Below are 57671 nucleotides of genomic sequence, written 5' to 3' on the forward strand. Positions count from 1 at the left end.
ATCCGCGCCTCACTCACCGCGAACTTCGCGCTACTCGTCCGCACAATCGGCCTGCGAGTCTACTGGCTGGCCGCAGTGTGGGCCGCGGGCCGGCTGGGCACCGAAGCGCTGGCCGCGAACACCATCGCGGCGAACCTGTGGATCACGCTCGCTCTCGCGCTCGACGCCCTCGCGATCGCCGCGCAGGCGCTGGTCGGGCACGAGCTGGGCGCCGGGCGGATCGGGCAGACGAGGCGGATGGTCGCGCGGATGAACTGGTGGGGGCTCTGGTTCGGGGTGATCGCCGGCGTCGGACTGGCGGCGTTGAGCCCGGTGCTCGCCGGGGCGTTCACCAGCGATCAGGCGGTGGCGCGTCTGCTGACACCGGTTTCGCTCGTCACCGCGGCCTTCCTGCCGGCCGCCGGGGTCGTGTTCGTGCTCGATGGCGTGCTCATCGGCGCGGGCGACGCGGTGTTCCTGGCGTGGGCGTCGCTGGCGTGCACGGCCGTGTTCCTCGGACTGCTCACGATCCTGTTCGCGGCGCACGGCAATCTGACCTGGTTGTGGGTCGCGGTGGGTGTCTTCACCCTGGCGCGGCTCGCATGCTTCTGGCTCCGGGCGCGAGGTACGGCTTGGATGCGTGTCGGCGCGCAGGCGGAGCGATAGATCGTGGCCCCGCGGCGATTCGGGGCTCGACGAGCGTGATCGCCGCGATGACCCCGGGCTCCGGGCCCGGTCCATCTCGAACCAGGAGGTCTGGAAGATCTCGCCCAGTACTGCAACGGTGCTTGCCGTGACTGCTGGCCGGCTCGGTCGTTGGTGTGGTTATGGGTGGGGACCTTGCTGATGTCAGGTTGTGGGCGGGTGAACTCGAGGCGGTGCAGGAGCGGTTCGTGCACCGGTTCAATCGGGAGGAGCCGCATCAGTCTGCGCTTGCTTACATGCGAGGGCTGGTTGCTCCGCTGGAGCGAAAGAACGGCTGGACGCTGGCGGAGGAGGCCGGGCACGCAGGGCCCTATCGCATCCAGCGGTTGCTGAACCGCATCGAGTGGGACGCCGACGAGGTCCTGGACGACGTACGCGACTACGTCGTCGAACATCTCGGAGACCGGGATGCCGTCCTGATCGTCGACGACACCGGGTTCCTGAAGAAGGGCGTCCGCTCGGCCGGCGTGCAAAGGCAGTACTCCGGGACCGCCGGACGCACCGAGAACTGCCAGATCGGCGTCTTCCTCGCCTACGCGACCGGCCGCGGACGCACCCTGATCGACCGGCGGCCCTACTTGCCCACCTCCTGGACCGACGACCGGGAACGTTGCCACCGGGCGGGTATCGACAGGCCACCAGCTCGCGTTTCAGCGCCCCACGTCCCTCGACGTAGAGCGCCTGGTAGATCGCCTCGTGACTGATGCGCATGTCCTCCTCGCCGGGGAACGCGACCGGCACACGTCGCGCGATCTGCTCCGGGCTCCATGCTGTCACCCAGCCTCTGTCGCCGCGGTGCGGCTTGTTGCGCCCCTTCCAGGCCGGGCCCTCCGGGCCCACACGCTAGCCTCCGGTGCCGGTGACGTCCCCGGACAGACGGGGCTGGATATAGGCTCGCAGCCTCGGATTGTCCACGAGTTCGGCCGTCTTCGGGCGCCGGGCCCGGCGTTCAGCGTGCCACTGCGCGGTCGAGGCCCGGTAGTTCAGCTTGTAGGTCCGGGTTGAGGCATTGCGCCGTAGCTCAGGGGAGACCGTCGACGGCGCCCGTCCAAGCCTGCGGGTGATTTCGCGGACGCCGGCGCCCTGGGCATGCCAGACGGCGATGTTCTCCCGTTCGGGAAACGACAGGTAGCGCCCGGACACCTCATCAGGAAGACACGGATTCACGCCGCCAGCGTGCCGGAACCAGCGGAATCCCACCGGTCTGGACACACCGGCAGCACTGACGCATCCTCGGTCTTGGGACCCCGAGCGATCGCCTCCAGAACCTGGCCTTGTCCTCAGGCCAGGCCACCGAGGGCCTGCCCCCCGATACGCACGAACCTGCTTGTGCCGCTCCACAGAGCCCATCACTCCACCTCCCGATCAAGGTGTTGCGACGATCAATTGAATCCGTCTCCTGGATCTCGGTTGGCTTCGCAACGCCGAGCTACCAAGAGGCTCTGCCTTCATGCCCACGGCCAGTGGCGATCACCCGATCGAAACCCCCGTTCGACGCACAACCCTCAAGATAGGAACGGCAACAGCTACTGCCCGGACCGGAGACGCTCAGCCACGACGACATAGCAGCCGTTGGCACGGAGGTCACCGGCCGATCGGTGGTCCGCCGTTACCTGGCGTACGACGAGCTGCGGGACCGTCTGGCCGCGCTGATGCCGGTGGAATTCGCCGTCATGCTGGCTCGGATGGACCGCGCCATCGCGGAGGGGGCCGAAGACCGCATCACCGACTCCGTCCAGCGCCTCGCCGGTCGCCCGCCGCAGAGCTTCCGGCTGGTCCCCGAACGGGAGCTGAATCGCGGTCGCTGACCTGTGCCGGCATCGGGGCCGGGCCCGGCCCGTCCACTCCGGGACGGGTAGGGCTGCCGTGCGTTCTTCAGCCGGCGTCGGTCAATCCGCCCGGAGTCGCCCAGGAGCAGGCGGTCCCGGTAGCTCACGGGGAGCGCGCCATTCACTGGAACAGCGCGCAGATGCGGTCCTTCTCGATCTCCGCCTGCGTGCGTCCGAGGACGAATGCCGGTTCGGCCAGTGCGGGGTTCAGCATGGCCGGGCCGCCCGCTCCCAGGGCGAACACCTCGGGGGAGGGCTCCACGGCCAGCAGGGCCATGCCCGATGCACGCAGATCGGCGATCTCCTGCCGGACCGTCTGGAAGGCGGCGAGTGGTTGGTCGAGGGGGAAGCACGACAGGACCACCATGCGCTCGGCGTCGGCGGCGGCCTGCGCGTTGACGTGGCTGAGCACGCCGCCGTCCATGTATCGACGCCCTTCGATGGTTACGGGCGGGAGGACGACCGGTGCCGCGCAGCTGGCCGCGACGGCGAGATTCAGCTCCACCCCGGATTCGGAGGTCCACACCGCGACATCGCCGGTGTCGACGGCGGTCGCGGTGCACCTGAACCGCCCCGGCCAGGCCTGGCCGTCAAGGTCGGCGAACAGTTCGAGGAAGGTCTCCTCGTCGATGTGAGTGAGGTGCTGCGTGGTGAGCCGTCCGATCGCCCGCAGCGCCTCGGGTCCCCGACCGGTGGCCTGCGCCATGGCGGCAAGAAGGGCCCGCGAACCTTCAGCCAGCTGGTCCTCGGTCACGGCCTGCCCCACCCTGGCGACCGCACGCACAGCGCTCGACAGGTCGGCTCCGCCAGCCAGGAACGCTCCCACCAGGGCTCCTGCGGACGTGCCGACGATGAGGTCGGCACCGGACAGATCGCAGTCGGCCTCGGCCAGCCCGGTCAGCAGGCCGGTCTGCCAGCCGATCCCAACGGCGCCTCCACCGCCCAGAACGACAGCTGTCCCGCCCATCCTCACGCCCCCTCGGCGGTCATCCGGCCGATGGCCCGGATGACCTGTCGCCTGGTGGCCAGGCGGCGGGAGAGGACGGCCATCACCCGGTTCATGCGTCCGTCGATGACGCTGGGCGGCGGGTTCCTGCGGTCCAGGGCGACCAGCGCGGTGCGGACCACGTCGACAGGTGAGGCGAGCTTGTTTCCGCCGGCGGCCCGCTCGGTACCCACGACGTCGAAGAACTCAGTTCGGGTGGCGCCGGGGGACAGGGCGAGCACCCGCAGTCCGGTGCCGCGTGACTCCTCCCACAGTGCCTCGGTGAGGCTCAGCACGAACGCCTTGGCCGCCCCATAGAGAGCCATGCGCGGGTTGGGCTGGTAGGCGGCCATGCTCGCCACGTTGACCAGCACTCCGCGCCCTTCCGTGCGCAGTTGCTCGATGAAGGCCCGGCTGATGTCGGCCACCGCGGTCACATCGATGGCGATCTCCTGTCGCAGCCGTTGCGGATCGGCCTCGTGGAAGGCGCCGAAGGTGGCGAACCCGGCGTTGTTGATCACGCTGGTGACCTGCAGGCCGAGCTGGTCCAGTTGCTCGGCCAGCGCCTGCCCGGGGTTGCCGGTGGCCAGGTCCATCGCCAGCACGTGCACCTGGACCCGGTGGTGTGCGCGCAGCTCTGCGGCCAGCTCCTCCATACGTTCCTTGCGGCGGGCGACCAGCACCAGCTCGGAACCGCGGGCGGCGAGCTGGCGGGCGAACTCGGCGCCGAGGCCCGCGCTGGCTCCGGTGATCAGTGTGGTCTGTCCGTGGTAGTCGACGGCTGTCATGGCTCTCTCCTTCTGGGCAGTCGATGCATTTCTGGCAGTTAATGTCAGGTAGGCGGTTGCTGTCCAGCGCCGGGTAAGGTTGGTTCCCATGACGACCTTGTGGGACCGATCGAGGCAGGTCGCCGTCCAGGAGATCCTGGACACGGCGGTTCGGCTGTTCGCCGAGCAGGGATACGAGCAGACGACAACCGCGCAGATCGCGCACGAGGCGGGGATCTCGCAGCGCTCACTGTTCCGCTACTTCGGCACCAAGGAGGACCTGGTCTGCGGCAACCAGGACGCCCTGGGTGAGCTGCTGAAGCGGACCGTCGAACAGCAGTCCACAGGGATGTCCGCCTGGGACGCCCTGCGGGCCGGATTCGAGGCGATCCTCACCGCCAACCACACCCCGGAACGGGTGCTGGAGCTGTCCCGCCTGATCTTCGAGACTCCCTCACTGCACGCCCGCTATATCGAGAAGCGGCTGCGCTGGCAGACCGAACTCGTCCCGATCGTCCAAGCCCGCCTGGGCACCGCCGCCGGCCCGTTCCCCGACCTGCGCGCCAAGGCGATCATTGCGGCGGTCTTCGCCTGCTTCGACACGGCGAGCGAACTCTGGGCCGCGAGCGAAGGGCGGCTCGACCTGTCGGACCTCTACGACCAGTGCCTCGCGGCGGTCCGGGACGGCGGCTGAGACGCGCCGCCCCTGGTAGTCCGGTCTCATCCGATCTTTAGGGCTTGCCGGAGAACAAGTCGTGGCTTCCGGCTGTGGGGATCGTTGTTCTGGTACGGGGAGACCAGAGGGGATCGAAGCGGTCCTGGCGGCGAAGTTCCAGATGCTGTTGCCGCATCTCGACGAGCGTCGGCTGGCCATAGGGGCGGAGGCGCGGTCGCTGGGGCATGGCGGGATAAGACCGTGTCCTACATGGTCAGTTGACGGTTGTGCTGGGCACGGGGAGTGGACGGCGGGGATGGATCGTTCCGGACGGATTGTGGAGTTGGCAAGGCCGTCACTGCCGCCGGCGCGGGTTCGTCCGCAAGGCGGTGGGGTCACGAACATCGATGACGGCCGGTGCCACCGCGACCGCCATGGAGGGCGACGCGCTCGCCCTGCCCTGAGGCGGTGTTTGCCGCGATCATCTACGTGCTGGCCAGCGGCTGCGCTTGGCGGGCCTTGCCACCATGCTTCGGGGCGTCGAAGTCGACCGTGCATCGCCGCTTCGCCATATGGTCTCGCACCGGAGTGTGGAGATGGCTGCATCAGAAGGTTCTCCAGCTCCTGGACGAGCAGACCTGGTCGACCTGTCCCGTGCGGTCCTCGATTCAGCCCACGTGAGCTAAAAGAAAAGGGGGCGAACTTGCCGGGGCCTTGACCCTTGCTCCTGGGCACACGAGACACTGGATCCTGAGGATCTGAGAACGGACATCTCGTGGTCATGAAGAACTACAGACCTTCCGTTCAGTTGTCGGGCCTGACATTGCTAGATCCCTGCGGTACGCCGTGGCCATGAGATATGCGCAGGGCGATGGTCTCACTCCGCGGGGGCAGGCTGCGCGGGAGCGGGTGCGCATGCTGGCCGCCGATGGCTTTGTGCGGGGTGAGAAGAACACGGTGATTGCGAAGGAACTTCGTGTCAGCGTCCGATCGGTGGAACGGTGGCGCCGCTCCTGGCGCGAGGGAGGGCGACAGGCCCTGCGCCCTTCGGGCCCGGCCAAGCGGCCAAAGGTCAGCGACGAGGACTTCGCCGTGCTCGAGCCGCTGCTGCTGGAAGGCGCGATGGCTCAGAGCTGGGCCGATGAGCAGTGGACGCTCTCGCGGGTACGCATGCTGATCGCAGACCACCTGGCGGTGTCGTTGTCGATCCGCGGAGTGTGGGAGTTGCTGCGGCGGCACGGCTGGTCGCGCCAGCAGCCTGCCCGACGGGCAGTCGAACGGGACGAGGCGGCGGTGGCCAGCTGGGTGAAGGGACCTGGCCCCGGGCAAAGCCGCCGCCGCGGCGAAGACGGATGACGCTGCCCATCCAGGCGATGAGCGGCCCGCCGTGGTCCGTCGCGGCCGTGGCCCCAGCCAACTCCGCCCCAGCCGCTCACCGAGACTGCGGCAGAACATCCCATCGGCGGGCAGCGCCCGCGGCCGCCCGGCACCGCTGTCGACCCACACCAGCTCGGCCATGGCCGGATCCAGCAGCGCGTCGACCACCGCCACCATCTCCGAGAAGACGACCGCGTCCCGCCCCACGATCCGCCACCGCTCCAGATCACCACCTGCATCCCCGCCCGCGGCCTGATACAGGCGCCGCGGCCAGACTGTCTCCCGCTCCCAGCCGAAAGCCTGCTCCCACCACCGGGCCACCACCGCCCGCGCCAGCGCGAACACCCGCTCCAGCTCCGCACCGGCCCGCACCGCCCGCCGCACCACCCAGGACCACCGCCGCTGCGCCGCCACCACCTCCGCCAGGCCCCGCAGATCGAGGTGCTCCAGCGGCTGATTGGCGTCCGCGTCCAACAGCCACCGTCTATGCCGCACACACGCCCGCTCCCACCGCGGCGTGTACCGCACCACCCGCACGGCCGCCCCCGTACGCCGGGGCGCACACAGGCGGCAGCCGAACGCCACGGGACCGGCCACCGCGCCACCGGATCACCAGCCTCAGCACGCAGCTTCCTTTCCCCAGGACGGCAACGCCCGCGCCAACACCTCCTCCTCGACGCCGCACATATCTGCCAGGAACCGGCGCCCGGCCATGTTCAGCAGCACCTCAGCGTCGGCCCGCATGCCCCCGCCCTCGTGCCCAGGCGGGTAGTTGCGCCACCTCCAGCACGCCCGCGGCACCTTCGCTTCCATCCCGTAGCGACCCGCGATGCGGAAGATCAGCGACGAGATGGTCTCCCCCTGCAGGGGAACGGACCGCAACAGGCCGGGGTTACGGAGCACTACTCCACCACGGTCTCGTGTCCGTTGTCCCGGCGGGCGCTTTCGCCACGACTGCGCAGCGGAATCCAAGCGGGCCGGATCCCCCGCAACGACTGTGGAGAGTCCCGTCTTCGCGGCACCTGGGTTCGTGCGCTACGGCCCCCTGTGGGAGCCAGGAGAGACAGCTCCGTGCACTGGAACTGAAACCAGCTGGCGAAAGAGATCACCAGCGTCAACGCCTACCGCGTCACATCTCGTACGCAAACCGTACGTCCTTCGTACGCTATGCATACGCTTCACGCTAAGATGCGGCACCGGAGGTGTTCGATGTCCGAGTTGTTCGATCGGATCGACGCGCTGGTCGCATCCCGGTCTGTGCTGCCGCCACCGGCGGAACGTAAACGGCTGCGCCAGGCGCACGGCCTGACGCTGGACGAAGTGGCCGCAGCCCTGGACGTTCGGCGGGCAACCGTCAGCGGCTGGGAGTTCGGCAAGACCGAGCCCCGCCCGCCGGAACGCGAGGCGTACGCGCGACTGCTCGGCAAGCTCGCGGAGCTCTACCCCGCTGACACCAACGTTGCGGCGCCCGCTGAGGGCACAGCCGTTCCGGAGACGTCCGGGGGTGCTTCTGCCTCAGCTCCGCAGGCGCAGCCTGTGCCTACGGACGCGGCACATGAGGCTGCGGCCATGACGACCGAACAGAACACCCAGCCCCGCCCCGCTGACAACTCCGTGCCTTCGGCTGCTGCGTCGCGTCCGGCGCGCGCCACCAGGACGTCGTCGACGTCGCGCCGCCCGGGTGCGAAGAAGACGGCCCCGGCCGGCACCATGACGAGCACCGATCCGCGTTTTGAGAACGGTCCGTTGGCGGTCGTTGATGTCGAGGACGGGCAGGTGCTGGCGTACTGCACGGGCGGTCTGGTTCTGGACGTGCCCGCCAAGAGCCTTGCAGCCCTGGTGGACTGGACGCTGCGTGAGGCCAGGCTCGGTCAGCCGAAGTTGTCCGGGCCGGGCAAGGACGCCGACCCGCTGCTCGTGCTCACCCAGGCGACCCTGAAGCGCTACGGCCTGCCCGTCACGCTCACCGAGGAGGAGCGGCTCGCCGGGCGGATCCCGGAGGGCCACAAGGTCGTCAAGCAGCTCGCGCGCGCGGAGTGGAAGCTGACGAAGCGCGGGTTCGGGCCGTGGGCGCGGATCTACCGCCCTGCAGCCGGTTCGGAGCGGGCCTGCGTGCAGTTGTGCATCCCCTCGTGGAACGCGCTGGATGCCCGGCACTGGGGCGAGGCCGGGCAGCTTTCGCCGGCGGAGCTTGCCCGCGTCCTGGGCGTGTACGCCTCGCGCGTGATGACGCCGCGCGGATCGACAGCGGTGACCGGTCTGGAGCTGATGACCGCTCTGCACCCGCCGACGCGGGCCTCCGAGGCGGACGCGACGGGGAAGCGGCACTCCGAGCACAATCCCAGCTCGCTCGGCAAGGACGCCATCGACCCGATGAACTGGCCGCCGTGCGAGGTCCCCGACGGCCACCCGGTCCTCAAGGACCTGCCTCGCTTCCATGCGCGCGGCCCCGGCGAGAAGCTGTTCGAAGAGGCGTACGACTGGGCGCGGCCGATGACCGACGCCGAATGCACTTTGCGTCACCTGGTCGGCATCGACGTCAACATGGCCTTCGCCGCCGGAGCCAACGGCCTGACCGTCGGCCTGGGCGAGGCGACGCACGTCAAGGCCCCGGCGTTCGACCCGAAGCTGCCCGGCTCGTGGCTGGCCGACCTGTCCCACGTCGACCTGTCGCAGGTGAAGGTCGGCAAGGAATGGGTGGAGCTGGACGGCAGCCTGCTGCCCTCCCCGTTTACACCGAAGGGCGAACGCCCCGAGGGCCCGGCCTGGTACGCGACGCCCACCGTCGCCTACGCGGTAGAGCTCGGCTACGAGGTCAGCCCGCTGGAGGCATGGGTCCGTCACGACAACGGCCGTTACCTGGACGGCTGGTACCAGCGGCTGCGTGACGCCTATCTGGCCACGATGGCCGACCTCGGCGTCGACGCTGACCTCGCCCCGGACGACTTCCTCGCCGCGATGGACGGCTGGAAGGACCGTGACCCGCAGCTGGCGATCGTCGTCTCAGCGATTAAGGCGACGGTCAAGGGCGGCCTGGGCAAGCTCCGCGAGCGACCCCGGGGCGAGGGCTGGAAACCCGGGCAGCCGTGGCGGGCCCTGTCCCGTCCGACGTGGCGGCCGGACATCCGGGCGGCGGTCATCTCCCGCACTCGCATCAACCTGCACCGCAAGATCGTCAAGCACGCGGCGTTCACCGGCCAGTACCCGGTCGCGGTCCTGTCCGACTGCGTCGTGTACGCGGCAGGCGGCGAGAGCCCGTTGGACTTTCTGCCCTACCGGGAGGGCAAGCCGCTGCCCGGCGGCTTCAAGCTCGGCATCAACCCCGGCCTGGTCAAGCACGAGGGCACCCAGACCGTGCTGTGGGGCGAGGAGGTCCGCGAGCGGTTCGACGCGCCGGAGCTGAACCTCGCCCGGTACATCAAGGACGGCACCGTCACCAACGTCGACAACGGAGAGTAGGAGAAGGCCACGATGAGCCTGTTCGGGGACGGTCTCGACCGCGCCGTACAAGGAGCGTTCACCCGCCCCATCCCCAAGTCGGCCGGCGCGCAGATGCGCTACCTGGTCAAACAGCTCAAAGGCACCCGCGCCGTGTCAGGCCTGCTCGGCATCTCGCAGCGCACCGTCGAGCGGTACGTCAAGGACCAGATCCGCCGCCCACGCGCCGACCTCGCGCAGCGCCTGGAGGACGCCGTCCGCGCCCGCTGGCAGCCCCGCATCCGCGCCCAGGCCCGCCGCCAGGCCGCCACCAGCACCGGCCTGGTCCTCGACACCCGCGCCCGCTTCGGCTTCACCGCCGCACCCGGCACCACCGACGACGCCCGCATCCGCCACCTCACCCTCGCCCTGCCCCCACACCACGCCGCCCGCCTCCTCGACGCCCAGGACACAGGCGCCGGCGAACAGCAACTGCGCGCCCTGACAGCCGATGCACTCGGCGAGGTCTACTTCCGCGACGGCGGCCGGCGCGCCGCGGGCCTGGAAGTCGAGTTCACGGACGTCGAGCACGTGGAGTTCGACCTGTAGGGACAGCCGGCGGTGCTTTCGCCGCCTGTGTGTGGTTGAGCCGAAGCGCGGTAGATGTCACAAAGGCAGCTTGTTGTCACCAGAACCGCCGGACTGCGCCGCGAGGTCGGCCGCCGACGCTGCGGACACGCGGTGCGGCTGCTCACACCGTCGGGCATCGCAGGCTGTCTGCAGGTGACGGGACATCGCCCATTATCGTCACTCTGACACTATGAAGGTGTAGGCTGCCGCTGCTGCCGCGGGGCTCTGCCTGGAGAGGTACTGCCAGAGGAAGGAACATGCGCCATGCCGTCTTCTGAATCTTCGGCCTCAAACAGGGGCTTCAGCCTTTCCCGTGCCGCCCTGGATGCTCTGGAGTTGGAGGTGGCTGGAGCGCAGAGATGCGAGACAAATGATCTTTACCACTACACGAACGCCAATGTGGCCATGTACAACATCTTGGCCAGCGGGACTCTGCGGCTGTCGCCGTTCGAATCAACGAATGACCTGTGGGAGTCGCGGCCCCTGCACCCCAACCTCAGCTCCCACCACGACGACGAGAACTGGCCCGAAGGTTCAGGGCACATGGACTTGTGAACCGACATCGACCGGAACATCCGCCTACACGCCAAAGTCGTGTGCCTGACCCGAGACTTCACGCTGCCGGACCACGTCTGGAACCGTGACGCCTCGCGGGGTTGGGGCCACCTGTCGCTGTGTGCCCACTACGGCACCAGCCATACGGGCGTCTGCCTGCGCTTCGACCGCGTCCGGCTGATCACGGCGTTCCAGGAACAAACTGGCTCAGCCGCACTGCGCTTCCATGGCCCCGTTCGCTACGTGAGCACCCGGGGGGTTGGGCCGCACGGACTGGACATCGGGCAGATCAGGGAATTCGGCGTCGACGCCGCCGCCTTGGCGTACGCCAAGGCGAACCCCGCGCTGTTGGAGCACAGCGCTGCAGCGCCGGTAGAGGGCCGGCCCAGGGCCGACACTGTCAGGCGCATGCCGTCGTGCGCCCCTGTCGCGCCCGTGCCACGTCTTCAGCGGGGAGCATCGCGGGTTTCTCGGGTTTGCACGACCGGGAGCCGGCCGGGCCAGTTACGAGAGCTCGACAGGACGCGTGCGACGACGCCTATCGGCCACTCGCGTCGGACCACTGCTCCATTTGTGTCTGCGCTCGCGCAGCAGTCGGGGACCCGGGCCCGAGCATCAGGAGTGGCCATCCGCATCCTCTGGGAGGCGACCATGACGACCGCCGCAAACGCGCACATCGCAATCACTTCACATACGACGCCGCCAGGAAGCTTGATCGCGCTGTCAGCGCGGCTCGCCGTCAGGGTGAATGCAGCACAAGGAAGCACCGACCTCACCCCGACCGGCTCCTCCTGGATCAACCAGGTCGAGCGGTGGTTCGGCTACCTGGCCCACCAGATGATCCGCCGCGGCGCACACAAGAACATCCAGGCCCCCGAAGCCGACATCCGGGCATGAGTCAAGGACTGGAACGAAGACCCCACGCCGTTCATCTGCACCAAGACAGCCGAAGAGATCCTCGACTCCCTCGCCCGCTTCCGCCGACGGATCTCCGGCACAGGACACTACGGCATACAGGGCAATACGCCCAGATTAGATGCCCTCTCAGACCAAGGAGTGAACCGCAAACAGGAATCCAGACTGGGGCCGGCGGTGAGCGTTTCGCTGAAGTGGGCCGTCGCTTCCCGCCGCGGGCCGAACAACAAGATGTGCGTGGTGCAGCACTCACTCGTGAGTGGCTCATGCGGAGGCGACGGCTCCGGCTTCTTCCTCTGCGACATGTCGACCGACGCTGACCGCGTGCTGGAGTGGTGCCCGCGCGCCACAGCCGATGTCGGTTCGCGCCGGAGCCGCCGCCGAGTGCCTCAGACGAGCCATCCCAAGCTCAGGAGGTAAACGATGTCGGAGATCAGGCCGTTGATGATGTCCATGCTGCTCGGACTCCTTCTCGTTGGGGAACGGGAGAACAGGTTGGCGGCTGCCTGATAACACCGTCATGCAGAGTGGTGCGAAAACCTCGCGTTTCGAGGGGGACGCAGTTTACGTTCACCGGGATAGCGCACGCCCCGGCTGATACGGAGAACTGACGATCGTGGGCCATGTGTGACCGTTGGAGGGACAGGGAGTCTCCCGGCCTATGTCCGCTCCAGGACCCGGACAGCCCTGCCGACGCGCGGGAGCGAGTAGACGAAAAGCCCGACCGGGCGTGGCCCCGGGGGACGCAGGGCGCCAGCAGCCGCCCTTCTCCGCTCCCGGGCTGAACATGGCAGCCGCTCGCCTCGACAGCGCATCGCGGTGGAGTTGAGGAAGCCGCAGCGGTTGGTGAAGCGGGCACTCATGTCGGTTCGTCTCCTCCGGAGATCACGCTGTCCCTGTTGCTGCTGATATCGGTCCCGCTGCTGCCGGATCTCGAGGCAAGGGCAGACCATACGGAATCCGGGTGCAGGGGCAGGGTGCGGATACGGACGCCGAGGGCGTGGTGTACGGCGTTGGCGAGTGCCGGAGCAATGGGATCGATGGCTAGTTCGGCGAGGGGTTTGGAGGCTGCTGTGCTGTCGTGGTCGATGAACTGGACATCGGGCGGGGGGAAATCGCCGAGGTGCGGGACGCTTTAAGAACGCAGGTCACGTGTGGTGACCTGGCCGTCGAGGCCCGTGGCCAGTTCTTCGCCGATGGTGCAGCCGAGGCCTTGGACGACGGCGCCTTCGACTTGGGCACGGCTTTGCTCGGTGTGGATGATGCGTCCGGCGTCGGCGATGTGCACGCTGTCGAGGTCGTTGATGATGCCGGTGTCCGGTTCCACACCGATGCGGAACCACTGGGTGCTGACGGACAGAGACAGCTCTGCGTCCTTCGCGGCGACCGTGGCGTCGGCTTGCAAGCACAGGCCGGCCGACTGGGCGCAGCAGTGAAGGTCCGTAAGGGACACGCTCGCCCCGACGCCACGAATCTTGTCCCCAGCGAGGCGGCAGTCGTCGGACGGGGTGCCCAAGATGGTGGCTGCTGTGTCGATGAGGAGCCCTGTGAGTTCTTGGCAAGCGCGGGTGACAGCCTGCCCGGTGAGCGGCATGGCGGTCGAGGCGAAGCCTCCGGTGTCGTGCTCTAGGAAATCGGTGTCGACCTGGTGCAACCGGATGCGTGTGGGGTTCATTATCAGCGTACTTGCGGCGATCCGGCAGAGGGCCACGTCGGCGCCGCTGCCGAACTTTGGGGCTCCGGTGGTCAGGTCGTGGCAGCCGTCGGCCGCCAGTGATGCCTTCGCCTGGGCGTGGTGACCGTCGGCCGGCACGCTGTGGTGGGCGGCGACGGCCATGCCCTCCCCGACGCGGTACCCGGCCGGGGCAGGCCGTTCGCGCCCGGTGCGGCGGTCCTCACGAGCCGGCCCCAGGCAGCACGTTGCTGAGGGCGCTTCCAATAAGAGCGCGGTCGGCCTCCAGGTGGAGCCCGACGACGTGGAAGCAGCGCTGCCACTCCACCGGCCAGGCCGGGCGCCAGGCGGGGGCGACGTCCTCCAGCTGCTCGCGCCGCTCGTCCGAGAGCGCCCCGGCCGACGACTGAACCGGCACGCCCTCGGCGCACCGTTGCTCGATCTCGCGCGCCTTGCGGGCGGGGGCTCGCTGGCCCCACGGCAGTCTCAGGGGCCGGTGCGATGCGGGCCTCACCAGGCTGGCCGGCCTCCATCTTCCGCAGGAGCGCGTCCTGTCGCCGCTTTCACGCTCGGCGAGTCCGGCCGTGGACATGCCGAAAGCCCGTGGAAGAGACAGAAGTGGCCCGCCAGGTGATCTGGCGGGCCGTCGTGAACCATCGAGGTGGTCAGACATGGGTCACGGGCCGCAAATGCGTTGGGCCTGGGAAGCCGCCCTGTTGCGGTCCGCCTCCGCGTCAGCCAAGGCTTGCCTTCCGGCGGCACCGGGATGGCCACCCTGAGCGATCAAGTCGTCGTACCACTTGGCCCAGGACTCGTAGTCCTTCTGTGTCTTCTCGGCGACCGCCATCGCTCTGGCACAGTCGTCCGACACGACGGCCGGCGCAGCGTGTGCCGCCGCGGGTAGAGTGAGGGCCAATGCGGTAACGGCCGCACCGGCGAGCAGGCGAACAGACATCATTGGGACACCTCCAGTGGGTAGCGTGCTTAAAGCGGTGAGCCAAGCGATTGGCTCGAGTCCGCGAGGTCGCGCCCCTATGCAGGGCGTACGGATAGCCGTGCTGCTCATGGCAGTTCCAGCTGGTTCCGCCACTCCAGATCGCGGACTCACTGACACCACGATCACCCACCCGGACCCACTACGCCACTCGAACGACCATACGGGTGTTGCATTGGTGCTCTTGTCGGACCCACTCGCTTGCGGGTGTACCGGCAAGTCGAACGTCGTCTGTGTGCTCCGGGAAGTCTGGAGCGCCAATGATGGTGCCGAGGTGAGCAGTCCGCCACCTGTGAGGACCGGTGCTGGGTTCCACTGGAGGCCGGATTCACCCAGACGGCCCACCTTGGGACCGCATCCGTCGGGGAGGGCGTCTCTACTCGAAACGAGGGACAGGACCTGCACGGCCTGGGGCCGGGTATGCATTGTCCCTCGTTTCGAGCGGAGACGACCCGCTCACCGACATGCTGGAGGTGGAACATGGTCCGCATCCAAGTGCGTGCGGCCCTCGTCCTCGCTGGGGTCCTGGCGACCACGGCGGCTCCCGTTTCGGCCGCTGCCTCTCCCTCGGTTGCCGAGCCGGTTCGCTGCCGGACGAGCGACCTGGCCCTCGACTGGACGTCTGGTGGATCGGCGGAACCGGGCGGACGGCACACCGAAGGCCGTCAGGTGGATGTCTTCGTGTCGATGAAGAACACCGGGGCACAGGCGTGCGTGCTGCACGGCTACCCGTCGGTGACCCTGCAGATGGGCACGGAGACCGAGGGTGTGGTGACCGAGACGTTCTCCTCCCAGACGTCGCAGCAGCCGACGACCGTCACGCTCGACCCGGGGGCCACCGCCCGGTTCACGATGACGTTCCTGTCCGCGAAGGAAAGCGACGACAACGTCATCGACCCCGGCGTCGCGGCCATCACACCTCCGGGCGACAATCAGGCCAAGGAACTGCGGTGGTGGTGGGGCCCCGTCCAGCAGCAGGAAGCGGCTACCCACCCGGGCAACTACGTCAGCCCGGTCTTCCGCTGACGGCCGCGGCGCAGCCGACGCGCTCTGTCGACGCGAAGGGCCGCCCGGAGCCAGGAGCACCGTATCGCGTGGCGCTCGTCGGACCCGCCGGGTACCTCGCCGATGCTCTCGAAGGTGACTGAACGAGGCCCGGCTCTGCGGCAACGCCCACATTGGGCGTTGCCGCCGGGCCGAGCGGCGCTGTCACACGATCGAGGGGCGGCTTGCCGAAGCTCACCCCTGACCACTCTGCGGCCCGCTACGTCAGGGGTGCTATTTCCCCCTCGAGCGGTTCGTGTTCGCAGACCATCCCTCACAGAGCGTTTTGTCCCGGCGGGGTTGTTTGGTTCGAGATTAAGGTGTCGCGCCAGTTCGGGGTGGATTCACTGGTGAGTCGTCGGCTTATGAGGTCTATCATCGCGACGTGGATCATGGCTTCGGACCTGTGAGGGTGGGTCTCGTAGTCGCGGGCGAGACGGCGGTGGTGCATCAGCCAGCCGAAGGTCCGCTCGAGCACCCAACGTCGGGGGATCACCTTGGACCCTTTGACGCCGGGGTCGCGTTGGACGACTTCGACGTCGATGCCGAGGCGGGCACCGTGGTCGATGACTTTCGTCCGGTAGCCGGTGTCGGCCCACGCCTTGGTCACTCGAGGGGTTGCGGCGGAGATCTGGCAGAGCAGGTGGATGCCGCCGGTGTTGTCGGAGACACTGGCCGCGGTCACCCAGACGGCCAGCAGCAGGCCGATGGTGTCGACGCCGATATGGCGCTTGCGGCCTGCGATTTTCTTGCCGGCGTCGATGCCCTGGCCGGCCGTCGGCACGTTGGCGGAGGTCTTCACGCTCTGCGCGTCCAGCACACAGGCGGTCGGCTCGGCATCCCGGCCTTCGGCTTCACGCACCAGGCGGCGCAGCAGGCCGTTGAGCCGGTCGAAGACGCCTTCCTTCTGCCAGGCGGCGAAGTAGCCGTACACCGTCTCCCACGTTGCGAAATCGTGCGGCAGGTACCGCCAGGGGATCCCGGTGCGGTCGACGTAGAGGATGGCGTCCATGATGCGACGCAGGTCGTGTTCGGGTGGACGGCCGATGCCCAGCCCCTTGCCTCTGCGCTCGACCCGCCAGGCGGTGAGCGTGGGACCGATCAACTCCCAGCGGGCATCGGACAGGTCGCTGGGATACGGGCGCTGTCGCGTCATGTTTCGGTAGTACCGTCGTGCACGACGCATCCCCAGGGAGCAAACAGCGTCAACCGGGGCCTTTGGGATCAGACAGGAGCGACTCGACTCAAACGGGCAGAGCCATGGAGTCTCCTGCCGCAGCGGTCGCATTGACCACTCTCACCTCAGCAGTGACAGACCCACTCGCCCTTCGTAGCGCCGCCAAACAGTCTCGCCGGGACAAAAACGCTCTTTTAGTAGGCGTGTGACTTCTGCTGCTGGTGCGTCAGTTCCTCGTCGGGGCCCGAAGCTGGAACCGTTGCTGCTGTCTGAGGACGAGCGGGCGGAGTTGGAGCGGTGGACGCGTCGGGCGGCATGGGCCCAGGCCCTGGCCCTGCGGGCGCGGATTGTGCTGGCATGCGCTGGTCCAGAAGTACCGCCGATCGTCGCGATCGCCCGCGAGTTGCGGGTGGCCGCGGACACGGTCCGCAAGTGGCGGCGGCGCTTCCTCGCCGAACGGCTGGACGGGCTGGCCGACGAGCCACGGCCGGGCCGGCCACCCACCATCAGCGTCGACCAGGTGGAGGCGGTCGTGGTCACGACGCTGGAGGAGATCCCGAAGAATGCCACCCACTGGTCGCGGAAGTCGATGGCGGAGCACAGCGGCCTGTCGAAGTCCACGGTCGGCCGAATCTGGCGGTAGTTCCAGCTCAAGCCGCATCTGGCCGACACCTTCAAGCTGTCGACGGACCCGTTGTTCGTGGAGAAGGTCTACGACGTCGTGGGTCTGTACTTCAACCCGCCCGAGGGTGCCGTGGTCCTCTCGGTGGACGAGAAGTCGCAGATCCAGGCCCTGGACCGCTCCCAGCCGGTGCTGCCGATGGTGCCCGGCATGCCCGAGCGGCGTACTCATGATTACGTCCGTAACGGCCTGACCACCTTGTTCGCCGCGTTCGATGTCGCCACCGGTGAGGTCATCACGGCCCTGCACCGCCGGCACCGGGCCGTGGAGTTCAAGACGTTCCTGGTCCGGATCGACAAGGAGGTGCCCGCTCACCTTCAGGTCCACCTGAACGTGGACAACTACGGCACCCACAAGACCCCGGCGATCAGGACGTGGCTGGCCAAACACCCCAGGTTCGAGCTGCACTTCACCCCGACCGGCTCCTCCTGGATCAACCAGGTCGAGCGGTGGTTCGGCTACCTGGCCCACCAGATGATCCGCCGCTCGGCGCACACAAGAACATCCAGGCCCCCGAAGCCGACATCCGGGCATGAGTCAAGGACTGGAACGAAGACCCCACGCCGCTCATCTGGACCAAGACAGCCGAAGAGATCCTCGACTCCCTCGCCCGCTTCCGCCGACGGATCTCCGGCACAGGACACTAGGGGCCGGGAGAGCCTCGCGCCGTTCGACTTGGCCGCCGAACCGCTCGCCCGGGGGCGGCTGCTGGTGCTCGGTCCCGCAGGACCACGTGCTCGTGCTGTCCGTGCATCACGCGATGTTCCGACGGCTGGGCCAGCAGCATGATGCTGCGCGAGTCGGCGGATATGCAGCTCAGCGTCGACAGTCGGCAGGGCCGACTGGGCCCGGGTGCGAGGGTGGCGGTCAGGACTTCTTCGTCCATTCGGGCCGAGGCCCTCGCCCGGTGAGCCTGCGCGTCTGCTCTGACCCTGAGGGACGTGGCAGCAGCCATGGTGCCTCATTGTCGCGTTCCACGGACAGCACCACGAGACTTCTGTCCACGGCACGGCGGCCAGCGGCGCCGCGCGCGCCACAGGAGCAAATCCGTGTGCCCCGTGGCTCAGTCGTTTGGGTCGGGCTCGAATCTCGGGCCTTGATGTGAACGGCCGACTGTCAGCCGTTCGGTGCGGCGGGGGCCTCTGCCGCGCTCGAGCGTGCGGCTCGCCGTCCGGGCAGGATGCCGGCCACGAGGGCGAGGAAGGGGACGGCCGCGAGGGCGATGCTGACGGTCGGGCTGCCGCCGGTGACGAGGGTGAAGTTGGCCAGTACCAGCCACAGGCCGGTCAGCAGGCCGAGGATGGCGAGTGCGGGCGCGATGCGCGTCTGCCAGGTCTTGCCCGGGGCGATGCCGGGGTTGCGGACGAAGAAGACCAGGACGGCGACGGAGGTGGTGAGCATCAGGATGACCATGCCCACGGTGGAGACGCCGGCCATGGAGCCGAACACCCCGACCAGTGGATCGAGTTGGAGCAGGGCGCAGCCGACGACGAGGACCACCGCGGTGATGCTCTGCACGACCGATGACGTGGACGGCGAGCGGTGGCGGGGGTGGACCGTTCCCAGGCGTGCAGGCATGAGGTTCTGGCGGGCAAGGGTGAAGGTGTAGCGGGCGATGACGTTGTGGAAGGACAGCACGCAGGCGAAGAGGCTGCTGAGCAGCAGCACCTGTATGAGGTCGCGCAGGGTGGTGCCGACGTACGCCTGTGCGGTGTCCACGAGCATGTTGCCCTGTCCGTCGACCGTCCGCTGTGCCACGGCCGCGGCCTGGTCGTCTCCCGCGGCCAGCACCAGGGCCCAGCAGGAGAGGGTGTAGAAGCCGCCGATGATCAGCACGGCCAGGTAGGTGGCCCGGGGGATCGTCTTGTCGGGGTTGCGTGCCTCGTCGCGGAAGACAGCAGTGGCCTCGAAGCCGATGAAGCCGGTGAGGGCGAAGAGCACGGCGATGCCCAGGGGCCCTGACAGGGCGGCGTGCGGGGTGAACGACCCCACCGTGATGCCGTGGGCCCCGCCGCGGGCGAAAATGACGGCGTCCAGGACGACCACCACGGCGATCTCCAGGACGAGGGCGACGCCGAGCACCTTGGAGCTCAGTTCGATGTGGCGGTAGCCGAGGCAGGCCACGACGCCGGCTGTGGCGAGTGCCCAGGCCCACCACGGCAGCGAGAAGCCGATACCGAAGCCGTGCAGTGCCTCGTTGACGGCCCAGCCCAGGTAGCCGTACACGCCGACCTGGATGGCGGTGTAGGCGACGAGCGCCACAGCCGCCGTCCCCACCCCCAGACGGCCGCCGAGTCCGCGAGTGACGTAGGCGTAGAAGGCGCCCGCCTGCGGGACGTGGGGCGTCATGGTGACGAAGCCGACGGCGAAGACGAGCAGGATCAGGGAGGCGAGGGCGAAGCCGACGGGGGCTCCCGCCCCCGGTCCGCCGGCGATGGCGAGGGGCACGTTACCGCCGACGACGGTCAGCGGAGCGGCGGCCGCGATCACCATGAACACGATGGAACCGGTGCCGAGCCGACCGTCGAGATTGCTCGGCGTTCTCTGTGCGGTGGAGCTCTGGGGTGTGGAGTTGGTCAGCATGCGCGGTCCTCCGGGACGACGGGGGCGTACAGGCCCGGGCGGCGGTCGAGCAGGTAGGGGTTGTCCTTGCGGGACCGGGCGACGACGGCCGGGTCGACGATGGCGAAGAGGAGCCGGTTGCCGTGCTGGACCGAGTCCAGGACCTCACCGGACGGAGCGGTGAGGGAGCTGCGGCCGACGTAGGTCAGGGAGCCCTCGGTGCCGTCGTGGTTGATGTAGGCGATGTACACCTGGTTCTCCCAGGCCCGCACCCGCAGCAGATGGTCGGCGACGAACGCGTACGGCTCCATCTGGGCGGTCGGTACGGCGACGAGGTCGGCGCCTGCCAAGGCCGCCGCACGCACGCTCTCCGGGAACTCGACGTCGTAGCAGATGAGCATGGCGACGCGGATCCCGCCGAAGTCCACCACGGTGGCCAGCCGGTCGCCGGGGGTGAAGCAGCGGCAGTCCAGTTCGCCGAAGAGGTGGGTCTTGCGGTGGCGCCCGAGGACCGTGCCGGCAGGGTCGACGAAGAAGGCGCTGTTGTAGACGGCGCCGTCCTCGTGTTCCGGAAGGCCGACGACGAGGGCGAGGCCGTGGCGCCGGGCGATCTCCCGGACGGGCGACAGTAGATCGGTGCGCGCCAGCTCGAACACGCGGTCTCCGATGTCGTAGCCGGTGAGGAACAGTTCCGAGGTGATGAGCAGTTCGGTGCCCGAGGCGCGAGCCCTCGCGCAGGCCGCGTCCAGCTCTCGCAGGTTGGCCTCGACGTCGCCAGGCGTTCCTGCGGTCTGCAGTCCAGAGATCCTCATCAATGCCCTCGAATCGGTACTGTCCACCCGCAAGTGGTTGTTCCGGACAGAACAGAGGTTAATTTCGGCCATAGAAACATGCTCACTTTGAGCATGTAAAGGGGTTGGGGGTAACGGCTCTGTGAACCGCACCGAGGCACTGCGGTCGAACTGCACCAGGTCGCAGCCGACGGTTCGGGCTGCCCTAAGGCACGGCTAGGCTGCCCGTATGGCAAGCCAGACCCGATACAGCACCGCGAGTGCACTGAGCCGTGGACCGCTGGCGGCGATCCGCCGCACCAGTGCGATCGACACGGTGCGGGCACGGATCTCCCTGGCCGTCGACCTGGACCTACTGGCTCCGGGAGAGCGGCTGCCCAACGTCCCGGCCACCGCCGCTGCGCTGGGTGTCGCGGAGATCACCGTCCGCCGCGCCTTCGGTGCGCTGGAACGTGAGGGTGTCGTCGAGCGCCGGCCCGGCCGCAACGGGGGCACCTTCATCGCCCCACGGCCTCGGCGGGGTACCGTGGCCGAGGCCGCCGCGTACCACGAGGACAGCGACCACGTGCACCGACTGATCGACGAGCGGGTCGTGATGGAGGCGGGTTTCGCGCACTTTGCCGCCGAGCGGATCGACGACGCGGCACTCGACTGTCTCGACGCCGCGATCAGGGACATGGACGCCGCCGACACCTGGGCCGAGTTCCGTGAGGCGGACATCCGGTTCCACTCGACGATCGTGCGCAGCGGCGGCCCGCCGAGCGCGACAGCGCTGTACGAGCAGGTCACCGGTGAGCTGTACTGCTACTTCCTGCCCTACTCCATGAGCTACCTGCGCATCAGCAACCAGCAGCACAAAGAGATCAGATCGGCGCTCGGCGCACACGACGCCGCCCTGGCGGCCCGTCTGCTGAGCGCACACGTCGGCGAACTGCATCGGACGATGTACATCGGCCTCAGCGACGAGGCGGCGAACGCCTGACGTACATACGGACAGGATGAGCGCCGCCTTCGTGCGCGAGATTCTGTCCTGGCCGGAACGGGTCCGGGCGCTGGCCGCCGAGTTGGAGCCCGCCGTCAACGGGGCAACACCGGCCGCAGGCCAGGCGTCGACAGCCGACGCCGTCCGCCACGGGTACCTCGCCTCGATCGCCGACGACCCAGACGCGGACCTCCTCGTGGCCCCCTCAACCGCGCCGTCACAAGTGCCGTCAATCCCTGTGCGAGCGGCTCACCGCGGACGGCGCCGACCCGACCCGCCCGGCACTCACCCCGTCGAGATCCCGCATCGCGACTCATTCCGTCCGGCTTCAACGGATCCCAGGTTCGCGATCCGTCCGGGATGCGCCGACTCCGGCCTACTGACGCAGTTCATCATGACACCCTCCTCCGATCGGCAGATCGGGAATGCTGACAGCCTCGGACACCGCACGGGCAGTTCATGCCTCGACGGGCTGCGTCAGCACACACTCGGCGACGACCTCTCGGACGGACCGCAGTACGCGGCGGTGTGGATGGTAAACCGCCGCAAAGATGACCCAATCCAACTGCCCAAACACCTGCCGGTTGCGGTCCTGGTCACTCCGCTCCCCGAGGGGCAGGGCCTGCGGAGACCAGGGCGTCTAACAAAAATGTGGGGCGTTCGGAGGTCAGCCTGCTTGTGGTTGGCTCAGCTGCTGTAGCTGCCCCGCTGGTATTGCACGGGGTACGGTGCGCCCGTCGCCGCCACCCCGAGTTCGTGAGCTGCGCGCAGGGGCCACGCCGATTCACGCAAGGCCACCCGCCCCAGGAATACGGCGTCTGCAGAGCCTTCGTCGAGAATGTCCTGGGCCTGCCGCGGCTCGGTGATCAAACCGACCGCCGCCGTCGGCAATCCGGCCTTCACACGGACACCGCGGGCGAAGGGCACCTGGTATCCGGGCCCGAGCCGGACCTGCTGGCGCGGGTCGCTGCCGCCGGAGCTGAGATCGTAGAGATCCACGCCGTGCTCAGCCAGTTGCGCCGAGAGCTCGACGGTCTCGTCGAGTGTCCAGCCACCCTCGACCCAGTCAGTCGCCGAAAACCGCACGAACAGCGGCGTACTGTCCGGAATGGCCTGCCGCACGGCGTCCACCACCGCGAAAAGCAGGCGGGCCCTGTTCGCGAGGGTTCCGCCGTACTCGTCCGTTCGCTGGTTGGAAAGGGGGGAAAGGAACTCGTGCAGCAGATATCCATGTGCCGCGTGCAATTCGATGACACCGAACCCCACAGCCACCGCCCGTCGGGCTGCGTGTGCGAAGGCCCGGGTTGTCTCGTGGACGTTGGCGGACGCCATGGCGCGGGGGACAGGGAGACCGGGGTACGGGGTCGGGGACGGGCCGATCGTGGTCCACCCCCCGTTCTCCGGAGCGACCGCGGCCCTGCCGTGCCAAGGTTGGACGGTCGATGCCTTGCGCCCCGCGTGCGCGAGCTGGATGGCCGGAACTGCTCCCCCAGCTTTGATGAACTCGACGATCCGTATCCAGGCCTCTGCCTGATCATCAGTCCAGATCCCAGTGTCCTGCGGCGAGATGCGGCCCTCCGGTGCGACTGCCGTGGCCTCGGTCATGACTAGACCGAACCCTCCTGTCGCCCGTGCGCCAAGGTGCACCAGATGCCAATCGGTCGGGATTCCGTCCTGAGCCTCGACCGAGTACTGGCACATGGGGGCCAGCCAGATGCGATTGCGTGCTGTCACGCCGCGAAGTGTGAACGGGTCGAACAGGCTCGTCATGGTGATCCTTAGGGGTTCAATGGTCGACCAGGGGTGCATGCGTGGCCGTCTGGACCGGTCAGGACCGCTGAGGTGCAGCGGACTCGTGCAGCAAAGCTGCACGGCTTGTCAGGCGCTCGCCGACGGGCCGGGTCTCGACCACACCGCCGACCGTCAAATCGACCACGGCCTTGGTGAATTCGGCCTCAGGACCATAGCTCTCCCCATTGGTCGTGGAGAACCCGGTCAGCGACCCTGGAAACACCGGCTCGTCGTCCCGCAGTTCGGACGCCCGCGGCAGCCGGGCGTACTACGTGGTGATCGGAGCGTGCCGGTCCCACGCCATGTCCCGTCCCGTCGGATCCCGGACGGCGGGTCACTGACCTGGCCGGTACCGTCGCTCGACATGGCCTTTGAGGTCATCGGAATAGAAGTAGACAGGGCGCAGATCGCCGCTCGCATAGCGTGCGGCCTGGTCGTCGAAATGCTGCGAATCGGGGTGCCCGCTCACCCCGCCCGTCGTCACAGCCCAGGCACGTACCCTCGGCCCAAACTCCACCACTGCCACGAAACTGTTGCCGCTGGTTCCGTAGTAACGCTTCGTTCCCGGATAGGCCTTGGCTCCGAACGACGCCAGAGAGCCCCACCTGGAGGAGGTGAAGGGCACCGGGATGCTCGGCTTGGCATCGCTGAACTCTTGGACGATCGCGCCATCGTTGCGCTGGTAGCGGTTGATCTCGCCCCACGGAACCTTCCAGCTGCCGAAGTCACGCCGCAGCCGCTGTGTCGCTGTCTCGAGCGCGTCGAGCCGTTGAGCGTCCGTCGCGCGGTCGGCCATGTAGTCCCATACCGACATGCTGGCTTCCGCTGCTGCCTGGGACGTGAGCGCCCACAGATCCTCTCCCCAGAACACGGCCACCGACGTCGCGGTCGACGCCGCGGCCCACCGGTGGTTCCAGCCACGAAGCAGGCCGATCGGACCGGCCAGCTTCGTCTTCCGCCTGCTGCCCTCGTGGAGCTGGTCCCACGCCCTCACAAGTCCTGGCACCAGGCGTGCGAAGGCGGTGAGGTACGGATCGAACGCGGCGTCAATGAGGGTCTGCGGGGTGAAGTCGTCGCGCGCGGTCAGCACCCGGACCGCTTGCGGCCCCCGCGGGTTCTCGCCGACCCGGTCGAAGTAGCGTGGATAGTCGGCCGCGTCAGGGCTGTCCGCGCCGGCGGCCGTCCAGGGCCAGTTGTTGGTGTTGAATGCCCAGCCGCTTCTGGGATTGACGGCCCTCGGCATGCTGTCCAAGCGATGCAGGCCATGCCAGTCGGTCGCCGGATCGCTGCCGTCGACAGGCTCGAGATAGTCGAACCGGTCATCTCTCACCGGCATGAACTGCGGCATCAGGAAGGCGATGTCACCCTTCGAGTCCGCGAAGAGCGTGTTGTTCGAGCTGTTCGCCTTCAGCCCCGCGACCTTCAGATACTGCTTGTAGTCGCGCGTCGTGGTGCGCAGGAAGCTCTGCTCGAGTGCCGCGACGGGCTTGTTCATCAGCGCGCATGCGATCCACTTACCCTCCGTCGCACGCACGATCGGGCCGTGATGAGTGGCGAACGTCGTGAAGCTGCGCTGTTCCTGCCCACCCTCAGCGGTGCGGAAGGACAAGGTGATCGTTTTCGTGGTGACGGGGCGCAGTTCCTTGCCATAGCGGTACGCGGGAGTTCCGTCGGCTCTCGTCACGATCGTCTCGGCGAACTCGTCGATGTTGTCGACACCACTCGTCGTGTGCATCCAGCCCGTGTGTGTGTTGAAACCCTGGTAGATGAAGAACTGCCCCCAAGTGGCGGCCCCGTAGACGTTGAGTCCCTCTCGGCTCGTCACATGCTGTTCCGCACGGAAGAAGAAGCTGGTGTGCGGGTTGATCAGGAGCAGTGCGTGACCGTCCCGTGTGCGGCTCGGCGCGATGGCCATACCGTTGGAGCCCGTGGGCTCACGCAACACCAACCCGCGCTCCTCCTCCGTCACCGGCACCTCCCGCTTGCTGTAGAAGGCTTCGAGCTGGGAGAGCATTACCGACTCGATGTCTCCGCCGATGCTGCCCTCCGAAAAGCTCAGCGGCATCCATGGCTCAAACCGGTCGAGTACGCGTGGACGTACCTCCGGGTGTGTCGCAAGGTAGTAGTTGAGTCCATCTGCCCAGGCCCGCATCAAGGCGCGTAGCCACGCGGGGCACTTCGCGTATTCCTGCTTCAGCGCGTCGGGGTCCAGGAACAGCCGCTGTCGCAGGTCCTGCCAGATCGCCTTCTCTCCCTCTGCCTCGGCAAGACGTCCCAGGGAAACGAGGTAGTTCTGCTCGATTCGGTTGAAGTCATCCTCCGCTTGCGCGTACATCATCCCGAACACCGCGTCGGCATCGGTCTTGCCCACGATATGCGGTATGCCCCAGTCATCCCGCGTGATCGTCACTCGGACAGCGTGCCGGCGCCAGCGGGCCGCGTCGGCCGGAGCCGGGGCCGATGATGCGAACGCGGTACCGGACGACACCCCCGCCGCCGCGACTGTCAGTCCGGCTGCTCCGGCCAGGACTCGGCGTCGGCTCGGCCCAGAGTTCTGCGCATGGCTCATCAGTGGCTCCTTCATCGGGGACTGTTGGGACCTGTGTCGGCCTCAGCGGGGCGCTGCGGCGGGCGATGTCGATGGCGGTAGTCGGGCTCAGCCCGCCAGCCGCCTGAACCGACGGGTGGTGATGGCCTCCGAACTGTCCGAGGGCCTGGAACGTCCCTGTTGCGGAAAGGGCCGTCCCTTGTTCGGCCTCTTGAGGGCTCACGCCTCGGTGAGTCCCCCGACCTCCTCCTCGGGCTCGCGGGCCCGGGGGCTTGAGGTTGAACTTGACGGTCGCGAAACGGAGAGTCATGAAGTAGATCGCCGCGATCACCAGACCGATCGGAATGTTCAGCCATGGCTTGGTGACGACTCGTTTGGCTTCACCGACGCAGTCAGTCACCAACGGCCACGGCGTACAAGTACCACGTGGAGTGCGGGAGCCACTGCTCGAACCATCGCCAGTCGTCGTCCTTGCCGGTGACGGCGAAACCCCTGTCCCAGGAGATTCCGCTGCCGTCGGTGTTCCGGCCCGTGATGCCGTTGACAATGCCGCCCGCGGTGGGCAAGAACTGCCAGGATCCCTTCCAGCTGTACTGGGGGTTGTTCAGGCCACTGCCGTCGAGCATGCACACGTCGTACGGGTTGGCGCCGCAGATCCAGTTCAACTGATCGGCCGCGTAGGAGCGCAGTTCGTCGGCGAAGTCTCCGGAGAATCGGTGCGCGGCGAGCCGTGCGGCGGTCGCCAGCGACGCGATCCGCGCGTTCTCACCCTGCCACCACTTGTCATTCTCCCGCGGGGTGACGTCGTGCGGGAAGAAGAACGAACTGTGTCGCTTCCCTTCGCCGTCCTGGACCAGGTTCCGCGCGTAACCGAACGGGTTGGCCACCTCGGCGGTCACCGCGAGTTCGAACTTCATCGACCGGCGCACCACGTCCAGCACCGCCGGCACCTTCTTCGAGTCGGCGATCTCGGTGTAGGCGAGAAGGCTGATCACCGGCAACCCCGCGTCGGACGGGTGGAAGTAGGGCCGGTCGCCGTCGTCCGCGCGCCAGTAGTCGTGGTAGGACCGCCAGGAGGCCAGGCGGTGCAGGAGGTTGTCGGCCCGGCGGTCCGCGGCCGCACGGTAGACCTGCTTTTTAGTCACGTGGAACAGCTCGACGGCGGCCAGCAACACGCCGTAGTCGTCCTGGATGTTCTCCTTGCCGTCATTCGTCATCGAGACGTTGTTGCGTTCGAGATACTCGAACGCGTTCTCGGCCGTGGCCAGGTATTCCTCCCGCGTGTACTCACCAGTCGTGTCCAGGGCACAAGCCACAGCGAGCGCGGCGATCGCGACACCGCCACCCTCGCGGTAGTTCACCTGTACTGGTGCGCCGTCGTCTGTGGTGACGATGTGGCGGAGCTTGGGATCCTTCGGCGGTCCTGGCTGCGTCACCGAGTTGACGAAGGTGCCGTCGTCCAGCTTCACCCGGCGCAGATAGTCCGCCCCGTACAGCGCCTCGTCGGCCAGCCAAGTCCGCAACTGCGTGAAGTTCGAGTCTCCGCGCGCGGTGAGCTGTTGGTAAGCCTTGGCCAGCACCCACGCGGTCAGCGGTATCTGGAGCGTGTTGAAGTAACTGTGGTCCGACAGCTGCGTGATGTGTTTACCGAAGTCACCGGTGGCGTCGTACCATCCGCCGTGCACATCCATGGCCTGTTTGCCGTGCTCGCCGACGGGCGCCTCATGGTCCTGCCGGTCGAACCGGCCCGTGCACCGCTGGTCCTTGAAGTAGTGCACCACATGGGACAGCGTGTACCGTTCGAGCACGAGTTCACTGATCTTGAACGGCCGGGACCGGCCGTCGCCGGCGAGCAGCGCGTAGTCGCCTTCGGTGGTCAGCTCGGAGAAGTCGGCCGACCAGTAGTGTCGGTTGTCCCAACCCTGCACCTGTCCGACGCGCTGGGGCCGCCCGTGGAAGACGACTTCATCGGTCGCGGTGTCCACCACGGTGAATCGAGAGAGAGACCTTCGCGATCTCGTAGCGAGCACGGCCCGTTTCGCGGAGTCGGGCGTGTAGCCGACGTTGTTCGCGTAGACAGACACACCATGTGTTCCGCCCGTGGTGGCGCTGGCTTGTCCCGTTGAGGCCAGCGCGCTCACGGCGCTGGCGCCTACCACGGCCGACCCGGCAAGAAACCGACGGCGCTTCACTGGTTTTGGCATACCGACCTCCAGTGGTCCATACCTCTTGGGCGGTCAGGCTAGGCTCAAACCCGACGGTTGACAAGGGTCCGTTCACCTGCCTCACGGGCCCCCGGGTCATGCGCAGCGTGGTCGCCAGATCTGCATCCACCCACACATCCAGCCTGCCTCCGCCCCTTGCAGTGCAGGCCCAGGCCCGAGGAAGATCGAGAATTCGCCGGGGCCGGGGTGTTCGCAGAAGGCGCCAGGGTGACCAGCGAGGCGTACAGGATGGCGTCCATGATGCGGCGCAGGTCGTGTTCGGGTGGGCGGCCGATGTCCAGGCCCTTGCCTCTGCGCTCGGCCCGCCAGGCGGTGAGCGTGGGACCGATCAACTCCCGGCGGGCATCGGACAGGTCGCTGGGATACGGGCGCTGTCGCGTCATGTTTCGGTAGTACCGTCGGGCGCGACGCATCCCCAGGGCGCAAACAGCGTCAACCGGGGGCCTTTGGGATCAGACAGGAGCGACCCCACTCAAATAGGCGGAGGCGTGGAGCCTCCTGTCGCACATGCCACATCAACCACTTTCGCCTCAGCGGCCACAACCCACCCGCCCCTCGAAGCGCCACCAAACAACCTCACCAGGAAAAAGCGCTCTTTAACCGCTCACCGCATCCTCGACCGGATCGGCCGGGGCGGCGTGGCCACCGTCCAGCACGCACGACGATCGACTCGGCCGTCAGGCCGCCGCCGTCAGGAAACTCCATCCCCAGCCACAGATCGAGGACGCCGAACTCGCCGCTCTCTTCGAACGCACCCGCCGCGAGCCCGCAGCACCGCCAGGATCAGCCACCTCGGTGTCGTTGTCTCCCCGATGTCGTCGAGGACGAGGGCCGCCCGCCCTCATCATGGAGGACGTGCCGTCCACGGCTCTCGGCGAGCTGATCGACACGGGCCCGGTTCCGCCCGAATAGGTCACAAAGGCCGGCCGGGCCGTGACGGCCGTGTTCCCGGCCACCATGACGCCGCCGGTCTTTCGGCCCGCTGTCCCGCGCCCTCGACTACCTCGCGGCCGACCACCCAGAGCGTCCCGAAGCCCGATCTGGTCGTCGGGAGTAGCGTCGGCGAGCGGGGCAGCCCGGAGCGCAGCGCCCCCGCCGCCAGCAGCGCGACAGCCACCGAGAGCAGCGCGTAGGGCCGCGCGGTTCGAGCGGTTGCTCATCGCGGCGGTCCCGGAGCCGACAGCCGCGATCGGGTCGCTGCCCGGCCCGGTCGACGGCGCCCCGCGACCCAGTCGTTGCATGGCCGGGCGAGGACGTTTCGCGACCCCGCGTCCCGCGACGGCAGTGGCAGCGCCCCGGGCCGAGCGTCCGAGGCCGGCCCGCACCGGCATGGAGGAGCGCCTCCCCCGGATCTGCCGGGAGGTCCTGGGACCGCGACGACGACGGCCTCGAGGACAACCTCTTCGAGCTCGGAGGCATGGCCTTCACTCTCTGCGCCGTACAACCCTGATAGATGCCCGCCCAGGAGCAAAGACGTCACTGGTGTCGCTGATGGAATTCCCGACCATCGCCGCCCTCGCGCGGCACCTGGCAGGCGACGCCCGAACAGAGCCATGGTGGCCGAGCCGGCCGACCGGGCGCGTGCGGCCCGGCTGCGCAACCGCCGCGCCCAGCTGCAGCAGCGACGACCCGGACAGGGGACGGAGGAGTGAGCGCGCACAGAAGACGAGACCTCCAGATCCGAAGACGACTCCGACGACGTCCGGACCACAACAACCGTCGTGGTCGCAGCGATCTGGTGCGCGCTCTTCGGATTGCCGCGGGTCGACCCCGACGACGACCTCTTTGCCCTGCGCGGACATTCGATGCTCGCGGTCACGATGTCGTCCCGGTTGCAGCCCGAGCTGGGGCCGCGCGTACCGGTGCGCACAGTCCTGGAGAATCCGGACGGCGGGCGGCCACTCCCAACTGCTGACCGAGTCCGCCACTGGTCCGGCCGACGGCTGAACTCTCGCCGTCACCCGGGCAGAACCAGCCACTCCTGGAGTTCGACGAGGTTGCCCGCCGGATCCTTGAGGTGGGCGACGCGCATGTGGTCCGTCATGGGGGCGGGACCGTGGACGAGTACGGCTCCTCGCGCGGTGATGTCCTTGCAGTAGCGGTCCAGTTCGTCGATTCGCAGGACGACAAGGGACCGGTAACCGGTCGGATCGGCAGCCAGTTCGCCCAGCAACTGGCTCATCTGGGCCCGGTCCTGCAGGGCTACACCCGCGGCGCCGCCGTCGGCGGTGAATTTCGCGTACGGGCCGTCCTCCGCCTCGAACTGCGGCTTCAGGCCGAGGACGTCCCGGTAGAAGCAGTAGCAGCGGGGGAAGTCCGTGACCAGCAGACGGACTTGGGCAAGCTTCATGGGTGTCCTCTTCGGAGGGTGGCGATGTGAGCACTCTACGTGAAGACGGACCCGCTTCACTGCTAGGGAAAACTGACACTGTTAAATAAAATAAACACTGCTAAATCTTCCTCTCCTTGACTAACGTCACTCACGGCGATGAGGAGTGCGTCAGACAGCGCCCTCATTTCGTTCTGACAAGTGCAAGCGAAGGAGATCTCGTGTTTGAACGCGTGGCCGAGCTGGCGATCCGCCGGTCCCGGCTGGTACTCGTCGTCGCCGCCGTGGCCGTGGCCCTCATGGGTTTCGTGGGCGGCGGCGCATTCACCAAACTACTGCCCGGCGGCTTCGACGACCCGAACTCCCAGTCCAGCCGGGCCGTCGAGGTCATCGACAAGAAGTTCGGCGGAGAGACGAACCTGGTCCTCCTGGTCAGATCCCCCGACGGCCGTGTCGACACCCCGTCCGCCAAGCAGAGCGGACAGGCGCTGGTCGCCGATCTCAAGGGCGAGAAGAATCTGGCGAACGTGGTCTCCTACTGGGACACGAATCTCGCCGACCTCCGCTCCGAGGACGGGAACCAGGCCCTGGTCCTCGCCCATGTGAAGGGCGGGGAAACGGCGTTGCAGGACAACGCCCAGAGCGTCATCGACACCTACTCCGGAACCTACAAGGGCACGCTCGAGGTCCAGGCCGGCGGCGGCACCGCCGTGAGCGCCGACATATCGACGCAGGTGGTCTCTGATCTGGTGCTGGCGGAGTCCATCGCCATCCCCCTGACCCTTGTGCTGTTGCTGTTCGTCTTCGGCAGCGTGGTCTCCGCCCTGCTGCCGCTGGCCATCGCGGTCATCGCCATCGTGGGTGCCTTCGCGCAGCTGTCCATCCTCGGCGGCATCACCGAGGTCTCCAACACTGCTACCAACCTGGTCACCGCCCTGGGCCTCGGACTGGGCATCGACTACGCCCTGCTGATGACCAGCCGGTTCCGTGAGCAGCTCGCGGCGGGGGCTTCCGTGGACGACGCCGTCCGCCGGACGGTGAACACCGCAGGCCGCACGGTCGCGTTCTCCGCGGCGACGGTGGCGGCCGCGCTCGCCTCGCTCCTGGTCTTCCCCCAGTACTTCCTCCGCTCCTTCGGTTACGCCGGCGTCGGAGTCGTCGCCATCGCGGCCATCAGCACCCTGTTCGTGATGCCCGCCCTGTTCGTCGTCCTGGGACACCGTGTCAACAAGGGCCGGATGCCGTGGGCCACGCGGAAGCAGCCCAGCGTCCAGGGGTCCATGTGGGGACGCATGGCCCGTACCGTGATGCGGCGGCCCGCGCTCACCGGGCTGCCCGTGCTCGCAGTTCTGCTGGTGGCGGCCGCCCCGCTGATCGGTATCACCTTCGGTACGCCCGATGAGCGGGTTCTGCCGGAGAACGCCGAGAGTCGCCAGGTCACCGCGATGCTCGGGGAGAACTTCAACGGCAACGACGCGGCGGCCCTCCACGTCGTCATCGACAAGCCGCTGGCCAAGGAGGGGTTGAACTCGTACGCGAGTGAACTGGCCTCCCTCGACGGTGTCATCCGGGTAGAGACGAGCGTGGGCACCCACACCGCTGAAGGGTCCGCGCCGGCCGGTCCCGGCAACCCCGCGCTCGGCCGCCCCGACGCCCAGCGGATCAACGTGGTGAGCGACCTGACACCGAAGTCGGACGAGGCCGAGGCCCTGGTCAAGGACGTGCGGGCAGTGACGGCGCCGGAGGGGACAGAGGCCCTGGTGGGCGGAACCGACGCCGAACTCGTCGACGCGAAGGACTCCATCAGCGGCCAGCTGCCGATCGCGGTGGCTCTGGTCGTCCTCACCACCTTCGTACTGCTCTTCCTGTTCACCGGCAGCATCGTGCAGCCGCTGCGCGCGCTGGCCCTCAACGTGGTCAGCCTGGGAGCGACACTCGGCGTCATGACCTGGATCTTCCAGGACGGCAACCTCTCCTCACTGCTCGGCTTCACAGCACAGCCCATGGAAGTGTCGATGACGGTGCTGATGTTCTGCATCGCCTTCGGCCTCTCGATGGACTACGAGGTGTTTGTCACCAGCCGGATCAAGGAGCTCCACGACCAGGGCGAGGACAACGAGTCCGCCGTGGCCAACGGCCTCGGTCACACGGGACGCATCGTCTCCGCGGCGGCCCTCCTGCTCGCCGTGAGCTTCTTCGCCTTCGGCACCGCCAAGATCACCTTCATGCAGATGTTCGGCCTCGGCAGCGGACTGGCCATCCTCATCGACGCCATCGCCGTCCGCGGCGTACTGGTTCCCGCCGCGATGCGCCTGCTCGGTGGCTCGGCCTGGTACGCGCCGCCCTTCCTGAAGAAGCTGCACGGACGGATCGGCCTGAGCGAGAGCGGCCCCGAGCCCGCGCCGGTGACAGCGGCGGAGCCGTCGTACGCGAAGGCTTCGACGGAAGCCTGATCACCCGAAACCGCACTGCGCGGGCGGGCTCCCCGGCAAGTATCTGCCGCGAGCCCGCCCGTTTCGTGTGTTCCCCGTTCCCTCTATTCTCTTCCCGAGAATCGATTATTTGCCCAATAATCTATACTTGCCTTGCGCACCTCAAGCGCGCCCCGCCCGCCACGGATGGCGGACGAAGCGCACCCGATCACCTGCTGGAGCCATGACATGCCCCCATCCGAGACGAACCCGGGCCACAGCTGCCACGACGCCGTCAGTCCCCTGCACTCATGTATGTACTTCGCACCGGAACGGCAGGACGAACTCGCGGCTCTGGGCCTGGAACGCGGGCCCATGGCCTACTACGCGGGCCGCGCGGCCCCCCTAGGCGCCGTCGGCGCGGGTACCGTCACGGCCACGTTCTACAACTTCAACCACGAGCATGTGCGGCGGTACATCCCCGCCGCGTGGGCCCTCACCACGCCGGAGGCGGTGCTCACCGCCAGGCTGCGCGGCGTGGACAAGGCGCTCCGGCGGCTGCTCGGCGAGGAGGCCGTGGCCTCGAAGGAGATGGCCGAGGCCGCCCGGCTGGCGCTGTACGCCACCGAGGGGTGCTGCCAAGAGGCGCGGCCCCTGTACGCCGCGAACGCCGATCTTCCCGTACCCGAGGAGCCGCACCTGGCCATGTGGCACGCCGCGACACTGCTGCGTGAGCACCGGGGGGACGGTCACCTCGCCGCCCTGGCCGTCGCGGGCCTCTCCGGGGTCGAGGCGCTGGTGCTGCACAACGCCACGGGTACCGGGCCGACATCGGCACTGTTCATGCGGACCCGCGGTTGGTCGGCGCAGCAGTGGGCCAGCGCGCAGGATCGACTGCGCGAGCGCGGTCTGCTGGACGAGACGGGGGATCTCACGAAGTCGGGCGTCGCGCTGCGCGGTGAGGCCGAGATGCTGACCGACCGCCTCGACGCCGCGCCGTACGCGCACCTCGGCCCGGCAGGCACCGCGCGCCTCACCGAACTGGCCGGCGGCTTCGCCAGGATGCTCACGGCGGCGGGCGCGTTCCCCACGGAACACTTCGGCAAGGGCTGAGGACCGGCCACGCGGCCGACACAGCCGGCAGGCGGTGCCGACGACATCGCCGCCGGCACCGCCTGCTGTCCTGGAGGGTCTTGGAAGCCCGTCACACCGTCGCGGGCTCTGCCTTCTCGTCCGTCGTGGCCGTCCGCTCCTGGACACCCGTGGGGCGTCGGCGGCTGCGAGCGAGGGGCTTGAGGGTGCGCTGGACAATGAACCATTCGGCGACGCCCGCGCTGACGAGGATCGATCCCCAGACGGAGGTGGTGTACACGTCCTCGAAGGACAACCAGTCGTACTGCGACCGGAGCGCGAGTCCGATCAGGAGGAACACGCGGAGCAGCACCGCCGCGAAGGAGAGCGCGTAGTTCCGGATCATCCAGATGCGGTGGAGCTGGACCTGGCCCTTCCTGATCGACCGGTAGGCCTGGACCATGGAGTAGAGCCAAGCTGCCGTGAGCAGGTAGAAGGCGACCTGTGCGGGGAATCCGTCGATGGAGAACGTCGCCGCGAAGAGGGCCGCCATGGACGCGATGACGATGCTGACCATGTACACGCGTCCGAGGACCCGGTGCATCTTGCGGTACTTGTTCCGCCATGCGGGGACGAACTGAATCGGCCCGAGCGCCAGCAGCAGACCCGCGGGCAGGGCGTGGATGCCGAGAACCAGGTAGTGGATCGCCAGATCCGGGTTGAGCGGAATCTTGCTCTGCGACTCGTTGCCGGTCAGGTAGACCGGGACGCTGTAGGCAGTGGTGCCGACCGCCAGTACGGCGAGCACCCACCAGCCGTATCTCGGCGATCGGCGGGTCGGCGCGACTCTAGCTGTGGACATGGGACTCCCGGATGGGCCTGGCAAGGGGATCTGGAGCGGCTGTTCGCCACGACTCACGGTAGACGCGAGTCCAAGGGATTTGGCAGTGCTCGTTTTACTTAACACCGTCAGCTGAAACTGGCGATCTTCACCGTCCTTGTCGGCATGAGGGAACCGTCGTACGGTCAGGATCATGAGCGGAGACGAACCAACCGGCGCCCCACTGTCCCTGCGTGAACGGCGATGGGCCGTCGCCGTCAAGGAGATCCTGGCCGCCTCAGAAAGCCAGATCGCCGAGAACGGGCCCGCCGCCCTGTCGCTGAGGGCGGTCGCCCGGAGTCTCGGAATGACCGTGCAGGCCCTCTACCACTACTTCCCGAGCCGGGACGATCTCATCACCGCCCTCGTCGCCAAGACTTACGAGGACCTGGCCGACGCCGTCCAGCACGCGGTCGACACGGCACCGCAGAACACCGAGGACTCCGACGTGCCCCGCATGGTGATCGCGGCCGAAAGATACCGACAATGGGCCGTCGACCATCCGGAGCGGTTCCAGCTCATCTACGGAGCGCCCCTGCGGCACTACGCGGCACCCGTGGAGGGTTCAAGCACCCAGGCCGTCCGCCGGATGAGCGGAATCTTCACGAATGAACTGTTCAGAGGCTTCACCACAGAGCAACTCGCCGCCGCCGACACTCCCGCCCTCTCACCCGGGCTGCGACGGCACCTGGAGGAGTTCCTGTCGCCGGACGCCCTCGGCGGGATGCCGTCTCCCGCGGTTCCCCTCCTGCTGAGCGCGTGGGGCCAGATGCACGGCCTGGTCGTACTGGAGGTGTTCGGACACACCTCGTTCATCGGCCCCCACCAGGCCGAGCTGTTCCACATGTCGATGCGGGCCATGATCCACGACGTCCGCCGCCGGATTCCGGCCGCCGGGACGGCCACCGCGACGTGACAACTCGGTGTCCCCGCCCCCGGAACGCTTCGGACGCGTCGAGTCGCTCCGGCAGGCCGGGCCCGTGCACGACGAGGACGACGCCGTGCATCACACCAGCGGAGCGAGGCCACGGCGGAGCGCCCGTCATATGTGGCCCGCCTGTATCGCGTAGGCGGTGGCGTGTTCCCGATTGCGCAGGCCCCAACGGTTCATGACGCCACGCAGTGACCTTCCAACCGCCCATTCGGAACACGACAGACGGTCTGCGATTTCTTTGTTGCTCAGGCCGTCGGCGATGTGGCGCAGCACACTCAGCTCTCGCGGCGAGGGACAGCTCGCGGACAGTGCGGACTCAGGGCCGGCCGTCCGGCCTACCGACACCACAAGAGCCAGCAGCCGACCGACCAGGTCCTCGGAGAGGTCACCGTGGCCTTCAGCCGCGGCGGACACCGCCCGGGCCAGCCGGTCCGGAGTGACATCACGGCTCCGCAAGATGACACGGACACCTGCCCCCATCACATCGAGGAAGTCCGCCTCCCTGAGATCGCGTGCCACGAGAACGACACGGCCCGCTTCGACCTGCGCGCACGCACTCAACCGGGCCTTCACGGCGGCGTCGGCGGCGTCGACCGAGAACACCGCGACCGTGTCACGCCGAGAGTCCGCCTCACCGACCACCTCGACAGCGGGATGCGAAGCCAGGCAGTGCTCCATCCCCGCACGCAGCACGGGGTCATCGGCGTGGATCACTACCGGCACACGGTCGGGCGCCGACGAGGGCAAGCTGGGCACAGGGTGCGTCATGGTGACTCCATCCGGAGAGGCAACTGTGTTGTTCGGGGGCGCGGCGCAGCGTCCGCCCCCAGGTGATACGAAGTCGCCTGCCACGCTGTTGAAGGCCAAGCCGCTCGCAGGAGAACTCCCGCTCCGCGCCCGCCTCGATGAACACAGCACGCCGCCATTCCCGTGACCGTGTAAGCCGACCGGGCGGGGTGACGGCAACGCCCAACATTCCCGAGCGTATGCATCGTGGTGGTGCCAAGTCGTTGTGTTGTAGCGGCCCTTGGCACTCTCAGAGTACTGCTCCGGCGTCTTCTCACTGCCGAGAAGCCAGCGTTCGCCCGGGGCGGATGCGCCGATGGCGACCTGCCGTCGGACGGGGTCGGCGGGACTTCGGGAATGCTGGCGGCCGTGCACCCGCACTGTGCCGCCGCCCTGCTCGGCGGCACCGCCCACCGGTCCACCACCTGGCGCCGGGCAAGTACACCGTCTCCGACCTGAAGGATATCCAGCAGCAGTTCCTCCTCGCCGAGGACACCGAGATCCAGGGGTACGGGGACATCTACGGAAGCACAGACACCGACGAGGGCAGCATCGAGTGCACCGAGGCCGAACCGGAGACGGCCGCCACGAAGGGCTTCACCGCGGGGGTGGTCGTCGAGAACGGCATCGCGACCGGCATCACCGACGACCACTGAGCAGCACCGGGCGTGGTGCGGCACGCCCCCTGTTCCCCGTTGCTTCAACACTCCCTGGCCGACGGGCGTATCCCGCAATGAACGTCATCTCATGCGCACCCGGCTGTCCGTCGTCGCCAGGCGGGCCGCAAGGCACGCAGATTGGTTGGCCCGCGCCATGTCTGAACAGCCCCCGTCCGTGAGCCCCGAGAGCAGTTCCCGGCGCCCGTCCCTACCGGTCCGTGTGAAGGGCGGGTCGGGTGTGTCACGCCGCCAGCTGCTCGGCACGGCCGGCGCCACAGGAATGCTGCTCGGAGCCGCGGGTGGGGTGTCGGGACACGCCGCGGCCGCTCCCGGGGGCGCCACGCCGCTCACCTCGCTCGGCTCCGGCCGGTCACCCTTCCACGGCACGCACCAGTCCGGCATCACCAGTGAACTCCAGTTACGCGGTCATCTCGTCGCCTTCGACCTGACGGCCGGTGCCGGCCGCAAGGAGGCCGCCGCCCTGATGCGCCGGTGGTCGGCGACGGCCGCGCGGCTCATGGCGGGCGGACCGATCGATGACGGGGACACCGACGTGGCCCGGGACACGGGCCCTTGCTCACTGACGGTCACCTTCGGCTTCGGCCACTCCTTCTTCGACCGGACGGGCCTGCGGAGTCAGCGGCCCCCCACGCTGGACCCGCTGGCCGGCTTCTCCTCCGACCGGCTCGACAAGGCCCGCAGCGACGGCGACCTGTGGGTCCAGATCGGCGCAAACGACGCGCTGGTCGCTTTCAACGCGATGCGCGCACTCCAGCGGAAGGCGGGTTCAGCCGCCCGGGTTCGCTGGCAGATGAGCGGATTCAACCGTTCCCCGAACGCCACGGCCCACCCCGTGACGGCCCGCAACCTGATGGGCCAGATCGGCGGCACCCACAACCCGCGCCCGGGCGAGGAGAACTTCGACAAGAGCGTCTTCGTCCCCGCCGACGGGAAGCCGGCCTGGATGGCGAACGGCTCCTACGTCTTCGTACGCCGCATCCGCATACTGCTCGACGACTGGGAGAAGCTGTCGCGAGGGGACCAGGAGAAGGTCATCGGGCGGCGCAAGCCCGACGCGGCGCCCCTGAGCGGAGGTACCGAGGCCATCGCAATGGAGCTGGAGAAGACCGACGCCGACGGAAATCTCGTCGTCCCCGTCAACGCCCACACCCGGGTCAGCCGGCCCGACAACAACCAGGGCGTGACCATCCTGCGCCGTCTGTTCTCTTACCACGACGGCTACGACCGGGACGGTGCGCCGGACGCGGGCACGCTGTTCGTCTGCTGGCACGCAGACCCGTTGCGCGGCTTCGCAGCGGTGCAGCGGCATCTCGACCGGGGCGACGCGCTGTCACAGTACGTCCGGCACGAGGCGAGCGGCCTGTACGCGGTACCGGGTGGGGCTGCGGACGGCGAGTACGTGGGCCAGCGGCTGCTGGAGAGCTGAACACGGCTCCCCACGCCGCCTCATGCGTACAAGACGCAGTGGGACGGAGAAGGTTCCGGTACCGCCGCCTCGCGGGCCGGACACGCCGGCGCCCAAGGGGGGTACGGCGGTCGTCACGGGGTGCCCAGCCATGCAAGGTGCCGGGTCAGGGCTGGGTCGGTGGCCGCCAGTGAGCCTCCGCCAACTTGAAGTTGCTGTTCAACAGGCTGGTGTGAATGGCGCTCGGAGTGCTCATACTGGTCGCGGGCAGAAGTCCTCGAAGAGGAGCAGGCGTCAGCCCTAGGCACTCGCCCCTAGCCAGGCGGCTCTCCCGGCACCAGACCCAGGCACTGGCTGTCGGTCCGCTTGTGCCGGTCGTTAGTCTTTCGGTATGGCCGAGCGTGTTGCCCCGGGCAGGGCAGATCATCTGGTCACTCTGGCCGCCGCCGACAGTGTGTGGGCCAGGCTGACGGCCGGTAGCGCGGTGCCGACGACTTCCGCGGTATCACCTGCTTTCCTCCTGATGTCCGGCCGGGGCGGTATCTCTTGCTCGGCACGTGTGTGGTGGAGCTGGTGAGGACGGAGGACGGCTGGTGGAGAGTTCCGGAAGCTGAGGTGCACCGGGCGGCGGCGGCATGGAACGCGGTGGAGATGGACGCACTGGATCTGGTGCGTGTCGGTCCGTTCCGTGGCGTGCCGGAGCAGGAGCGCGTGGGTGGAACGCTGCATGGTTGGCGTCGGGGCATCAGCGGGGAACTACAAGAGGCGGATTATCCCGGACGGCAGGCCGGTCATGAGCCCGGACCGTGGTCTCATCTGGCGGGGGTCGACTGGCGGCGGTTGTTGGTGCAGCGATTGCGTGACGGGGTGGAGCCGTCGTGGTGGCTTCCGCGTGCCGTGGTCAGGCTGCTGGACACGGCCGAGCACTCCGAAGCCGAGTGGCTGCACACCACGTTGGCCGGCAAGGCGGACATAGCTGTCACTGAACAGCACCGCCGGGATCCCCAGGCCACCGGCAGCCAGTCCACGACGGGCGTGAACGCTCCAGTTATCCCGCGGCGCCTCTATATGGGGGAGTTGCGAGGTCAGTTGTACTCGGTGCTGAGCCGTAAGCCGGGTATGTCCCGCCAGGTGGCCGGGTGGGTGTGCGCCGTCTGCAGTACGGCGCCGGCTGCTGTGCTGGATCACTGCCATGAACACGGCTACGTCCGCGCCCCGGTCTGACCGTCCTGCAACACGCTGGAGCGCCCGGACTACCTGTACGACAACGACATCCGCGTCGCCAGCCGCTACAGGCGCCTCTTCGACACCGACGCGGCCGGCTGGCTGCGCCACTGGCACCACTGTCCGGGCTGCCGCACCCGCACCACCCTGCCTCTGCCTCACCTCGCCGCATGGACCGCCCACACAGCCACCCGCACCCTGCGCCCCACCCACCTCGGGTCCCGCGGACACAAGCCCTGCGGAAATCCTGCGCGTCTCGTGGACGGGCAGCCAGAACACACCCCGCTCCTGCCTGCTCACCGTCTCCGTCGACTTCTGCCCCTCTGGTGAGCACAGCATGCTGGCACGGGTGCCCTACCGGGAGGCCGTCAAGCGGTTCGGCACCTGGCTGGATAAGACCGCGCCTGATGCACGTAGCCCATGACCTGCTTGCGGTCGGCATGGTGAAAGCCGCGATCGCGACGCTGCTCAGGAAGGACGCGACGCCCTGACCGCGCAGGGCCGGTGCGAGGCACAGACCCCCGAACTCCCATCACGCGACCGCGTCGAGTTCCTTGCCCTCCGGCTTGACGTAGCAGAGTCCCGCGATCTCTCCGCGACGCTCGACGGCGACCATCTGGTTCCTCGACGATCTGTTGGAACGCCGACGGCACCAGGGGCAGCAGGCAATCGCCGAGGTTGGCTCGGCGTCATGCGTAGCGAGCCGTCCCCCTCGATGCCGACGACCTTCGGCGCGGACGGGCCCACACCGAGGGCCAGGCCGGTGGCCACCGTTTCCACCCGTACACGGCCCCTCGGTACGTCGACCGGGCACTCGAGGTCGCCTGTCGCGCTTCCCTCGATCACGGTTGGACGGCGATGAGCCTGGTGATGGCCGGCGTGCCACACGGTGCCGTGGCCGAGGGCACACACGTCCAGGACATGGACGAGGCCGGTGAGATCGAGCCGGAGCGGTTCGCGCAGCGCTGTTTTGGCAGCACCATGCGGTTCGACGCCGTGCGCGTCAGCGCGAAGCACTCGTGGCGCCCGTCGACGACGTCAAATCGCCCGATCTCGCTGGTCTGGTACAAGGTCTTCGAGACCAGGGCCCCCGGCATCGTCCGACGCCGACATCAGCGTTGTCCAGCCGTTCGGCTAGAGGGAACTGACGGTCCGTACATGCGAGAACGGCGCGCAGAAGGAGTGCCTGGGCTGCGAACTGGAGGAGCGAGCCGGTGGTGAGGTAGATCCAGATCAGGATCGCGAACGCGGTCAGCGCCGAGGCAGCGACCGAGACGAGATGCCCCGCCGTCACCGCGAGGAAGCGGCGCACGGAGGGCCGGGGCTCGTCGGGTGCGTCCGGTGCATCGGCGTGCGAGACGTCGAGCAGCTGCCATCCGTCCCCGCCGGTCGGCTCACCGGCGGGGACTGCCCGATGGGTGGTGTCACGATCTCGGCGAGCTCCGCGGCGCGATGCCTCTGGAAGAAGTGCTCCACCTCTTCGAGCAGTACCAAGGCCCTGGTGTCACTGCGGAAGTGCCACTCGCGGAAGCGTTGCCGGTAGTACTCGGACGCCAGGTCGTGTTGCCCCGCCACGCTGGCGACCGGCGCTCGCAGCCGCTGCACGGGGTTCTTGAGAGTTCGCGTGAAGTACTCCTCCGCCGCTTCGGTGTTGCGGACGATGCGCCGTGCCTGGACGGGACCGAGATCGCTCATGCCGAGCCCCAGCGCGGTCAACCCGTCGACGTAGGAGCGGTCGCTGCGCAACGCGTCCGGATCGCGGCGCTGCCGTGGCGCGGCACGACCATTGCGTCCGGCCCTTCACTCCCGGCACCACGCCGCGGTTCGAGCCCACGCAGCGGATCGGCGCCCCGGATACGGAACTGCCGGTCGTCGCATGCACCTTGTCCGGTTCTGGTGGGAAGACGTGGGCCGCGACGACGTCGGCCGCGACGACAACTTCTTTGACCGGGGGCACGTCGTTCGCTCTCGCCACGGCGCACGCCCTGGTCGGTGCCCGTACTGGAGCGAAGACGTCGCTGGTGTCGCTGATGGAGACCTCTACGACGTCGCCCGGGGCAGGTCACCGGGCATCGGCTGTTCTACCGGCCACGCCGGGACGACGGCCGCGACGGCAGCGAGAGCCTTTCCTGGCGCGACTACCGTGACCTGCTGATCTCCGCCCACCAGCAGCTCGGCGGCCCGATCGTGCTCATCTGCGACAACCTGAATCGTGGAGGTGACAGACCTTGCGCGATGGCGGCCCTTGGCACACCCTGACCACCGCTCCACCGCCGTAGCACTGCCGAGGAGCCGGCCGTCACCCGGGCCGGATATGCCGATGGTGCCCGCTTCTGAACAGGGCTCGATGGTCATTCGGGGGCGCCTGTCACCGACAAGAGAGCGACAATCCCTCCCCCTTACGATCATCAGGACGGCCCAGTCGATCTCCGGTACAGGGGACGCTGATCGTCAAACCGCTCGGCTTGTGCCTCCCCCGTCGCAGGCCGGCGGTCCGGCTGCGCCCCCAAGCCACATCAGGGGCGCAGCCGGAAGAGCCTGGACCCTCCCCCCGATTGTGGCATCTTCGCGTTCTCGGACCGCCGAGTCGCTGTCGCGAGAGCCGTCTCGGAGGAAGCGCCCACCTGCTGGTGGTCCCGTCCGAGGGTCTGAGACGCGAGACGGAGACGGAACACACCGTATGCCCACGCGGCTGCGCCGGAAACGGTCTTCGCCCGGCGCTACCGCCCTCCCCAGCAGGAAGTGGTAGCGCAGGCTGTACCTGCGGTTGACCCGTCGGCTTCATGGCGGCCGGCGGACCGCGTTCCTATGTTTGTGATCGCGCCGATCGATTCGGTGGCATCCGCCAAGTCGGAGGAGGGCGTCAGGCCATGGCGATCACGGCAAGGTGCCGGCTGCGGAACCGCGAGAGCACCGTCCGGGGGCTCGCACCGCGGACCGCGGGCGACTCCACGCTCCAGCCGCCCGACGGGCGTGCGTTCAACGCATCCCGGCAGTGTTGCGTAGACCTTGCGTGAGCAGTCTTCCGTCCGAGGGACCGACGCCGCCCGGGGCACCGGCCGGCCAGTGGCATACCGTGCCGGGCACGGCCGGGCCAGGCACGATCGGCGTCGCCCGCGCGGAGTCCACCGAGCCGCGGGCGCGGGACATCGTTGTCGGCCACCGGTGGGCAGCCACCGTACGGACAGCGCTGCTCTGCTTACCGCTTCCGCCTTCCCACAGTCGCTACAGGGGTCTTGATGACGCACCATTTGTCGTCCCGGGGGTCGGATCCCGGACACGACGCCCACCCGGTCCACCCGGTCCACCCGGTCCACCCGGTCCACCCGGTCCGACCGGTCCGACCAGTCTGCTCGGGCCCGAGGCGTGGCCTGAGGCCGTGTCGCATCTGCCTGCCGGGACCGGCCGCCCCCTGCACGGGGCGAGTCACCGAGGGACGGAACAACCTCCGAGCCAGGCCCTGGAGGCATCACCGGTGAACTCGCAACACGACCATACGTTGTGGTTCGGCGTGCTGGGGCCTGTCGTGGTCCGGAGCGGCCGGGACTCGCTCGACCTGGGCCCGCGCCAACGCCGACTGCTGCTCACTCGCCTCCTCATCGAGGACGGGCGGCCCGTCTCCCTCACAGAGCTCTGCCACTCCCTCTGGGGAGACGAGCAGCCCACAGCCGCCGCGTCCTCCATCCGCGCCCACATCAGCCGGCTGCGTTCGACCCTGGACCCGGACCGCAAGGGCAAATCGTCCGTGCTGGTCAGCAGAGCTTCCGGCTACGCACTGACCGCGCCCCCCGAAGCACGGGACACCACAATCTTCGAGGCGCACGTCGTCCGGGCACGATCGGCGCTCGCACGAGAACAACTGCCGCTCGCCCGAACTGAGATAGACATGGCCCTTGCCCTGTGGCGAGGCCCTGCTCTCGGTGAGGCCGCCGAGTGCCCCTTCGCCCTGCGGGAAAGCGCACGTCTCAACGCGGCCCGCCAGGACGCCAGAGAGCTTCTGGCAGCGATCCTCATCGGGCAGGGCGACCTGCTGCCCGCCGTGAGCGTCGCCGAGCAGCTCACGCTCGGCGCCCCACTGCGCGAGGCCTCCTGGTCCCTGCTTATGCGTGCCCTCTACGCTGCCGGAAGGCCGGTGGAGGCACTGCGCCAATACGACCGCTTTCGCACCATGCTGGCCCGGGAACTGGGCCTCGACCCGAGCCCCGGCCTGCGCGACCTGCACATCGCCATCCTGCGACACGACACCGCCGCCCTCGGGCTCCCCCGGTCGTCACGGACGCCCACGGCACTGTCCGGCGCCCCTCCAGTGGCCAGGGCACCGCTTGTGGGCCGGTCGCAGGAGACGGCGCGGTTCCATGCCCTGATGGGTGACGCGGCGGCCGGGCAGTCCCGGTGGGCCGTGGTCTCGGGTGAGCCCGGTTCGGGCAAGACCCGCCTGCTGGACGAGTTCGCCGCCCAAGCCGCCGAGGCCGGATTCGCCGTCACCCGGGCGCGCGGGGGGCACACCCTGGGCCACGGCGGCACTGTGCCCCTGCAGTCCACGGTCACCCAGCTCGCCGACGGGCTGCGCCGGTCCGACGCGGACGCACCGGCCGCGCTCGACGAGGACAGCCTCACCACTCTCGTCCGGCAGATCGCACGCGTGCCCACCCTCTGTGTGGTCGACGACCTGGACTGGGCAACCTCCGACGTCCACGACCAGTTGCGCCGGCTCGCCCGGCTGCTGCGGGGCGTACCGGTGATCGTGGTGTGCGCTCTGCGCGACACCCAGTCCCCAGCGGTCAGCGGCCTGCTCGCGGAACTGGCCCGTCTGGGCACGACCTGGCTACGGCTGAACGCGCTCAGCACCAGCGACGTGGCCGACATCCTCGCGGCACGCGGCGAGAGCGCTTCCCTCACCGAGAGCGAGGAACTGCACCGGCGCAGCGAGGGCAATCCGTTCGTCCTCGGCGAGCTGCTGAAGCTGCCACCTCCACAGCGCACCGGGTCGTGCGCTGTGGTACCGGACGCGGTCCGCAGCGTCGTCCAGGCACGGCTGGCCGAACTGCCCGCACCGGCCCGAACGATGTTGACGTACGCCGCCGCCGACGGGGGACGGCTGGACGTCGCTCTGCTCGCAGGCGTACAGCGCCTGACACAAGACCAGATACTGCGTCAGGTCGACGACTCGGCCTCCCGAAGGCTCGTCGTCTGGGACACGGACCCCGCGGCCCCTACCGAAGGCCACTACCGTTTGCCCGGCCTGGTCCACGACGTGCTGCTCGACGCGCTGGCCACCTCGTCCAGGCACTTACTCCATTCCGCGATCGCCCGTGAGCTGATCAACCGGAAGGACACCGACCCGGCTCGCCTGGCCGGCCATCTGCGCGCGGCCGGCCCGATGGCCCCGCCCCCCGGTCCCACAGGGCGGACACGGCCCGGCCCTCAGCGCCGCCCCACCTCTCGCAGCACCGACGAAGCCCGCGCGATCGGATGATCCGGGACGTCGGCCCCGCGCCATCCGAAACCGAAACCGAAGGACTGGAACGTGTCCAAAACCATTGTCATCACCGGTGCCAGCAACGGAATCGGTTTGGCCGCCGCCCGTCAACTGGTGCGCGACGGCCATCAGGTGGTCATGGTCGGACGATCACCGCACAAGACCCGCGAGGTGGCAGAGGAGTTGAATACGGAGCACTTCACGGCGGACTTCGCCCGCTTGGAGGAGGTCCGCGCCCTTGCCACGAAACTCGCCGCGCGTCACCCCCGGATCGACGTGCTGATGAACAACGCGGGGGCGATTCTCGGCGAGCGCACCGTCACGGACGACGGGTTCGAGGAGTCTTTCCAGGTCAACTATCTCGCACACTTCCTCCTGACCACGCTCCTCATCGACCCCCTGCTCACCGGCGGTGCCTCGATCATCCAGACAGCGAGCAACGCGGCCCGGCTCTCCTCACGGGTTGAACTGGACGACCTCAACAACTCCCGCCGGTACTCACCGGTGCGAGCCTACGGCAACGCCAAGATGGAGCTCATCCTCTTCACCCAAGAACTCCATCGCAGGTATCACTCCCGAGGGCTGTCCGCTGTGGCCTTCCACCCGGGGGGTGTGGCCTCGGGCTTCGCCCGGAGCAGCCGGAGCCCGGTGGGCGCTCTGTTCCGGTCGCCGATCCCTAGGCTCCTCTTCCAGCCACCCGCCAAGGCGGCCAGGCAGATGCTGTGGCTGGCCACGTCCGAGCCCGGCCGGAACTGGGTATCCGGCGGCTACTACGAGAAGAGGCGCCTGCGGGCGGCCAACGCCCCCTCCGTCGCCCCTGAGCTGTGGGCCCGCAGCGCCGAACTGCTGGGCCTCGCACCATAAGCCGTCACGGTCGGCGCAGCATCCGGATCCCGCGCCGCGTCCGTCCGGATGCCCGCACCTTCACATCGGCGTTCAACACCTTCCGACCTCTCCAAGGAGCACGACATGCCCGAGCCGGAATCCGTCGATTTTACCTCAGTGGCTGCCCACGCCCGGCAGATGCAGGACCGACTCTCCGAGGTGCAGGCCGGGATGGCGGCCCTGGAGGCCGTGGGGCACGGTGGCGGCGGTCTGGTGACCGCCACGGTCTCCGGTGAAGGCCGCCTGGTGGCGCTGCGCATAGATCCGACGGTGATCGACCCCGCCGACCCCGAAACCCTGACAGACATGATTATCGCCGCGGTCGACGGCGCCCATCTGGCGGTGGCCAAGGGACGGTTGGAGCAAATGACGGATGTCACCGACAGTATCGGCGGAATCGTCGACCAGTTGCACAGGAGCACGTCGGACGCCGGGCCGGGCGTGACCCCGGTCTTCCCCTCCCGGCGTGAGAGGCCCTCCGCCGCTCGGCCCCCGCGCCGTCAGCAGTAGGCGGCGTGGGTTGGGGGCCGGAGCAGTCGGCCGGCCCCGATTCCGCCACGTCGGCGGCGTCCCCTATCAGGGACCTGCTCCGCGCGCGAACGGGGGCTACCCGGTGTGCCCGCGACGACCTAGCGTGTGGACGAGGAGTCGGTGTTCGCCTCGTCCGTCACCGCCGCACCCGCCATGGCAGTATGCCGCGATCGACGAAGAGCATTGATGTCTCGCATCGTTTTCCACCGCCCTGCCCGGATCCTGCCGCCTCAGCTCCCCACGGAGCCGGTCGTGCTGGCAGCGCCGCCCCAGCCGGTCGGAAAGGATCCGACCAACTGGCTCGTCATGATGATGCCTCTGCTGTCGAGCATCAGTATGGCCGCCTACCTGATGTCCGGCGGGCGGCGGACACTCATCCTTCTCGGCATCCTCTTCGTCGTGATGTCGATAGGTGTGACCTTCGGCATCCGGATGCAGATGCGCCGCAGCAACCGCACCCAGCGGCTGCGGGCGCGCGAACGCTACCTGACGCACCTCTCCGAGATCCGGGCCACGGCCCGCCAGGTGGCCGAGAACCAACGGGCCGCCGCCGCCTTCGCCTACCCCTCGCCCTACCGGCTGTGGTCCATCGCCGCGCAACGCCGCCGGGTGTGGGAACGCCGTGTCGGAGACCCCGACTTCCTCAGTGTGTGCGTGGGCGTGGGTACGGCCTCGCTGTCCAGCCCGATCCGGCTGGCGACCCGCAACGACCCGACGGTGGAGTACGACCCGGATGCCAAGGCCGCGGCCGACCGGTTGATGAAGTCGATGTCCACCGTGGGCAGTCAACCGGCGGTGGTGGATCTGGCCCGGGCCGGTGTGGTCACCGTGCTCGGCCCGTCGGACGTGGCCCGCGGTGTCACCCGGGCGATGGTCTGTCAGGTCGGCGTACTGCACGCTCCCGACGACGTGGGCCTGGCGGTTGTCAGCGGCGGCGGAGCCTGGGAGTGGGCCAAGTGGCTGCCGCACACCCACGAGCCTGACGCAACCGGCCCGGCCGGCGTGGTGCCACTGGTCGCGAAGGACTTCGACGGTATCGCCGACCACCTGCGCACGGTGCTGGACCGGGTGGTGGAGCAGTCCGTCAGCCGTCGAGGCCCGCTGGACCGGGATGCTCCAGACCCGCGCCGCCGGCTCGTGGTGGTGATCGACGGCTACGACCCGAGGGCGGACTGGGCTCGTTCGCCACTGCTGACCGAACTGTTCGAGGTGGCCGGACCCCGCAGTGCCGTCACCGTGGTCTGTGTGATCGAGCGGGAGAACAACGAACCAACCCGCGCGGACGTGCGGATCCGCGTCACCGGTAGCGGCTCTCTCACCGTCGAGGGACGGCAGGCCGTCCCGGGCGGCGCGTCGGAACACCAGGTCACCAACGTGCTGGCGGAGTGCCCCGAACCACTGCTGTGCGAGGCCACGGCACGGGAACTGGCCCCCCTGCGCCTGTCCGTCGAGGGCGAGGAGATACTCGCCCAGGTCATGTCGCTGCCGCGCATGCTGGGCATCGGCGACCTCGACACCTTCGATCCGGAACAGCTGTGGGCCGCTGCGGACGACGCGGACACGCTACGCATCCCCATCGGTTTCGACGCGGACGGGCAGCCGTTGCTTCTGGACGTCAAGGAAGCCGCTCAGGGAGGCATGGGCCCGCACGGACTGGTCGTCGGTGCCACCGGTTCTGGCAAGAGCGAACTGCTGCGCACCCTGGTCACGGGGCTTGCCGCGACCCATTCCCCCGAGCAACTCAGCTTTGTTTTGGTGGACTTCAAGGGAGGGGCCACCTTCGCCGGCCTCACCGAGCTCCCGCACGTGGCCGGAATGATCACTAACCTGATCGGTGATCTGGCCCTCGTGGACCGGGTGCGCGACGCGCTCGAGGGCGAGCAGCAGCGACGGCAGCGCGCCCTCCGTGACGCGGGCGACATCGACAACGTTCGCGAGTACCAGCTGCGTCGCGCGGCCGGGCAGAAGGGGGCGGACGGCCTCCCGCTGCCACCCCTGCCCTATCTGCTCGTCATCGTCGACGAGTTCGGTGAGCTTCTGTCCAGCCGACCCGAGTTCATCGAGCTGTTCGTACAGATCGGCCGGGTCGGCCGCAGCCTGGGCATGCATCTGCTGCTGGCCACCCAGCGGCTGGAGGAGGGCAAGCTCCGCGGCCTCGACGCGAACCTGTCCTACCGCATCTGCCTGCGCACGTTCTCCGCGGCCGAGTCCCGGGTGGTCATCGGCACTCCGGACGCCTACAAACTGCCGCCGATCCCCGGTTCGGCGTACCTGAAGGTGACAGACGCGGTGTACGAGCGCTTCCGGGTGGCGCACGTGTCGGGCCCCCACCAGTCGTCCGCGGAACTCGCTCCGGACGGTGCGGCTGCCATCGCCCCCGTGCCCTTCGGCCTGCGGGTTGCGCCCGACCTGGACGCGGGCCCGCGCGAGGAACCCGAGCCGGAACGCCCAAGCCCACTTCTCTCGGGCCCCTCCGAGATGCGGATCATCGCCGACCGTCTGGCCACCCTCACCCAGACGGTGCACCAGGTGTGGCTGCCGCCGCTGCCCGCCGCACTCCCGTTGGACGATCTGACCGGTCCCGTGGCCGACCAGCCCGGACGTGGTCTCACGGCCGAGTGGTGGCCCTACATCGGGCAACTTCGGTTCCCGATCGGTGTGGTGGACATCCCGCTCCAGCAGCTTCAGCAGCCCCTGGTGCCGGACTTCGTCCAAGCCGGGCACCTGCTGGTGGTCGGGACGCCGCAGTCGGGCAAGAGCACCATGCTGCGCACCCTGTTGCTCTCCGCGATGCTCACTCACACACCGGACGAGGCGCAGTTCGCATGTCTGGACTTCGGCGGCGGCACGCTGGCCTCGTTCGAGCGCGGGCCGCACGTCAGCGGCGTGGCGGGACGGCACGACCTCGCACAGGCGCGGCGCATCCTGGCCGAGACCCGGCAGCTCATCGCGGAACGCGAGTTCGCCTTCAGGCACCACGGCATCGACTCGGTGACCGAGTTCCGCAAGCGACGCGCCGACGGCGGGCTGCCCGACGGGCTGCGGTCAGCCGACCTGTTCCTGCTGATCGACAACTGGGGAGCGACGCGCGGTGAGATGGAGGACATCGACGCCGAGGTCCTGGACATCGCCAACCGTGGCCTGGGTGTGGGTGTGCACCTGGTGCTGACCGCCAACCGCTGGGGCGACGTGCGAATGACGCTCCGGGACAGCATCTCCGGGCGGCTGGAGCTGCGGCTCAACGACCCCTCGGAATCCGAGGTGAACCGTGCGGCGGCGCGAGCACTGGGCGAGCTGCCGCCCGGCCGCGGTCTGGCCCCGCCCGGAGCCGTCTATCATGTGGCGCTTCCGCGACTGGACGGGCTGGCCGACGTGGATGGACTGGCCGACGCGCAGGCCGAGGCGCTCGACAAACTCGTCGGCGCCTGGCAAGGGCAGGCCGCCCCACCGATTCGGATGCTCCCCGAACGGCTGACCGTGGCCGAACTGGACACGTCCGGGACGCACACGCCCTCCGGCGTTCCGGTCGGCGTTGCCGAGCACGACCTGCGTCCGGTGTACGTCGACCTCACCGAGAGCGATCCGCACTTCCTGGTGTACGGCGACTCGGGATCGGGGAAGACCGAGTTCCTGCGCACCTGGATGACAGGACTGATGGCCCAGCGGTCGGCCTTCGAGATACGGTTCGTGGTCGTCGACTACCGCCGCTCGCTGCTGGGTGTGGTGCCGGACGACTACCTCGGTGCCTACGCCGGCGCCGCGGCTGCCGCGGCGGACTACGCCCGGGCCCTGGCGGACAAACTGGCCGAGCGCATGCCGCCCCCCGATGTAACGGTGCAGCAGCTCAAGGAGCGCAGTTGGTGGCAGGGGCCCGAACTCATCCTGGTCGTGGACGACTTCGACCTGGTGTCGAGTGCCCGGCCTTCGCCCTTGGCACCGCTGGTCGAGTACCTGCCGCAGGCCAGGGAACTTGGATTCCATGTGGTGGCGGCCCGCAGGGTGGCCGGGCTGCAGCGGGGCCAGATGTCGGAGACCATGCTGAACCGGGTCCGTGAGATGGGCACGGACGGGCTGGTGCTCTCCGGGGACCGTCGCGAGGGCGTGGTGCTCGGTGACGTGCGCGCGCGTCGGCTCCCGCCCGGCCGCGGCGTACTGGTACGCCGCAACGCCCCGAACGCGCTGGTCCAGCTCGCCCTCGACCGGTGACGCCGCAGCCCGGTCCTCCGGCCCCGGGGGAGTGCGCCGGTCCCTCCACGGTCGACGGGGGGACCGGCGGCCAACTGCTGTCTGCCCGTGACCGGTCAGTGCCGCCAGGTCGCCACGTTGGACCACTCGGCATCGGAGTAGTTGCCCCAGTTGACGTTCATGGCATGAGCGATCCTCCCGAGGACACCGTCGGGACCGAACAGACCGTTCGCGGCTATGTCCCAATCGTTCTGCATGTCCTGGTAGTACGTCGCCGCCTGACTCTCGCTCCACTCGGCCTGGAGCGGGGCGAGCTTGCCCTTGAGCAGATGGAGTTCGTCCGCCATCGTGCCGGCCAACGCGTTGATCGCGTTGCCCGCCCCGCTCAGACCTTCGTTGACGTAGATGGACGCACCGCTGGCGACTGCCTCGAATTCGGGCATGGTATGGGCCTTTCTGGATCAGTCGAAGTTCGTGCCGGTCGAAGGACTCGGAACGTCCTCCCCGAGCGCTTGCAGGTTGTGGAGGTTCCGCTGTTCCGACTCGACGTAGTTGACGTACGTGCCCCGCAGCCCGCTGGAAATGCCGGTCAGAGCGTTGTCCAGCAAGTCCGCGTAGATCCGGTAGTCCTGCATGAGGATGTTGAACTGCTGCTGGGCGATGCCTCCCCACACCTGCTCGAGAGACGTGACGAACACCATGAGCTCGGAGAGCTGCCCACGGATCTGCTCGGCCGTGTTCACCGTGTCGCTGGCGGCCTGGGCGACGTACTCCGGGGAGACCCGGTAGTTCACGCCTCCGACGGTCGTGGAACCGTCCGGCTGGCCGCCGATCGGGGCGTAGTCGTTGGTCTTGGGGTACTCGGCCGGCGTGATGCTTGGAGGTGTGGTCATGCCACACCTCCGGTGGTCGGTGAGATGACGCGGGACAGTGGCATCCGCTGGATCACGTCTCGAGGTCCCTTCCGGTTGTGTTCCGCCGCCGACAGGGTTGTCGGGCGGTCAGGAGGATCCGCACACGCGGGCAGGCTCGAAGAGAACCTGGCCGGGCGCGCGCTTCGTCACGTCCGGCATGTGTACGGAGGTCGAACGGCGCGCTTCGCCGCAGGCCGCGGGAAGACCCCATCGGGCGGGTCCGCCCCGATGGGGCGGTGCCGCGAGACACACTCCGGGCATCGACGGCAAATGGCCCGGGCCCTGCACGGCTGGTGCCGCTACCACCGTAGCCGCAAGTCGTGCGGAACGTCAGCCTCTCCGGTGTTCCACGTCGTGGCCCTATGCCGGGACAGGGCAGCCGCGGTCCACCCTCCGCACGCCACCGGTATGTTCCGCTCACTGACCGGCCCGCTGACATGTTGTCCGGCCGGCCGCATTCGTCAAACCTGTCGTCCGAACCGAGATCAGACCGTGTGCGCGGGCCGGTTGGGACGAGTCCCGCAACAAATTTCCGCATCAGTTACGAGGAGGTAGCCGTGGCACACACGCAGTCGGACGATTCGGATGAGGCCGGTACGGACGGTGCCGACGTCCGGGATCCGGTGGTGTCCGGTCCGGACACTCGCAGGACGGCCCGGCCGGGGCCACTGGGCCGGGGCTCGCTCCGGCGGCACCAGTGGTCGTCGCAGTCGGTCGACAGCGCCGCTGAGGGAGGGCGCGGCGAGGAGCGGGAAGACGGCGAGCCCGAAGCCGGCGGACTGGCGGGCAACACCGTTGGGATCGGCGGCATGGTGCGGGCCGAGGTCATAGGCGGCAGCGGCGTGGGGGGATCCGCCGGAACCGGCTCGGCAGGCGACGCGCCGGATCCCGATGGCACCACGGAGTCGGGCGGCCCCGACAGCACGCCCGACTCCGACAGTCCCGGAAACCCTGGTGACCGACCCCGACGCCGCCTGCTCCCGGTCATGAGCACGTCCGTCCTCACCGCGGTCTGGGTCCTGCTCATCGGCGCTTTGATCGCTGTCGCCTCCACCGTGAGCTGGCGCACCGAGAAACCCGCCCGTGCCTCGCACGAGGAGCCAGTGGCCAGCCAGTCGGCAAGTGCCCCGCCGGGGTCCGCCGTGCACGGGGAACTGGATTCCGCCGAACGCGTCACGGCGAAGCCGTCGAAGAAGTCCCAACTGCCCACTCCGCCGCAGCGGGCGGCGGGGCCTCCCGTCCGTCAGGCGCCGCCCCCGGCCCAGACACCGCCGCCCCGCCGACCCGAGAAGCCGGCCGGACCGGACCCGGTGTCCTCGTGGAAGCTGGGTTCCGGGGACCAGGACCTTGGGGCGGACGAGCAGAACACCAACCCCCTGCTCCTGCAGAACGTGTCGAAGGGTTCGGGCCACGGCGGCTCCGCCGTGTTCAACGGCAGGGACAGCCAGGCCTACACCGGCGGGCCGGTGCTCGACACCAGGGCCGGCAGCAGCTTCACCGTCTCGGCGTGGGTCTACCTCACCCGGACGGGAGCCCTGTACACGGCGGTGAGCCAGGACAGTGTCAACAACAGCTCCTTCTACCTCGAGTACTCCGAGGATGAGCACCGCTGGGCGTTCGCCCGCGTCCTGACCGACAAGGTCGGTGGCAGGCCCGCGCGAGCCCTGTCCACGGACGCACCGAAACTCAACACCTGGACCCATCTCGTGGGCGTGTTCGACGCGGCCAGCAACCGGGTCCTGCTCTATGTCAACGGCCGGCACGAGGGAACCACGTACGACCCGTCCCCGTACGGCAGCAACGGGCCGTTGGTGATCGGCCGGGCCAAGGCCGCGGGCGGTCACGCCAACTGGTGGCCCGGTCAGATCAACGAGGTCGCTGTCTACCCCGTGGCTCTCACCCCGGCACAGGTCAGGGGGTTGTGACCAGCGGGTGACACCAGAACGGGGTACTGGCGGCCGCACCCCCGGGCTCGGAACAATCGAGGAAAGCATCGAGTGTGGACCTGAGGACCCGTCACCGTGGATGAAGACTGCCGGATCACCGTAGTGGGCGGTCGGCGCCAGGTGGATCTGGCGTTGCCCGTGCACGCGTCGATCACGACATACGCCGACACTCTCGCGGGCCTGTGCGGTGAACGGACCGCCGGACATTCCATGCCACCGGCGTGGTCGTTGGGCCCCCCTGTAGGTGAACCGTTCGCCCCGGAGCGGACACTCTTGGAACTGGGCGTCGTCGACGGGCAGATCCTGCACCTGCGCGACGTCGTCGCTGACGAGTTCGAGGAACCCGCCGTCCATGACGTCACCGAACAGGTCGAGGAGGTCACCGAGGGGTTCTTCGAACGGCTGTGGAGTCCCCGTGCCCGTGTCCTGACCGTGATGCTGACGGGGCTCGGCTGGCTCGTGGCGCTCCTGACGGTGTTGCAGGTCGAGGGACGGCTCACCCCTCTCGTCCGCACCGAGATGTCGGTGGTAGCCGGTGTCGTACTGCCCGCGCTGGCATGGGTCGCCAGTGAGCGGAAGTGGCCGGTTCCACGTCCGCTGTGTGAGGTCCTGGCGCTGACCGCCGTGCCCCTGACGGCCCTCGCGGGATGGGCGCCGGCCGCCGCGCTCTGGTCCGAGGGGACAGATGGACCGGCGGGCCACGCCTCCCGCACCGGCTTCGGTGTCGGCGGCCTGGCCGTGGGCGCTCTGGTCGGCGCGCTGCTCGCGTACGTGGCGGCGTCCGGTGTGACCACCCTCGTCGTCCTGGCGGCCATGGGGGCCACCGCGGTCACGGCGGCCTTCGTGGCGCTGATCGGGGCGGACGGGATGCAGGCCGCCTCCGTGGTGGCGGCGGTCGCCTTCGTCCTCCTCACGCTCGCGCCGCCGTGGGTGAGTCGTCTGGTGGCCTTCTCCTGCCGCAGGGCGGAGGCACGCCGAGAGCCCGATGAGGAACGCGACGACGAGAGGGTACTGACCCAGGCGGTACACACCGCGACAACTGTGTTGGTCGTGTGGACCTGCGTACTCGCCGCTGTGCTCGTGGCCGCCCTGGTGCCGCTGGCGGCCTCTGAGTCGGTGTCGGCCGCGGCACTCGCGGGATGTCTCTCGGTGGCGCTGCTGCTGCGCGCCGGCGGCGCCCGGCTGGCAGCCGAGGTGGTGCCTGCCGCAGTGGCCGGTGCCGTCGGGTTGTTCGCCCTGGTACTCGTCGGAGGCGACCGGTCCGGCTCGGCCGACTGGGCTGCTCCGGCCGGCGTCTGCCTGGCTGCTGTCGCGCTCTTGGCCTACGGTTTCCGCCATCTGATGCGGCGCGTCGACATCCCGCCCCGGCCACGTTCCCGATGGCTCAGCACCGTCTCCTCCCTTCTGGCCGGCACTGCTGTGGGACTGGCGGTGGCGGTCTTCGGGGTCTACGGATGGTTCATCGACCTTGGGCAGCGACTGTGACCGGACGGGATACGCGCACCACGAGGAGGGGGCCCTCACTCCGCCGAACGCACGCGGGGCGAAACGTGACCGCCCTCGCACATGGCGATCAGCCGGGGATCCCGAGGGGGCGGCCGGACCTCGGAGGTGTCCGGCTCCCACCGCAGCAGACCGAGTTCTATCGCCTTGCGGGTCAGATCCGCCTTGTTGCCCACTCCCAGTTTACTCCTGATGCGCTTGACATAGGTGTTGACCGTGGCTTCGGTCAGACACATCCGGCGGGCGATCTGAGCATGTGTGAGACCCGCGCCGATCCAGCGCAGCGTCTCCAGCTCCCTGCGGGCGAGCAACGGCGGCCCCGCACCGTCGCGATCACGGAGCTCGGCGTGCAGGCGGGTGGCGAGCACCGGCGAGATGTGAATGCCGCCCCGGGCCACCGTGGCGATCGCGCCGAGCACCTCGTCGTCGGCAGCGCCGCCCGGCAGGCAACCGTGTGCTCCGGCACGCAGCAACGCTGTGACACCGCCACTGCCGGCGAGGTCGCCGAGCACCAGCACGCGGCCGTGTCGCACGAGCGTGGACACGGTCTCCGAAACCGATCCGCTTTGGTCGACGGTCTGCCCCAACACGATGACGTCGGGACGGGTGTCGGGCGCCAGGTTCCACTGCTGCGGCGCCGCGAACACGGCGACAATCTCCGTTTCGGAACAACCAGAAAGCAAGCTTTCCAGTCCGCGGCGCACGAGATTGTGGCACTCGACAACGACGACCCGCGGGACATGGGACATGACTCTCCTGCAACTCAGCTGCTGGAATGGATCGTTGGGCGTTCCAACACGGCCGGGGCAAGCGGTCCCATGCCGTCCATGGAAGTGAACGTACCCGCGGTCACTGCGGTGGGCGAGCCAGGGAATCGAAGAGTAGTGCTAGCACTACTCGGAAGGTACAACTGCCTGGCGAATGAGGGCACACGCGTTGAGCCACCCTTCGGGCCTCCTGGCGAGCCGCTGGAGAACAAATCAGCAATGCCGAGTGAACCCGGGTTCCACACCGCCGCCGCACTGAGGAGAAGAGCCGCCCGACCATGATCGACGAAGACTGGAGGGGGTTCGCCACTGCCTTCGACCGGGCGGTGCGCCCCAGTGGCGACGCCGGCCGTACGAGCCGGCGGATCCTGGTGATCGGTTGCGCGATGACAATCGCGGCCGCCATCGCCGCCCTGATCAACGGCGTACTGGGCGGCCCCGCCATCGCCACACCCGACCAGGTCGAAGCCCGCACGGAACCCACTGCTCCGCCCGCCGACGGCGGAGTGGGGACAGGCGGTGAGTGGACGGCCGTCGCCGGACCGTCCTGCGCCTCGGAAGGAGGCGGCTCCTTCACCGCGTACGGGTATTACACGGGAACCAACAGCGACCAGACGACCGGCTGGACGTCCCAGTCCAGCGGCGGCTACAGCGGCGGCAGTTGCACCGGCGACTATCTCTCCATGCCGGCGTCGGGCGAAAAGGCCTCGTACGACGACTCCCGCTTCGCGCTGTGGAAGTTCGACTTCAGCCGGACCCTCACCAGCGCGTCGTGCAGGCTGGACACCTATGTGCCGAAGGACGGTCGGCGCGACCGTGTCGGCGGCAACCCCGCCTACTACTACTACTACCAGACCGACTTCGCGTACGGCTCCAACGATCAGCCACTCGACGGCTACCGGGTGGACCAGGTCTCCGAGCGGGGCCACTGGGTCAGGAGCCCCGCGTTCAAGGTGCGTACCGGGCGGGTGACGGTCAAGCTGGTCAACGCCGGTGCGAAGAACACCGCCGCCACCCGTGACGCGCATGTCGCGGTGGCGCAGGTGAAGATCACCTGCCATGCCGTATGACTCTCCCGGAGTACGCGATGGTGAGGCCGGCGGATGAGCGGCATGCTACGGGTCGCTCCGCGCGGCTGGGGCACCTACCGCTCCGTCGTGGCAGCCGTGCGTGCGGCCGATCCCGGCGCGACGGTCTCCGTCCAACCGGGCACGTACACCGAGAACGTCGTCCTGGACCACGGCATCAGGCTCGTGGCGGAGAAGGGACCCGGTTCGGTGCGGATCGTCGGTGGCCGCGCCGCCGCCGTCACCCTGCGCGGAGCGGCCGGCCTGCGCGACCTGGTGATCGAGGGCGACGGCCTCGAACCCGCCGTGCTCGTCACCTCGGGAGAGGCCGTCGTCGAGGACTGCGAGATCACCGGTGGCCGGGTGCACGTCTCCGGGACGGCCGCACCGCT

At 68.6% G+C, this 57671-nt stretch carries 42 protein-coding genes and 8 pseudogenes (1 of these 50 running past the window's edge); 30 read left to right on the forward strand and 20 right to left on the reverse strand.

Features of this window, described 5'->3' with window-relative positions; translation table 11 throughout:
• On the forward strand, window positions 1–645 hold a 645-nt coding region (locus ACZ56V_RS34960; RefSeq protein WP_468947607.1), incomplete at its 5' end, for an MATE family efflux transporter.
• A 161-nt stretch (window positions 646–806) separates the two neighbouring features.
• Window positions 807–1313: pseudogene (locus ACZ56V_RS34965) on the forward strand (IS701 family transposase); the annotation flags it as partial.
• Between the two features lies 1 nt (window position 1314).
• Here the strand turns inward: ACZ56V_RS34965 and ACZ56V_RS34970 are convergent.
• A pseudogene (locus ACZ56V_RS34970) lies at window positions 1315–2050 on the reverse strand (transposase); the annotation flags it as partial.
• Window positions 2051–2282: 232 nt separating this feature from the next.
• On the opposite strand from ACZ56V_RS34970, the gene ACZ56V_RS34975 reads away from it, so the two are divergent.
• A complete protein-coding gene (locus tag ACZ56V_RS34975; protein ID WP_468947609.1) occupies window positions 2283–2492 on the forward strand; it encodes a hypothetical protein in 210 nt (69 codons plus the stop codon).
• A gap of 142 nt (window positions 2493–2634) precedes the next feature.
• Here ACZ56V_RS34975 and ACZ56V_RS34980 read toward each other — a convergent pair whose 3' ends face one another.
• Together ACZ56V_RS34980 and ACZ56V_RS34985 are read right to left on the reverse strand one after the other, a co-directional pair.
• Complete coding sequence (locus ACZ56V_RS34980; protein ID WP_468947611.1) at window positions 2635–3480, reverse strand: patatin-like phospholipase family protein; 846 nt, start codon at window positions 3478–3480, stop codon at window positions 2635–2637.
• Window positions 3481–3482: 2 nt separating this feature from the next.
• The gene (locus tag ACZ56V_RS34985; protein WP_468947613.1) at window positions 3483–4286 is read right to left on the reverse strand and encodes an SDR family NAD(P)-dependent oxidoreductase; all 804 of its coding nucleotides are present in this window, start codon (window positions 4284–4286) and stop codon (window positions 3483–3485) included.
• Window positions 4287–4374: 88 nt separating this feature from the next.
• Here ACZ56V_RS34985 and ACZ56V_RS34990 point away from each other — a divergent pair, with 88 nt between their 5' ends.
• The 7 genes and pseudogenes from ACZ56V_RS34990 (at window position 4375) to ACZ56V_RS35020 (ending at window position 11796) form a co-directional block, all read left to right on the forward strand.
• Entirely contained in the window at window positions 4375–4959 is a 585-nt protein-coding gene (locus ACZ56V_RS34990; protein WP_468947615.1) for a TetR/AcrR family transcriptional regulator, read from the forward strand.
• 378 nt (window positions 4960–5337) lie between these two features.
• A pseudogene (locus tag ACZ56V_RS34995) lies at window positions 5338–5631 on the forward strand (transposase); the annotation flags it as partial.
• 141 nt (window positions 5632–5772) lie between these two features.
• Window positions 5773–6276, forward strand: coding sequence for a winged helix-turn-helix domain-containing protein (locus ACZ56V_RS35000; RefSeq protein ID WP_468947617.1), 504 nt, complete (start codon window positions 5773–5775; stop codon window positions 6274–6276).
• A 1230-nt stretch (window positions 6277–7506) separates the two neighbouring features.
• Window positions 7507–9756 (forward strand): telomere-associated protein Tap, encoded by a 2250-nt coding sequence (gene tap / locus ACZ56V_RS35005; RefSeq protein WP_468947618.1) that lies wholly within the window; start codon window positions 7507–7509, stop codon window positions 9754–9756.
• A gap of 12 nt (window positions 9757–9768) precedes the next feature.
• Window positions 9769–10323: a telomere-protecting terminal protein Tpg gene (gene tpg / locus ACZ56V_RS35010; RefSeq protein ID WP_468947619.1), complete on the forward strand. Its 555-nt coding sequence runs from the start codon at window positions 9769–9771 to the stop codon at window positions 10321–10323.
• Between the two features lie 285 nt (window positions 10324–10608).
• On the forward strand, window positions 10609–10899 hold the full coding sequence (locus ACZ56V_RS35015) for a hypothetical protein (RefSeq protein WP_468947620.1): 291 nt from the start codon (window positions 10609–10611) through the stop codon (window positions 10897–10899).
• Between the two features lie 651 nt (window positions 10900–11550).
• Complete coding sequence (locus tag ACZ56V_RS35020) at window positions 11551–11796, forward strand: hypothetical protein (protein WP_468947622.1); 246 nt, start codon at window positions 11551–11553, stop codon at window positions 11794–11796.
• 1153 nt (window positions 11797–12949) lie between these two features.
• Here ACZ56V_RS35020 and ACZ56V_RS35025 read toward each other — a convergent pair.
• Window positions 12950–13753, reverse strand: a complete 804-nt coding sequence (locus tag ACZ56V_RS35025; protein WP_468947623.1) for a molybdopterin cofactor-binding domain-containing protein — start codon at window positions 13751–13753, stop codon at window positions 12950–12952.
• Entirely contained in the window at window positions 13710–14000 is a 291-nt protein-coding gene (locus ACZ56V_RS35030; RefSeq protein WP_468947624.1) for a hypothetical protein, read from the reverse strand. Before ACZ56V_RS35030 ends, ACZ56V_RS35025 begins: the two co-directional genes overlap by 44 nt.
• Window positions 14001–14960: 960 nt before the next feature.
• On the opposite strand from ACZ56V_RS35030, the gene ACZ56V_RS35035 reads away from it, so the two are divergent.
• Entirely contained in the window at window positions 14961–15506 is a 546-nt protein-coding gene (locus tag ACZ56V_RS35035) for a DUF4232 domain-containing protein (RefSeq protein ID WP_468947626.1), read from the forward strand.
• A 292-nt stretch (window positions 15507–15798) separates the two neighbouring features.
• On the opposite strand, the gene ACZ56V_RS35040 is transcribed toward ACZ56V_RS35035, so the two are convergent.
• Window positions 15799–16680 (reverse strand): IS5 family transposase, encoded by an 882-nt coding sequence (locus tag ACZ56V_RS35040; RefSeq protein ID WP_468947627.1) that lies wholly within the window; start codon window positions 16678–16680, stop codon window positions 15799–15801.
• Between the two features lie 226 nt (window positions 16681–16906).
• On the opposite strand from ACZ56V_RS35040, the pseudogene ACZ56V_RS35045 reads away from it, so the two are divergent.
• A pseudogene (locus ACZ56V_RS35045) lies at window positions 16907–18030 on the forward strand (IS630 family transposase).
• A 469-nt stretch (window positions 18031–18499) separates the two neighbouring features.
• Here the strand turns inward: ACZ56V_RS35045 and ACZ56V_RS35050 are convergent.
• Window positions 18500–19966, reverse strand: a complete 1467-nt coding sequence (locus tag ACZ56V_RS35050) for an APC family permease (RefSeq protein ID WP_468947629.1) — start codon at window positions 19964–19966, stop codon at window positions 18500–18502.
• Window positions 19960–20757 (reverse strand): carbon-nitrogen hydrolase family protein, encoded by a 798-nt coding sequence (locus ACZ56V_RS35055; protein ID WP_468947630.1) that lies wholly within the window; start codon window positions 20755–20757, stop codon window positions 19960–19962. Before ACZ56V_RS35055 ends, ACZ56V_RS35050 begins: the two co-directional genes overlap by 7 nt.
• Window positions 20758–20965: 208 nt before the next feature.
• On the opposite strand from ACZ56V_RS35055, the gene ACZ56V_RS35060 reads away from it, so the two are divergent.
• Window positions 20966–21718 (forward strand): FadR/GntR family transcriptional regulator, encoded by a 753-nt coding sequence (locus ACZ56V_RS35060; protein WP_468947632.1) that lies wholly within the window; start codon window positions 20966–20968, stop codon window positions 21716–21718.
• Between the two features lie 16 nt (window positions 21719–21734).
• Complete coding sequence (locus tag ACZ56V_RS35065; RefSeq protein ID WP_468947634.1) at window positions 21735–22418, forward strand: hypothetical protein; 684 nt, start codon at window positions 21735–21737, stop codon at window positions 22416–22418.
• Here ACZ56V_RS35065 and ACZ56V_RS35070 read toward each other — a convergent pair.
• The 5 genes and pseudogenes from ACZ56V_RS35070 to ACZ56V_RS35090 all read right to left on the reverse strand — a co-directional run.
• Window positions 22406–23488 carry an NADH:flavin oxidoreductase/NADH oxidase gene (locus tag ACZ56V_RS35070; RefSeq protein ID WP_468947636.1) on the reverse strand — a complete coding sequence of 361 codons (1083 nt, stop codon included), beginning with the start codon at window positions 23486–23488 and terminating at the stop codon, window positions 22406–22408. The genes ACZ56V_RS35065 and ACZ56V_RS35070 overlap by 13 nt on opposite strands.
• Before the next feature lie 355 nt (window positions 23489–23843).
• Window positions 23844–25919, reverse strand: coding sequence for a penicillin acylase family protein (locus ACZ56V_RS35075; protein ID WP_468947638.1), 2076 nt, complete (start codon window positions 25917–25919; stop codon window positions 23844–23846).
• Between the two features lie 357 nt (window positions 25920–26276).
• Window positions 26277–26427 (reverse strand): annotated as a pseudogene (locus ACZ56V_RS35080) (PTS transporter subunit EIIC); the annotation flags it as partial.
• Between the two features lie 22 nt (window positions 26428–26449).
• Window positions 26450–28198, reverse strand: a complete 1749-nt coding sequence (locus ACZ56V_RS35085; protein WP_468947639.1) for a glycoside hydrolase family 9 protein — start codon at window positions 28196–28198, stop codon at window positions 26450–26452.
• A gap of 305 nt (window positions 28199–28503) precedes the next feature.
• Window positions 28504–28665: pseudogene (locus ACZ56V_RS35090) on the reverse strand (IS5 family transposase); the annotation flags it as partial.
• Window positions 28666–30003: 1338 nt separating this feature from the next.
• On the opposite strand from ACZ56V_RS35090, the pseudogene ACZ56V_RS35095 reads away from it, so the two are divergent.
• A pseudogene (locus ACZ56V_RS35095) lies at window positions 30004–30156 on the forward strand (phosphopantetheine-binding protein); the annotation flags it as partial.
• A gap of 83 nt (window positions 30157–30239) precedes the next feature.
• Here ACZ56V_RS35095 and ACZ56V_RS35100 read toward each other — a convergent pair.
• The gene (locus ACZ56V_RS35100; protein ID WP_468947640.1) at window positions 30240–30632 is read right to left on the reverse strand and encodes a VOC family protein; all 393 of its coding nucleotides are present in this window, start codon (window positions 30630–30632) and stop codon (window positions 30240–30242) included.
• Between the two features lie 200 nt (window positions 30633–30832).
• Between ACZ56V_RS35100 and ACZ56V_RS35105 the strand changes: the two genes are divergently transcribed.
• On the forward strand, window positions 30833–33064 hold the full coding sequence (locus ACZ56V_RS35105; protein WP_468947642.1) for an MMPL family transporter: 2232 nt from the start codon (window positions 30833–30835) through the stop codon (window positions 33062–33064).
• A 207-nt stretch (window positions 33065–33271) separates the two neighbouring features.
• Window positions 33272–34135, forward strand: a complete 864-nt coding sequence (locus ACZ56V_RS35110; protein ID WP_468947749.1) for an SCO6745 family protein — start codon at window positions 33272–33274, stop codon at window positions 34133–34135.
• A 91-nt stretch (window positions 34136–34226) separates the two neighbouring features.
• Here the strand turns inward: ACZ56V_RS35110 and ACZ56V_RS35115 are convergent, their stop codons facing one another.
• Window positions 34227–34955 carry a DUF2306 domain-containing protein gene (locus ACZ56V_RS35115; RefSeq protein WP_468947643.1) on the reverse strand — a complete coding sequence of 243 codons (729 nt, stop codon included), beginning with the start codon at window positions 34953–34955 and terminating at the stop codon, window positions 34227–34229.
• A 172-nt stretch (window positions 34956–35127) separates the two neighbouring features.
• Between ACZ56V_RS35115 and ACZ56V_RS35120 the strand changes: the two genes are divergently transcribed.
• Window positions 35128–35889 (forward strand): TetR/AcrR family transcriptional regulator, encoded by a 762-nt coding sequence (locus tag ACZ56V_RS35120; protein WP_468947645.1) that lies wholly within the window; start codon window positions 35128–35130, stop codon window positions 35887–35889.
• Between the two features lie 126 nt (window positions 35890–36015).
• On the opposite strand, the gene ACZ56V_RS35125 is transcribed toward ACZ56V_RS35120, so the two are convergent.
• Window positions 36016–36675 (reverse strand): response regulator transcription factor, encoded by a 660-nt coding sequence (locus tag ACZ56V_RS35125; protein WP_468947647.1) that lies wholly within the window; start codon window positions 36673–36675, stop codon window positions 36016–36018.
• 326 nt (window positions 36676–37001) lie between these two features.
• Between ACZ56V_RS35125 and ACZ56V_RS35130 the strand changes: the two genes are divergently transcribed.
• The 3 genes from ACZ56V_RS35130 (at window position 37002) to ACZ56V_RS35140 (ending at window position 40002) form a co-directional block, all read left to right on the forward strand.
• Window positions 37002–37349, forward strand: a complete 348-nt coding sequence (locus ACZ56V_RS35130; protein ID WP_468947649.1) for a hypothetical protein — start codon at window positions 37002–37004, stop codon at window positions 37347–37349.
• A gap of 157 nt (window positions 37350–37506) precedes the next feature.
• A complete protein-coding gene (efeB, locus tag ACZ56V_RS35135; protein WP_468947651.1) occupies window positions 37507–38799 on the forward strand; it encodes an iron uptake transporter deferrochelatase/peroxidase subunit in 1293 nt (430 codons plus the stop codon).
• A 630-nt stretch (window positions 38800–39429) separates the two neighbouring features.
• A complete protein-coding gene (locus ACZ56V_RS35140; RefSeq protein ID WP_468947653.1) occupies window positions 39430–40002 on the forward strand; it encodes an endonuclease domain-containing protein in 573 nt (190 codons plus the stop codon).
• Between the two features lie 1290 nt (window positions 40003–41292).
• Here the strand turns inward: ACZ56V_RS35140 and ACZ56V_RS35145 are convergent.
• Window positions 41293–41748, reverse strand: coding sequence for a hypothetical protein (locus ACZ56V_RS35145; protein ID WP_468947655.1), 456 nt, complete (start codon window positions 41746–41748; stop codon window positions 41293–41295).
• Between the two features lie 321 nt (window positions 41749–42069).
• Here ACZ56V_RS35145 and ACZ56V_RS35150 point away from each other — a divergent pair.
• The 5 genes and pseudogenes from ACZ56V_RS35150 to eccCa all read left to right on the forward strand — a co-directional run.
• Window positions 42070–42213: pseudogene (locus ACZ56V_RS35150) on the forward strand (IS630 family transposase); the annotation flags it as partial.
• A 1264-nt stretch (window positions 42214–43477) separates the two neighbouring features.
• Window positions 43478–45478 carry a BTAD domain-containing putative transcriptional regulator gene (locus ACZ56V_RS35155; RefSeq protein WP_468947657.1) on the forward strand — a complete coding sequence of 667 codons (2001 nt, stop codon included), beginning with the start codon at window positions 43478–43480 and terminating at the stop codon, window positions 45476–45478.
• A gap of 51 nt (window positions 45479–45529) precedes the next feature.
• A complete protein-coding gene (locus tag ACZ56V_RS35160) occupies window positions 45530–46345 on the forward strand; it encodes an SDR family NAD(P)-dependent oxidoreductase (RefSeq protein WP_468947659.1) in 816 nt (271 codons plus the stop codon).
• Window positions 46346–46450: 105 nt separating this feature from the next.
• On the forward strand, window positions 46451–46876 hold the full coding sequence (locus ACZ56V_RS35165) for a YbaB/EbfC family nucleoid-associated protein (protein ID WP_468947661.1): 426 nt from the start codon (window positions 46451–46453) through the stop codon (window positions 46874–46876).
• A gap of 207 nt (window positions 46877–47083) precedes the next feature.
• Window positions 47084–51103 carry a type VII secretion protein EccCa gene (gene eccCa, locus ACZ56V_RS35170; RefSeq protein ID WP_468947663.1) on the forward strand — a complete coding sequence of 1340 codons (4020 nt, stop codon included), beginning with the start codon at window positions 47084–47086 and terminating at the stop codon, window positions 51101–51103.
• Window positions 51104–51198: 95 nt separating this feature from the next.
• Here eccCa and ACZ56V_RS35175 read toward each other — a convergent pair whose 3' ends face one another.
• Entirely contained in the window at window positions 51199–51525 is a 327-nt protein-coding gene (locus ACZ56V_RS35175; RefSeq protein ID WP_468947665.1) for a WXG100 family type VII secretion target, read from the reverse strand.
• 18 nt (window positions 51526–51543) lie between these two features.
• The gene (locus ACZ56V_RS35180) at window positions 51544–51975 is read right to left on the reverse strand and encodes a WXG100 family type VII secretion target (protein ID WP_468947667.1); all 432 of its coding nucleotides are present in this window, start codon (window positions 51973–51975) and stop codon (window positions 51544–51546) included.
• Between the two features lie 1007 nt (window positions 51976–52982).
• Between ACZ56V_RS35180 and ACZ56V_RS35185 the strand changes: the two genes are divergently transcribed.
• Both ACZ56V_RS35185 and eccD read left to right on the forward strand, forming a co-directional pair.
• Entirely contained in the window at window positions 52983–53921 is a 939-nt protein-coding gene (locus ACZ56V_RS35185; protein ID WP_468947668.1) for a LamG domain-containing protein, read from the forward strand.
• A 96-nt stretch (window positions 53922–54017) separates the two neighbouring features.
• Window positions 54018–55427 carry a type VII secretion integral membrane protein EccD gene (gene eccD / locus ACZ56V_RS35190; protein WP_468947669.1) on the forward strand — a complete coding sequence of 470 codons (1410 nt, stop codon included), beginning with the start codon at window positions 54018–54020 and terminating at the stop codon, window positions 55425–55427.
• Between the two features lie 35 nt (window positions 55428–55462).
• Here the strand turns inward: eccD and ACZ56V_RS35195 are convergent, their stop codons facing one another.
• Complete coding sequence (locus ACZ56V_RS35195) at window positions 55463–56194, reverse strand: response regulator transcription factor (RefSeq protein ID WP_468947671.1); 732 nt, start codon at window positions 56192–56194, stop codon at window positions 55463–55465.
• A gap of 296 nt (window positions 56195–56490) precedes the next feature.
• Here ACZ56V_RS35195 and ACZ56V_RS35200 point away from each other — a divergent pair, with 296 nt between their 5' ends.
• Entirely contained in the window at window positions 56491–57282 is a 792-nt protein-coding gene (locus tag ACZ56V_RS35200; RefSeq protein WP_468947673.1) for a hypothetical protein, read from the forward strand.
• A 33-nt stretch (window positions 57283–57315) separates the two neighbouring features.
• A protein-coding gene (locus ACZ56V_RS35205; RefSeq protein ID WP_468947675.1) for a right-handed parallel beta-helix repeat-containing protein crosses the window boundary here: on the forward strand, window positions 57316–57671 show its start. The gene runs 2407 nt beyond the window's last position; only the first 356 of its 2763 coding nucleotides appear in the window; the start codon lies at window positions 57316–57318; the stop codon falls past the right edge of the window.

The sequence above is a fragment of the Streptomyces sp. NPDC034099 genome, from assembly GCF_055575415.1.

Bases quoted from the DNA above. Each gene is read 5' to 3' on its own strand.
- efeB (WP_468947651.1), top strand. From the start codon at position 37,507: ATGTCTGAACAGCCCCCGTCCGTGAGCCCCGAGAGCAGTTCCCGGCGC.
- ACZ56V_RS35020 (WP_468947622.1), top strand. From the start codon at position 11,551: ATGACGACCGCCGCAAACGCGCACATCGCAATCACTTCACATACGACG.
- ACZ56V_RS34990 (WP_468947615.1), top strand. From the start codon at position 4,375: ATGACGACCTTGTGGGACCGATCGAGGCAGGTCGCCGTCCAGGAGATC.
- ACZ56V_RS35140 (WP_468947653.1), top strand. From the start codon at position 39,430: ATGGACGCACTGGATCTGGTGCGTGTCGGTCCGTTCCGTGGCGTGCCG.
- tap (WP_468947618.1), top strand. From the start codon at position 7,507: ATGTCCGAGTTGTTCGATCGGATCGACGCGCTGGTCGCATCCCGGTCT.
- ACZ56V_RS35175 (WP_468947665.1), bottom strand. From the start codon at position 51,525: ATGCCCGAATTCGAGGCAGTCGCCAGCGGTGCGTCCATCTACGTCAAC.
- ACZ56V_RS35070 (WP_468947636.1), bottom strand. From the start codon at position 23,488: ATGACGAGCCTGTTCGACCCGTTCACACTTCGCGGCGTGACAGCACGC.
- ACZ56V_RS35055 (WP_468947630.1), bottom strand. From the start codon at position 20,757: ATGAGGATCTCTGGACTGCAGACCGCAGGAACGCCTGGCGACGTCGAG.
- ACZ56V_RS35110 (WP_468947749.1), top strand. From the start codon at position 33,272: ATGCCCCCATCCGAGACGAACCCGGGCCACAGCTGCCACGACGCCGTC.
- ACZ56V_RS35050 (WP_468947629.1), bottom strand. From the start codon at position 19,966: ATGCTGACCAACTCCACACCCCAGAGCTCCACCGCACAGAGAACGCCG.
- ACZ56V_RS35015 (WP_468947620.1), top strand. From the start codon at position 10,609: ATGCCGTCTTCTGAATCTTCGGCCTCAAACAGGGGCTTCAGCCTTTCC.
- ACZ56V_RS34985 (WP_468947613.1), bottom strand. From the start codon at position 4,286: ATGACAGCCGTCGACTACCACGGACAGACCACACTGATCACCGGAGCC.
- eccCa (WP_468947663.1), top strand. From the start codon at position 47,084: ATGTCTCGCATCGTTTTCCACCGCCCTGCCCGGATCCTGCCGCCTCAG.
- ACZ56V_RS35120 (WP_468947645.1), top strand. From the start codon at position 35,128: ATGAGCGGAGACGAACCAACCGGCGCCCCACTGTCCCTGCGTGAACGG.
- ACZ56V_RS35060 (WP_468947632.1), top strand. From the start codon at position 20,966: ATGGCAAGCCAGACCCGATACAGCACCGCGAGTGCACTGAGCCGTGGA.
- ACZ56V_RS35115 (WP_468947643.1), bottom strand. From the start codon at position 34,955: ATGTCCACAGCTAGAGTCGCGCCGACCCGCCGATCGCCGAGATACGGC.
- ACZ56V_RS35180 (WP_468947667.1), bottom strand. From the start codon at position 51,975: ATGACCACACCTCCAAGCATCACGCCGGCCGAGTACCCCAAGACCAAC.
- ACZ56V_RS35125 (WP_468947647.1), bottom strand. From the start codon at position 36,675: ATGACGCACCCTGTGCCCAGCTTGCCCTCGTCGGCGCCCGACCGTGTG.
- ACZ56V_RS34980 (WP_468947611.1), bottom strand. From the start codon at position 3,480: ATGGGCGGGACAGCTGTCGTTCTGGGCGGTGGAGGCGCCGTTGGGATC.
- ACZ56V_RS35185 (WP_468947668.1), top strand. From the start codon at position 52,983: ATGAGCACGTCCGTCCTCACCGCGGTCTGGGTCCTGCTCATCGGCGCT.
- tpg (WP_468947619.1), top strand. From the start codon at position 9,769: ATGAGCCTGTTCGGGGACGGTCTCGACCGCGCCGTACAAGGAGCGTTC.
- ACZ56V_RS35195 (WP_468947671.1), bottom strand. From the start codon at position 56,194: ATGTCCCATGTCCCGCGGGTCGTCGTTGTCGAGTGCCACAATCTCGTG.
- ACZ56V_RS35165 (WP_468947661.1), top strand. From the start codon at position 46,451: ATGCCCGAGCCGGAATCCGTCGATTTTACCTCAGTGGCTGCCCACGCC.
- ACZ56V_RS35200 (WP_468947673.1), top strand. From the start codon at position 56,491: ATGATCGACGAAGACTGGAGGGGGTTCGCCACTGCCTTCGACCGGGCG.
- ACZ56V_RS35035 (WP_468947626.1), top strand. From the start codon at position 14,961: ATGGTCCGCATCCAAGTGCGTGCGGCCCTCGTCCTCGCTGGGGTCCTG.
- ACZ56V_RS35130 (WP_468947649.1), top strand. From the start codon at position 37,002: ATGCGCCGATGGCGACCTGCCGTCGGACGGGGTCGGCGGGACTTCGGG.
- ACZ56V_RS35100 (WP_468947640.1), bottom strand. From the start codon at position 30,632: ATGAAGCTTGCCCAAGTCCGTCTGCTGGTCACGGACTTCCCCCGCTGC.
- ACZ56V_RS35065 (WP_468947634.1), top strand. From the start codon at position 21,735: ATGAGCGCCGCCTTCGTGCGCGAGATTCTGTCCTGGCCGGAACGGGTC.
- ACZ56V_RS35040 (WP_468947627.1), bottom strand. From the start codon at position 16,680: ATGACGCGACAGCGCCCGTATCCCAGCGACCTGTCCGATGCCCGCTGG.
- ACZ56V_RS35000 (WP_468947617.1), top strand. From the start codon at position 5,773: ATGAGATATGCGCAGGGCGATGGTCTCACTCCGCGGGGGCAGGCTGCG.